Genomic DNA, 55,358 nt, shown 5'->3' with positions numbered 1-55,358 from the left:
CCCCAGATCGCCCTGCCCCAACCGGCCCGTCGCGGAGTGCACTTCGCCCTCTACCGACGGGTGATCGAGATCCACGACGGTCTGCTGCTGCTCCGGCCGCGCCTGCCCGGACCGGTCCGGACGGAAACGGACACCGCGGCCGTCATCGCCGCACATATCCGCTCCGCCCTGTCCGCACCGCCCCGGCCGGCCGGCTCCCCGCCCGGCCGGGTCGTCCTGGCGGCCACCACCGGGACCGCCGCGGCGGCCGCCCAACTCGCCGAGATCTCCCGCTCGTTCGCCCGGCTGCCGACAGGCTGAGCCACCGGCCGGACAGGGCCATTGACTTGCCATCAGCGGTGCACCATGATCACGCAACGTACGTCCTGTACATTTTTTATAGACGACTCATCAGAGCGAGGTGCCCGCATGACCCGTGTCACCGCCCGCCACGTCCTCCCCGAGTTCACCGAGCGCACCAGCGCCGGGGTGCGGACCCTGGACCCGTACTCCAAGCTGCTCGCCGAGCGGATCGTCATGCTGGGGACACCCTTGGACGACACCGCGGCCTGCGATGTGATGGCGCAGCTGATTCATCTGGAGCACGCCGCGCCCGAGCGGGACATCTCGCTCTACATCAACTCCCCCGGCGGCTCCTTCTCCGCCATGTGCGCCGTCTACGACACCATGCGCTTCATCAGCTGCGACATCGAGACGGTCTGCCTGGGCCAGGCCGCCTCGGCCGCCGCGGTGCTGCTGGCGGCCGGGACACCGGGGAAGCGGGCGGTGCTGCCGCACGCCCGGGTGCTGATCCACCAGCCGTATCTGGCGGAGCCGGTGCAGGGGCAGCCGTCCGATCTGGCCCTGCGGGCCGGGGAGTTGCTGCGCGTCCGGGACGGCCAGACCGAGCTGCTGGCCCGGCACACCGGGCAGGACCGGGCGCGGATCGAGGCGGACACCGAGCGGGACACGGTGTTCGACGCGGCCGCGGCGGTGACCTATGGGCTGGCCGACCGGGTGGTGGAGAGCCGCAAGTGGGATGCCCGATGAGCGGGTGGCCGCCGGAGCCGCCGCCGCTGCCGGGGCTGACGCGGGCGGAGGGGGAGCTGGTGGACCGCTATCTGGAGGTACTGGATCTGCTGGGCCGGATCAACCCGGCCCGCGGCCGGGACACGTACCGGGGGCTACGAGCGGCGCAGGCGCTGGTGGTCGCGGCCACCGGGCTGCGCGAGGCACTGACGCTGATGTACGAGCGAGGTGAACGGGAGGTGTACGCGAGCACCTTGGCGCAGGCGATGCGCGTCCTGGACGGCGAGCGGCGGGCCGGCCGGGTGATGTTGCCGCCGCCATCGGCCAGTTGAGAAGCGAAACCCTTTTCAGGAAGTCTCCTTCAGACGCCGGAGGCAGCCGTAGACATCGCGCGGTGATCACTCCGGGCGCGACGCGCACTCCGCGCTTGAGTGATCCGCTCGCCACGCAGGTCGTGGACTCAGCCGCCTCCGCCGATGACTCCCAAATGCCCGTGTGTCCACCTGAATTGCCCACAGGTGACGAGGCTCACATACCGCTGGTTCCGCTCGGAATCGGCGCCGTGGCTGGGTCAAGATCCTCGGGACGACAAGACCCCGCCACACGGCGGGGCGGTCCGGGCGGACGCCGAACCCTGCCGCCGCCCAGGGCGACGGGTCGACGGGAGTGCACCGGCAGGGGTGGAGGACCCGAGCACGGCGGGACGGCCGCCCTCGACAGGGCCGTTCCTTGGGGTGAAGCCGCCTGTGGCGGCCGGGCATTCTTCGCCTGCCCGAACCCGACAGGTCACCCTTCACAGGCGACTGACGAAGGGTTTGCGCATGGGCAAGCACAAACGTCCAGCACGGCTGTCCAAGGCCAGGGCCGCCTCGGCCCTGACCCTCGCCGCCGTCGGCGCCACGGTGCTGGCGCCGGGCGGCACGTCCAAGGCCGAAGCCTCTTCCATCCCCACCAGGGCGTTGCAGATCGCGGCCTCCAAAATGGGCGCTCCCTATCAGTGGGGAGCCACCGGCCCCTACCGCTTCGACTGCTCGGGGCTGACCCTCTACTCCTTCAAACGGGCCGGCAAGCAACTGCCGCGCACCGCACAGGCCCAGTACAACCGCACCCGCCATATTCCCCGTTCCGCCCGTCAGATGGGCGACCTGGTGTTCTTCCACTCCGGGCGGGGCGTGTACCACGTGGGGATATACGCCGGGAACGGCAAGATCCTCCATGCGCCGAAGACCGGCTCGGTGGTGCGCTTCGAGCGGATCTGGACCAATAGCGTCTGGTACGGCCGGGTCACCGACTGACGCCGCCGTACGCCCCGTAGTACGAGGATCAGGCCGGCACGACCGGCCCTCCCGCGAACGCGCCACGAGCGCGTCTGCCGGGTGGTGGAGGCATGGCCGCGACCAGGCCGCCAACCGCCGCCCGGCCCGGGCGAGTACGGGGAACCAGCGCATACCGCGCCATGGGCACGGGCAGCACAGGCGTCAGCGTACGGGCGCCGTCCACGGCAGGCGGATCCACACCGTCTTACCGCCCCCGGCGGTCGGGGTGACGGCGAAGCTGCCCCCGCGTTCCGCGGTCAGACAGCGCACGATGACCAGGCCCCGGCCATTGTCCTGCTGGACCGCCGCCGGCAGCCGGCGGGGGTAGCGGGCATGGTCGTCGGTGACACCGATGCGCAGATGTTCGTCCCGCTCCAGCCGCAGGTCCACGGTGAAGGTCGGCGACTGTCCCCGGGTGTGCAGCACGGCATTGGTCGCCAGCTCGGAGACGATCAGCCGGATCGCATGGGCGGCCTCCGCGCCATGCGGCAGCCCCCAGTCCGCGAGCACCTGGGCGACATAGCGCCGGGCCGTGGCGACCGAGGTGGGAGCACTCGGCAGAGTGACGGACGCTTCCTGGTGATCTGCCATGGCACTGTCCCTTTCCCGCCGACCCTGGGGCGGCTCTTCGCGACAGAGTGCCATTGATAACGACCGTGATGGGAGCGATCCACCGAGATATGCATATATCTGTCGCTCGATGCGGTGAACTCTGCGAGGAGCGACCGGATTTGGCGGCCAAACTGGTCTATCGACTCTGACGGGTGGATTTGCCACCCCGAGGGAACGGGAGAAGCCGGGAGAGGGGAGAGGCCGGGGATGCGGTACGGACCGGCGGTGCGCCGTCGCAAGCTGGGCTCGGAGCTGCGCCGTCAGCGCGAGCTGACCGGGATGACCAGCCGGGAGGCGGCCGCCGCGGTCGGCTGGCACCAGTCGAAGGTGAGCCGGATCGAGACCGGCAGCAGCGGGGCCAAGCCTTCCGACGTGGCCCGGCTGCTGGATGTCTACCGAGTGTCGGACCCCGAACTGCGCGCCCTGCTGGGGGCGCTGTGCGGCGCGGACTCCGGTCCCAACGCCGGTTCCCGGCGCGGCTGGTGGTACGCCTACCGCGATCTGCTGCCGCCGGCCTATCTGGACTTCATCAGCCTGGAGTCGGAGGCCTGCCGCTCGCGCACCCTGGAAACCACCGTGGTGCCGGGCCTGTTGCAGACCCCCGAGTACGCCGGTGCGGTCACCCGGGCCGCGCTGGGCGATCCGCCCGAGCGGCAGGTCGAGGAGCTGGTGCGGGTGCGGATGGCACGCCAGTCGGTGCTGCGCCGGGAGCGGCCGCTGCGGTTGTGCGCGGTGCTGGACGAAGCGGTGCTGCGGCATGAGGTGGGCGGTCCGGAGGTGATGGCGAGGCAGCTGAGCCATCTGGTGGCCACGGGTTCACTGCCGCATGTGCGGCTTTATGTGCTGCCTTTTTCCCGCGCCAATCACATTGGTATCACCGGGCCTTTCGTCATTTTCTCCTTTCCGCGTATTGCCGATCTGGACGTGGTTGTTCTCGACCACTTGACGAGTAGCCTCTATCTGGAGCGGAAAGAAGACCTCCGGGCGTATGACGCCGCGTTCGGCATGCTCCGGGCGCACGCCCTCTCCCATGAGAACTCGCTCGACTACATCGCCGGTCTCACCAACGGCTGGTGAACGCGCGTTGGTGGACACCCGCATCGGCCCGTACCCGCAGGGAGGCGCCATGTCCGCAGCACCGGCAGTGCCGGCGGCAGCGACCGTACCGGCCCGGTTCGACGCCCTTTGGCGGCACAGCAGTTACAGCACCGGAATGAACAACTGTGTGGAGACCGCCCGGATTTCGGCCGGGACCATCGGTGTCCGGGACTCCAAGCGGCCGGCCGGCCCGGTGCTGCTGCTCTCCCCCGCCGTGTGGACCCCGTTCGTCAGAGCGGTGAGCGGCGCCCGCTGACCGGCCGGTGGCAGGAGACGGTCAGCCGGTGGCGGGCGACGGCCAGGTCAGGCAGTGGCGGGCGCGGTCCGCAGGATGGTGTCGACGGCGGCCGCCACCTGGGCGTCGGTCAGGTCGGCACGGGCCGTCAGCCGCAGCCGGGAGATGCCGTCGGGCACCGACGGGGGCCGGAAGCAGCCCACCGCCAGCCCGGCCGTCCGGCAGTCCGCCGCCCAGCGCACCGCCGCCTCCGGTGAGGGGGCCCGTACCGAGACCACCGCGGCGTCGGGGCGGGTGGCCCGCAGCCCGGCCCCGGTCAGCCGCCGGTGGAGTTCCCGGGCCACCTCCCGGGTGCGCTCCGCCCGCCAGGGCTCGGCGCGCAGCAGTTGCAGGGCGGCCAGTGCGGCGCCGGCCGCCGCCGGGACCAGCCCGGTGTCGAAGATAAAGGTCCGGGCGTTGCTGACCAGGTGCCGGATCACCCGGGCCGGGCCCAGCACCGCCCCGCCCTGGCTGCCCAGCGACTTGGAGAGGGTGACCGTGGCCACCATGTCCCCGGCCCCCGCCAGTCCGGCGCCGTGCAGCGCGCCCCGGCCGCCCTCGCCCAGCAGGCCCAGGCCATGGGCGTCGTCCACCAGCAGGGCCGCGCCCTCGGCCCGGCACACCCGGGCGAGTTCGGCCAGCGGGGCGGCGTCGCCGTCCACCGAGAACACCGAGTCGGTGATCACCAGGGCGTGTCCCCGGTGCCCGGCCAGTTCCTTGCGGACCGCCTCCGGGTCGGCGTGCGGCACCACGGCCCGGGCCGCCCGGGACAGCCGGCAGCCGTCGATCAGCGAGGCATGGTTGCCCTCGTCCGAGACCAGCAGGGAGTCGCCCCCCGGAGCCGCCGAGAGCGCGGTCACCGCCGCCAGGTTGGCGGTGTAGCCGGAGGAGAAGACCAGGGCCGCCTCGAAGCCGCAGAACTCGGCGAGCTCCCGCTCCAGACGGGCGTGCAGTTCGGTGCTGCCGGTCACCAGACGGGAGCCGGTGGACCCGGCGCCCCAGCACCGCGCCGCCTCGGCGGCGGCCGCGGTCACCTCGGGGTGACGGGCCAGGCCCAGGTAGTCGTTGCCCGCCAGATCGACCGGCGCGCCATCGGCCGGCCGTGGCCGCAGAGTGCGTACCAGTCCGGCCGCCAGCCGGCGCTCATACTGCTCGTCGAGCCAGTCGAACACAGGGGCCTTGACCATGGTGTGCCCTCGGAATCTGTGGGGTTCATATAAAGCCCCCCGCTGCCATAGAGGGAGGGACTTCCCAACTTAGCCGTCATAGCGGCTGGTCACGGTGTGGCGATCCACACACCTCAAACAGCCCCTCTTGTTTGGTTCCTACCTTGGCCAGAAGGTGTGCGGTAGGCGAGGATCACCGCCATGGACCTGCTCAACACGCTGGTGGACAAGGGGTTGCGACGTCAGTCGCCGACCCGTGAAGAGGCGCTCGCGGTGCTGGCGACCTCGGACGACGAACTGCTCGATGTGGTGGCCGCGGCGGGCAAGGTGCGCCGTAGGTGGTTCGGGCGGCGGGTGAAGCTCAACTACCTGGTCAACCTCAAGTCGGGGCTCTGCCCGGAGGACTGCTCCTACTGCTCGCAGCGGCTCGGTTCGGAGACCGGGATCCTCAAGTACACCTGGCTGAAGCCGGAGGACGCCTCCAGGGCGGCGGCCGCCGGGGTGGCCGGCGGTGCCAAGCGGGTGTGCCTGGTGGCCAGCGGCCGCGGACCGACGGACCGGGACATCGACCGGGTCTCCAAGACCATTGAGGCGATCAAGGAGCAGAACCAGGAGGTCGAGGTGTGCGCCTGCCTCGGTCTGCTCTCCGAGGGCCAGGCGGAGCGGCTGCGCGAGGCCGGTGTCTACGCCTACAGCAACAACCTCAACACCTCCGAGGCCACCTACGGCGACATCACCACCACCCACACCTATGCGGACCGGGTGGACACGGTGCGCAAGACCCAGGCCGCCGGGATGTCCGCCTGCTCCGGGCTGATCTCCGGCATGGGCGAGAGCGACGAGGACCTGGTGGACGTGGTTCTCGCGCTGCGTGAACTGAACGTGGACTCGGTGCCGGTCAACTTCCTGATCCCGGTCGAGGGCACTCCGCTGGCCGGCGAGTGGAACCTCACCCCGCAGCGGGCGCTGCGCATCCTGGCGATGGTCCGCTTTGTCCACCCGGACGTCGAGGTGCGACTGGCGGGCGGCCGGGAGATCCATCTGCGCACCCTCCAGCCGCTGGCGCTGCACCTGGCCAACTCGATCTTCCTGGGCGACTACCTCACCACCGAGGGCCAGGAGGGCAAGAAGGACCTGGAGATGATCACCGACGCGGGCTTCGAGGTGGAGGGCGCGGACACCGCGACCCTGCCCGAGCACCGGCGGCAGGAGACGGGCTGCGGCGGTGGCGGCTGCGCACCCTGCGGCGAGCCGCAGGAGGCGGCCCAGGAGCCGGTCCAGGAGGCAACCGACGGGCAGGGCAAGCCGGTTGAGGCCCGTACCGACCTGGTCGCGGTCCGCCTGCGTGGCGCCGGAACGGATCTGCCGCCCAATGCGTGAGCCCCTGACCCCCGCCGAGTTGCTGGAACTGGACCGGCAGCACGTCTGGCACCCCTACGGCCCGATGCCCGGCCGCCGGCAGCCGCTGCTGGTGGAGTCCGCCTCCGGAGTCCGCCTGCGGCTGGCCGAAGAGGCGTACGGGCACCGGGAGTTGGTGGACGGTATGGCGTCCTGGTGGTCGGCCCTGCACGGCTACAACCACCCGGTGCTCAATGCGGCCGCACACGAGCAGCTGGGGCGGATGAGCCATGTGATGTTCGGCGGGCTCACCCATGAGCCCGCCGTGCGGCTGGCCGCCCGCCTGGTGGAGATCACCCCCGAGGGCCTGGAGCATGTCTTCCTCGCCGACTCCGGTTCGGTGTCGGTCGAGGTGGCCATCAAGATGTGCCTGCAGTACTGGCGTTCCGTCGGGCAGCCGGCCAAGCACCGGCTGATGACTTGGCGCGGCGGCTACCACGGGGACACCTGGCAGCCGATGTCGGTCTGCGATCCGGACGGCGGGATGCACACGCTGTGGTCCGGAGCGCTGCCCCGGCAGGTGTTCGCGGACGCACCGCCGGCCGGCTATGACGCCGGGGTGGACCCGGCCTATGAGGCGCATCTGACCGGGCTGTTCGAGCGCCATGCGCATGAACTGGCCGCGATGATCGTGGAGCCGGTGGTGCAGAACGCCGGCGGGATGCGCTTCCACTCCCCCGAGTACCTGCGGCTGCTGCGCCGGCTCTGCGACGAGCACCAGGTGCTGCTGGTGGTCGATGAGATCGCCACCGGATTCGGCCGCACCGGCACGCTGTTCGCCTGTGACCAGGCCGGGGTCACGCCCGATGTGCTGTGTGTGGGCAAGGCGTTGACCGGCGGCTATCTGACCATGGCCGCGGCGCTGTGCACTTCGCGGGTGGCCGAGGGGATCTCCAGCGGCGAGGTGCCGGTGCTGGCCCATGGCCCGACCTTTATGGGCAATCCGCTGGCCGCGGCGGTGGCCTGTGCCTCCCTGGACCTGCTGCTGGGCCAGGACTGGCAGTCGGAGGTCAAGCGCATCGAGTCCGGCCTGCGGGCGGGGCTGGCCCCGGCGGCCGCGCTGCCGGGCGTCCGCGAGGTGCGGGTGCTGGGCGCCATCGGTGTCGTCCAGCTCGACCACGAGGTGGACATGGCGGCGGCCACCGAGGCCGCGGTGCGGGCCGGGGTGTGGCTGCGGCCGTTCCGCGACCTCGTCTACACCATGCCGCCCTATGTGACCAATGACGCCGATCTGGCGCGGATCTGTGGCGCGGTGTGCGCCGCGGCGGCCGCGGGCTGAGGGAGGGCAGGATGTCGGTACTGATGATCTCGGGGACCAACACCGAGATCGGCAAGACGGTGACCACCGCCGCCATCGCCGCGGTGGCGCTGGCCGCCGGCCGCTCGGTGGCGGTGCTCAAGCCCGCCCAGACGGGCGTGGGGATGGGCGAGCCGGGCGATGTGGCCGAGGTGACCCGGCTGGCGGGCCCGGTGACGGGCCGGGAACTCGCCCGTTTTCCCGAGCCCTTGGCCCCCGCCACGGCCGCCCGGCGGGCCGGGATGACACCGGTGCGCCCCAAGGAGGTCGCGGCCGCCGCCGAGGAACTGGCGGCGGAGCACGACCTGGTGCTGGTGGAGGGCGCGGGCGGGCTGCTGGTCCGCCTCGACGGGGAGGGCGGGACCCTGGCCGACGCGGCCGCCCTGCTCGACGCCCCGGTCCTGGTGGTGGCCCAGCCCAACCTCGGCACCCTGAACATCACCCAGCTGACGGCCGAGGCACTGACCGCCCGCGGGGTGCGCTGTGCGGGCGTGGTCATCGGCAGCTGGCCCACCCAGCCGGATCTGGCGATGCGCTGCAATGTGGCGGAGTTCCCGGAGATGGCGGGCGCCCCGCTGCTGGGCGCGGTGCCCCGGCACGCGGGATCCCTGCCCCCCGCCACATTCCGGACCGAGGCCGCCGGCTGGCTGTCCCCGGAGCTGGGCGGCTCCTGGAACGCGGCCGAGTTCGGCGCGGCCCTGGGCTAGTCCGTGCGGGGCGCCCCATCAGGGGCGCGGGGCTGAAATCGTCGGCGGCTCCGCCGCGTGGGCGCGACCAGCCACAGACGCCCCGCACCCGGCAACGGCGCGGCCGCACCAGGTTCCCGCCCGGTGAACCCCGCCCCGCCCGGGGAAGAATCGCGGTAGCCGTCCTCCCCGGAAGCCGGAAAGAGGTGCGCCATGCCGCAGCGCAGCGCCAGAACACCGCACCAGGCCGTCCACCATCCCCTCTTCGCCCGGTTCTACGCCGTCATGAGCCCCGTCCTGGACGAGCGGGCCGGACTGGCCGCGCACCGCCGGGAGTTGCTGGCCGGGCTGTCCGGGCGGGTGATCGAGATCGGGGCCGGAAACGGGCTGAACTTCGCCCATTACCCGGCCACCGTCTCCGAGGTGGTGGCCATCGAACCGGAGCCCCGGCTGCGTCGGATGGCCCGGGAGGCGGCGGTGCGGGCCGGAGTGCCGGTGGATGTGGTGCCCGGCGTGGCGGAGGCGCTGCCGGTGAAGAGCGAGGCGTTCGACGGCGCGGTGCTGTCGCTGGTCCTGTGCTCGGTACGGGATGAGCGGCGCGCGCTGGCGGAACTGCGCCGGGTGCTGCGCCCCGGCGGTGAGCTGCGCTTCTTTGAGCATGTGGTGGCCCGGGGCCGGACTCCGGCGGCCGTTCAGCGCGCCCTGGACCGCTCGGTGTGGCCGCTGCTGTTCGGCGGCTGTCACACCGCGCGGGACGCGGTGGCGGCCATCGGCGCGGCCGGGTTCACCCTGGGCGAGTGCCGCCGGCTGCGGATCCCGGAGCGCGGGCTGCCGATGCCGACCTCGCCCTGCGTACTGGGCGCGGCCGTACGGCCGTTGGAGACGGACAAACGGTGAGTGGACCGGCGGTGAGCCACATCGAACGGATCTCGAACCGCCCGTTCCGCTTCGGGGTGAATTTTATGGCCCCCGCCGGCGCCGCCGAGTGGCGCCAGAAGTGCCGCAAGGCCGAGGCCCAGGGCTATGACGTCCTACTGGTCCCCGACCACCTGGGTTTTCCGGCCCCGTTCCCCTCCCTGGTGGCCGCCGCCGAGGCGACCGAGCGGCCGCGGGTGGGGACCTTTGTGCTCAACTCCGGTTTCTGGAATCCGGCCCTGCTGGCACGCGAGGTGGACACCACCCGGCGACTCACCGGAGACCGCCTGGAGTTGGGCCTGGGCACCGGCTATGTGAAGGCGGAACACCACAGCGCCGGGCTGCCCTTCGGCTCCCCCCGCGAGCGGGTGGACCACCTGGCACGCACCGTGCGGGAACTGCGCCGGCTGCTGCCCGGGGTCCCGCCGCTGCTGCTGGGCGGAAACGGCGACCGGGTGCTGCGGCTGACCGCCCGCCATGCCGGCGTCGCCGCGTTCACCGGCGCCACCGCCGATGCCGAGGGCAAGCTCTCCCTGATCACCCCGTCCGCGCTGGACGAACGCCTGGCGCGCTACCGGGAGTTCGCGGCCGGGCGGGATACCCCGGCGGAGCTCAACTACCTGGTGCAGATGGTGATGCCGGCCGGCGACCGGCGGGCCAGGGCCCGGGAGCTGACCGAGCACCTTGACCTGACCGAGGACGAACTCCTGGAGCACCCGGCCCTCTTGACCGGCTCGGCCAGGGAGATGGCCGAACAGCTGCGGGCCCACCGGGAGCGCTATGGCTTCAGCTACTTCACGGTGCTGGAGGCATTCGCGGACGCCTTCGCCCCGGTGATCGAGGAACTGCGAGGGGGCTGAGCACCGACAAGGCACCCGGGCACCCGGGCACCACCGGACACTTTGCCCGTCCTTTACCATGGACGGGCAGCGTCCGCTCAACGAAGGTGCGTGAACATCCCGTCATGGGAGAACCCCCCGGTAGCCCCCGGCACAGCCCCTGTCCGATCATGGGACGGAGGTGAACCCATGACCGAAGTGCTCCTGGTGGCACTGGCCCTGCTGCTGACCATCGCCTGCGCCGTCTTCGTCGCGGCCGAGTTCTCGCTCACCACCGTTGAACGCGGTGAGCTGGAGCGGGCCGCCGAGGCCGGCGACCGGCGTGCGCTCGGCGCACTGAAGGCCGTACGAAGCCTGACCTTCCAGCTGTCCGGCGCCCAGCTCGGCATCACCGTCAGCGGCCTGGTCATCGGTATGGTCTCCAAGCCCTCCATCGCCGCCCTGCTCACCGGCCCCCTCAAGGCCGTGGGCCTGTCCGCCTCACTGGCGAACTCCCTTGCGCTGGCCCTGGGCACCGTGATCTCCACGGTGGTACTGATGGTCATCGGCGAGCTGGTGCCCAAGAACTGGGCGATCTCCCGGCCGCTGCCGGTGGCCCGTGCGGTGGCCGGTCCGCAGCGGATCTTCACCGCGGCCTTCCGCCCGCTGATCCGGCACCTGGACAGTACGGCCAACCGCACCCTGCGCCGGATCGGGGTGGAGCCCGCCGAGGAGCTGGCCACCGCCCGTGGCCCCCATGAGCTGATGGCGCTGGCCCGCCACTCGGCGAAGGAGGGCGTCCTGCCGGCGGACACCGCCGAGCTGTTCGTCCGCACCCTCAACCTGGCCGATCTCACCGCGGAGAATGTGATGACCCCCCGGGTGCAGGTCACCGCCCTGGACGCGCGCACCAACGCCGAGGACGTGGCCAACGCCACCCGGGCCACCGGGCTGTCCCGCTTCCCCGTCTACCAGGGCAGCCTGGACACCGTGGTGGGCATCGCCCATATCAAGGACGTCCTGGCCATACCCGCCGAGGAGCGCCCGCAGCGCCCGGTCGCCGGCTTTCTGCGCGAACCGCTGCTGGTGCCCGCCTCGCTGACCGTGGACCGGCTGCTGGACCGGCTTTCCGCCAAGCGCAGCATGGCGGTGGTGATCGACGAGTACGGCGGCACGGCCGGCGTGGTCACCTTCGAGGACATCGTGGAGGAGGTGGTCGGCGAGGTCCGCGACGAGCACGACCCGGATGAGCTGCCCGGCCTGGTGCCGGCCGGTCCGGACGACCGGGGCCGCCCGGTCTATGACGCGGACGGCTCGGCCCGTACCGATGACGAATTGGAGGCGATCGGGCTGCGGGTGCCCGAGGGCCCGTACGAGACCCTGGCCGGCCTGGTCGCCAGCGAGCTGGGCCGGATCCCGGTGCCGGGCGACGTCCTGGAGGTGGCGGGCTGGCGCCTGGAGGTCACCGACGCCTCCGGGCGGCGCGCCGCCCGCGTCCGGCTGACCGGCCCCGCGCCCGCCGGCTCCAGCGGGGAGGAGGGCCGGTGACCGCGGTCCAGCTGCTCATCGGGCTGGCGACGATCGTCGTCAACGCCTTCTTCGTGGGCGCCGAGTTCGCCCTGGTGTCGGTGCGGCGCGGCCAGATCGAGCCGGCCGCCCAGCAGGGCGACCGGCGGGCCCGCAGCGTGCTGTGGGGGCTCCGGCATGTATCGGCGCTGATGGCGGCGGCCCAGCTGGGCATCACCCTGTGCACCCTGGTGCTGGGTGTGGTCGCCGAGCCCGCCATCGCCGCCCTGCTGCACCCGCTGTTCGAGACGGTGGGGATGCCGTCCGGGCTGATCCATGTGGTCTCCTTCGCCCTGGCACTGGCGGCGGCCACCTATCTGCACATGCTGTTCGGCGAGATGGTGCCCAAGAACATCGCGCTGGCCGAGCCGGTGCGCACCGCGCTGCTGCTGGGACCGCCGCTGGTGACCCTGGCCCGGGCCCTGCGCCCGGTGGTCTTCGCCATCAACCAGCTGGCCAACGGCCTGCTCAAGCTGCTGCGGGTGGAGCCCAAGAGCGAGGTGGCGGCCGTCTTCTCGGACGATCAGCTGGCCCGGATGGTGGCCGTCTCCAGCGAGGCCGGACTGCTGGACGCCCGGGCCACCGAGCGGCTGCGCGACGCCCTGGAGCTGGGCAAGCGCCCGGTGGCGGATGTGGTGATGGCCCTGGACCGGGTGGTCACCGCCCGCCTGGGGGTGACGCCCGAGGACCTGGAGCGGCTGGCCGCCCGGTCCGGCTTCTCCCGCTTCCCGGTGGTCGACTCCGCCGACCGCATCCTGGGCTATCTGCATGTCAAGGACGCCCTGGACGCCACCCCGCGCGATGAGCCGTTCCCCCGGGAGAGCATGCGCCCCATCGCCCGGGTACGGGCCGACACCCCGCTGGACGACGTGATCACCGCGATGAGCCGCACCGGTGCCCACCTGGCCGCGGTGACCGGCGAGGGCGAGAAGCTGGCCGGGCTGGTGACCCTGGAGGACGTCCTGCGCGAGCTGGTGCGCCGGCGCCCGTGAAGGAGGGGCGCGTAAGCGCTCCTTGAGGGGTGGTGGCCGGGCGGCGGGCGGGACTGCGGCCGACGGGCGTAGGATCCCCGCGTCATGGAGATGAATGCCACGTACACCAGTTTTGTCGCGGTCGGGGACTCCTTCACCGAGGGGATGTCCGACGCGCTGCCCGACGGCTCCTACCGCGGCTGGGCGGACCTGCTCGCCATGCGGCTGGCGGCCCGCCACCCCGGCTTCCGCTACGCCAACCTGGCGGTGCGCGGCAAGCTGATCGGTCAGATCGCCGAGGAGCAGACCGCGGCCGCCGCCGCGCTGGGCGCCGATGTGGTAACGCTGGTGGGCGGCCTCAACGATGTGCTGCGGCCCAAGTGCGATGTGGACCTGGTGTGCGCACGGCTGGAGCAGACCGCGGCGCGGCTGGCGGACAGCTGCGGCCGACTGGTGCTGATGCGCAGCCCGGGCCGGCGCGGTCCGGTGCTGGAACGGTTCCGGCCCCGGATGGAGCACCTGTTCGACTTCATCGATGAGCTGGCCGAGCGGCATGACGCGCTGGTGGTGGACCTGTTCTCGAGCGAGGCACTGGGCGATGCCCGGCTGTGGGCCGAGGACCGGCTGCATCTCAACGCCGAGGGGCACCGGCGGGTGGCGGAGGCGGTCTGGCAGGCGCTGGGCCACGCCCCCGAGTCCGACTGGCGGGCCCCGCTGCCGCCGTCCGCACCGGCCGGCTGGGCCCGTCGGCGCGGCGCCGACCTGCGCTTCGCGCGGGAGCACCTGGTGCCCTGGATCGGCCGGCGGCTCACCGGGCGGTCCTCCGGGGACGGCCGGTCGGGGGCGCACTTCGACGCGGCCCTGGGCAGGGCGTACTGGGTCTCCCCCGCCCTGGCCGGATCCGGGGGGATCGGGCCGGTCGCCACCTGGCAGCGGGCGGCCTGAGCGGACGTGCCGCCCTGACCTCGTTCCCGGCGGGGCGCCGCCTCTCGTAGCAACCCACAAACCAGGGCGGGGAGCCCGGCCGCACAAACCGCCAGTAGACTTTCGCCACGTGACTGCAAAGCCCCGTATCCCCAACGTCCTGGCCGGCCGCTACGCCTCCCCCGAGCTCGCCGTCCTGTGGTCCCCCGAGTACAAGGTGACGCTGGAGCGGCGGCTGTGGCTCGCCGTGCTGCGCGCCCAGAAGGATCTGGGGATCGAGGTGCCCGAGGCGGCACTCGCCGACTACGAGCGAGTGCTGGACCAGGTGGACCTGGCCTCCATCGCCGAGCGCGAGAAGGTCACCCGGCACGATGTGAAGGCGCGGATCGAGGAGTTCAACGCGCTCGCCGGGCATGAGCAGGTGCACAAGGGCATGACCTCCCGTGACCTGACCGAGAACGTCGAGCAGTTGCAGATCCGCCTCTCCCTGGAGCTGGTGCGCGACCGTTCGGTGGCCGTGCTGGCCCGGCTGGGCCGGCTGGCCGCCGACCACGGCGAGCTGGTCATGGCGGGCCGCTCGCACAATGTGGCCGCCCAGGCCACCACGCTGGGCAAGCGCTTCGCCACCACGGCCGATGAACTCCTGGTCGCCTTCGGGCGGTTGGAGGAGCTGATCGCCCGCTATCCGCTGCGCGGCATCAAGGGCCCGGTGGGCACCGCCCAGGACATGCTGGACCTGCTGGGCGGCGGGCCCGAGGGAACGGCCAGGCTGACGGAGCTGGAGCAGCGCATCGCCGGCCACCTGGGCTTCGGCCAGACCTTCACCTCGGTGGGCCAGGTCTACCCGCGCTCGCTGGACTACGACGTGGTCACCGCGCTGGTGCAGCTGGCCGCCGCGCCGTCCTCGCTGGCCAAGACCATCCGGCTGATGGCCGGGATCGAGCTGGTGACCGAGGGCTTCAAGCCGGGCCAGGTCGGCTCCTCGGCGATGCCGCACAAGATGAACACCCGCTCCTGTGAGCGCGTCAACGGCCTGATGGTGATCCTGCGCGGCTATGCCTCGATGACCGGCGAGCTGGCGGGCGACCAGTGGAACGAGGGCGATGTCTCCTGCTCGGTGGTGCGCCGGGTGGCGCTGCCGGACGCGTTCTTCGCGCTGGACGGCTTGCTGGAGACCTTCCTGACGGTGCTCGACGAGTTCGGCGCCTTCCCGGCCGTGGTCGCCCGTGAGCTGGACCGCTACCTGCCGTTCCTGGCCACCACCAAGGTGCTGATGGGCGCGGTGCGGGCCGGGGTGGGCCGGGAGGTCGCCCATGAGGTCATCAAGGAGCACGCGGTGGCCTCCGCGCTGGCCATGCGCGAACAGGGCGCGGAGCGCAATGAGTTGCTGGACAAGCTGGCCGCCGACGAGCGCATTCCGCTGGACCGGGCGGCGCTGGACGCGCTGATGGCGGACAAGCTCTCCTTCACCGGCGCCGCGGCCGGCCAGGTGGCCACGGTGGTGGCCCGTATCGAGGAGATCACCAAGCGCCACCCGGAGGCGGCCGGTTACACCCCTGGAGCGATCCTCTGACACCCGAGGAGCTGGAGGCCGCCCGCGACCGGCTGGTTCCGGATGTGGTCGCGGACGGTCTCAAGGTGCTGTTCTGCGGCATCAATCCGGGGCTGATGTCCGCCGCCACCGGGCACCACTTCGCCCGGCCGGGCAACCGGTTCTGGCCCGCCCTGCACGCTTCCGGTTTCACTCCCCGGCGGCTGGAGCCGGCCGAGGAACGGGAGTTGCTGGAGTACGGGCTGGGCATCACCAATGTGGTCGCCCGGGCCTCGGCGCGGGCCGATGAGCTGAGCGCGGTGGAGTTCCGCGAGGGCGGGCGCGTTCTCACCGAGAAGGTGCGGCTGCTGCGCCCGCGCTGGCTGGCGGTGGTCGGGGTCACCGCCTACCGGGTCGCCTTCGAGGACCGGCAGGCGAAGATCGGGCCGCAGCGGCGGACCATCGACGGCACCCGGGTCTGGGTGCTGCCCAACCCCAGCGGGCTCAACGCCCATTGGACGCTTCAGACCATGGCAGAGGAGTTCGGGCGGCTACGGGCCGCCGCCGAGGCGGACTGAACGGTTCCGGCCCGAGCCTTGGTCAGAGTCCCTGCGGTCCGCGGTCAGAGTCCCCCGGGCCGCAGTCAAACTCCCGGCCACCCGCTACCATCCGGTAGGCAAAGCGCACGCAAAGCGAGGAGGCGGCCTTGGGGCGGCTCACCGGCGGGGACCCCTCCCTGCTGCGGCGAATAAACTCGGCCGTGGTGCTGCACGCACTGCGCGCCTCCGCGTCTCCCACGCTCAGCGAACTGGTCAGGGCGACCGGCCTGTCCCGGCCCACCGTGGAGGGCGTGGTCGAGGGTCTGATCGCCGGCGGTCTGGTGGCCGAGGCGACCGTGGACGAGGGCGCCACCCGGCGCCAGGGCCGTCCTGCGCGGAGGTTCCGCTTCCGGGTGGAGGCAGGCCATCTGCTGGGCATCGAGATCGGGCCGCACCGCATCGCGGTGCTGCTGGCCGACCTCAGCGGCCGGATCCTGGGCGCCGAGTCGGCCGAGGTCGCCGAGTCGGCCCCGGCCGAACAGCGGCTGGAGCAGGTCCACAGCGCCGTCACCACCCTGCTGGAACGCGCCGGGGTGGCCTGCGGTTCGCTGCGCGCGGTCGGGGTGGCCACCCCCGGCATCGTGGAGGCGGACGGCACGGTACGGCTGGGCACCGCGCTACCGGGCTGGACCGGACTGCCGCTGGGCGAGCGGCTGCGCTCCGCCTTCCGCTGCCCGGTACTGGTGGAGAACGACGCCAACGCGGCCGCCGTGGCCGAGCATTGGAAGGGCGCGGCCACCGGCTCCGAGGATGTGGTCTTTGTACTGGCCGGGCTGAGCCCGGGGGCCGGTTCGCTGATCGGCGGCCGGCTGCACCGGGGCTCCGGCGGGGCGGCGGGCGAGATCGGCGCCCTGCACCTGCTGGGCCGGGAGGCCACCCCGGAGGAGGTGCTGTCCACCACCGGTGAACCACTGCACCCGCTGGACGAGGCACAGGTGGCGCGGGTCTTCACCCGGGCCGGGGCGGGTGACGAGCGGGCCACGGCCGCGGTGCGGCGCTATCTCCGGCGGCTGGTGCACGATGTGGCGGCGCTGGTGCTGGCGCTGGACCCGGAACTGGTGGTGGTCGGCGGCTGGGCGGCGGGCCTGCCCGGACTGCTGCACCCCCTGCGCACCGAACTGGCCCGCTACTGCCTGCGGCCACCGCGGGTGGTCCAGTCACTGCTGGGCGACTCCGCGGTGGCCACCGGCGCGCTGCGACTGGCCCTGGACCACCTGGAAGAGGAAATCTTCGCGGTCGACGGCACGGTGAGCACCCCGTAAGGGGCGCGGGGCAGCTGTGTCATGCGGCTCCGCCGCGTGGGCGCGACCAGCCACCGACAACCCGCACCGGAAACGCCAACAGAAGCACCCCGGACCGCCGATGGCGCGGCCCAAAGGCCGTCAGCCCGCCAGCACCGGCACCGCTTCGGCCCCGGTGTCACCAAAAGTGAGCCGACAGGTGTCCGCCCGATATGTGGCCACCGCCACCGCCGCGGTACGCCCGGCCGCGAAGTACCGGGTGGTGACCAGGAGTACGGGCGCACCCGGCAGCCGGTCCAGCTGCTTGGCGTCGTCGGCCCGGGCCGAGCCCAGCTCCACCGCCTGGTCCTGGCCGTCCGGGTGGAGGTCCTCCAGCTCGCGCAGCACCAGCCGGGCGCGGGCGGCTCCGGGGAGCGTCTCGGAGCCGGCGAGCGCGGGCACGCTCCCGGCGGGGACATAGAGCAACTCGGCGGCCACCGGCTGGCCGTGGGACTTGCGGATGCGGCGCACCACCTGCACGGTCTCGCCGGGAGCGGTGCCCAGCAGCCGGGCCACGGCAGCGGGCGGGAGGGCCTCGTCGGCGTCCACCGGCTGCCAGCCGTCGGCCGCGGTACCGGGGCGGCCGTGTTCGGACTCACCGACCGCGACGCCCATCCGGGGCGGGGCCACGGTGGTACCGACGCCACGGCGCCGCTGGAGGCGGCCCTCCAGCTCCAGTTGCTCCAGGGCCTGGCGCAGGGTGGCCCGGGCCACGCCGAAACGCGCCGCGAGCTCACGCTCGTTGGGCAGGATCTCGCCGACCGCGAACTCGGAGTCGAGCGCGTCGCTGAGCACGGTCTTCAGGTGCCAGTACTTCGGTTCCGGCGCCGTTTCCAGCTGCGTGGTCCCCACCCTCACCCTCCGCAAAGGCTTTTCGCGTGCTTCTTTATTAAAGGTTGTTGCAGTATGCCTGTGACCATAGGACGGTGTGCCCACTTGGTCAAGACCAATGCGGGCGCATGGTGACGGGGTTGTGGGGGGGCGTTCTGTACAACACCCCAACAGCCGGTGGTTTTCGTCCGGTTACGGCAGGATGTTGCGAACCTTGTCCGGATTGCGCACCACAGAGATTTCGGCCACCCGGCCGTCGCGGACCTCCAGGGTGACCACGGAGTCCAGCCGCCCGTCCAGCAACACCAGCAGCGCGGGGCCCGCGTTGACCTCCGCCGGGCGGATCTCGGCCGCCGCCGTCTGCCCGGCGACCCCCAGGACGAAGCGGGCCACCTTGTCCGCGCTCTCCACGGGCCGCAGGGCCGCCCTGACCTTGCCGCCGCCGTCGCTGACCAACCGCACATCGGGCGCCAGCAGTTCCAGCAGATCCTCCAGGCTGCCGCCGGTGGCCGCGGCCAGGAACCGCTCGGTCAGCGCGCGCCGTTGGCCCGGTTCCACATCGAAACGCCTTCTGCGCTCCTCGACATGCCGGCGGGCCCGTCCCGCGAGCTGCCGCACGGCCGCCTCCGAACGCCCCAGGGTGGCGGCGATCTCCTGGTACGGGAAGCCGAACGCCTCCCGGAGCACAAACACCGCGCGCTCCAGCGGCGAGAGCGACTCCAGGACCACCAGCACCGCCACCGAGACCGTGTCGGCCAGCACGGCCCGCTGCTCGGTGTCCGGCGCCCCGGGCCCGAAGTCGGTGAGCACCGGCTCCGGCAGCCATGGCCCGACATAGGACTCGCGCCGCGTCTGCAACTGGCGCAGCCGGTCGATGGCCAGGCGGGTGGTGATGCGCACCAGATAGCCACGGGCGTCGCGGACTTCCGTCCGGTCGGCTCCGGACCAGCGCAGCCATGCCTCCTGGACCACGTCCTCCGCGTCCGCGACCCGCCCCAGCATCCGGTAGGCCACACCGGTCAGGGTGGAGCGCTGCTCCTCGAAGGTCTCCAGAAGGTCAGGTCCGCTTGTCACCCGCCCATCCCAGCCGACCGCCAGGCCGTTTGTCCAGGTGAGCCGGGCGGTCCGGAGCGGTCGCGCAGCGGGTCTACCTATCGGTAACCGTTGCTGACATCCTGTCTCAATAAGCCGTACGCGGATGACCGGGAGTGCCCATGGCCCAGGCCCAGAACATTTCCTTCCCCATCGACACCCGCTCCGGGCCCCGCACCGCCGAGGTGGTCTGCCAACGGCGGGGCTCGGGCGAGCCATTGGTGCTGCTGCACGGCATCGGCCACCACCTCCAGGCCTGGGACCCGGTGGCCGGCCTCCTCGCCGCCGAGCGCGAGGTGATCGCCATCGACCTGCCCGGCTTCGGCCGCTCCCCCGCGCTGCCCGAGGGGACGGCCTACGACCTGCCGGGCACCGCCGCGGCCCTGCGCTCCCTGTTCGAGGCCCTGGGCCTGGACCGTCCGCATGTGGCGGGCAACTCGCTCGGCGGGCTGCTGGCCCTGCAGTTGGGGCACGAGAAGCTGGTGCGGTCGGTCACCGCGCTGTCTCCGGCCGGCTTCTGGACCGAGGCGGAGCGCCGCTACGCGTTCACCGTGCTGCGCGGGCTCCGCGTCGGCGCCCGCACCCTGCCGCCCCGGGCCGTGGACCGGATCGCCCGGTCCGCCGCCGGGCGGACGGCGCTCTCCGGCGCCATCTACGCCCGGCCCGGGCGCCGTTCAGCCGAGGCGGTGGTCGCCGAGACCCGGGCGATGCGCGAGGCCACCGGCTTTGAGTCCGTCATCGGCGCCGGCCGGTCGGTGCTCTTTATGCACGACATCACCGAACTGCCCGTCACCATCGCCTGGGGCAGCCGGGACCGGGTGCTGCTGCGCCGCCAGGGCATCCGCGCCAAGCAGGTGATCCCGGGCGCCCGCCTGGTCAGACTGCCCGGCTGCGGCCATGTCCCGATGAACGACGATCCGGCGCTGGTGGCCCGGGTCATCCTGGACACCTCGCGCTGACCGGCAGCCGGCCGTCACTCCCGCCGCCACCAGCAGCGCACCGGCCGCCTGGGCGAGCCCCAGCCCGCCCGCCCCAGCGAGCGGGGCGGTCACCGCGGCGGCGACCGGGATCAGACCGGAACAGAGCGTCACCCGCTCGGTGCCGGCCCGGGCCATCCCCCGGTACCACAGCACAAATCCCACCGCGGTGACCACCGCCGCCTGCCAGACCAGCGCGGCGGCCTCCACGGCGGTGGGGGTGCGCAGCGCCCCGGTGCCGTCCAGCACCCAGCCCAGCACCAGCGCCTCCACCGCCGCCGCCCCACACACCGCGACCGTCAACACCTTTGGTCCCAGCGGCCGCAGCACCGGGCCGGCCAGCACCGCGAAGCCGACCTCGCCGGCCAGCGCCCCCGCCGACCACAGCAGCCCGGCGGCGTCCGTCCGCCCCCAGCCCTGCACCACCCCGGCGCCCAGCGCCACCAGCGCCGACCCGGCCACCGCCGCCGGCGCGGGCCGCCGGCCGCGCAGCACCGGCATCAGCACCGCCACCACCACCGGCGCACAGCCCACCAGCACCCCGGGCACGGCGGGTTCGGCGGTGCGTTCCGCGGACAGCACCGCGAAGTTGAACCCCACCATGCCCAGCGCGGCCAGCACCCCGATGCGCACCCACTGGTCCGCGCCCAGCGCCCGCAGCGCCCGGACCCCCGGCCGCCCCGCCGAGGGGAGCAGCAGCAGTCCGGCCAGGGCGTAGCGCAGCGCCTGGCCGCCCGCGAACGGGTAGCCGGCCAGCAGCGAGTTGACGGTGAAGGACCCGCCGACCAGGACACAGGCCAGGGCGGCGGGCGGGATGCCGGGGACGGCGATGGAAGAACGTTTCACGGGGCCGACCCTAGGAGCGCGGGCGGTCCCCCTTAGGGTCCAATCCCATGGGTGATACGAGGACCAATCCGCCGCCGGGCCATGGCTGGACCGCCGCCTGGGAGCTGCTGCTGCCCGCCGCAGGCGCGCCGGCGCGCCGCCGGGGGCACACCCTGTGCGCGGCGCTGCGGGTGGCGGTGCGGTCCGGGCGGCTGGCACCGGGCACCCGGCTCCCGCCCAGCCGGGAACTGGCCCGCGATCTGGGGGTGTCCAGGGGCCTGATCACCTCGGCCTATGAACAGCTCACCGCCGAGGGCTATCTCAAGTCCACGCGGGGTGCGGGCACTTGGGTGGGCGGCGCGATCCAGGCACCGGCGCCTGCCGCACCGGAGAATCCGGCGCCGGATCACCTCCTGGCCGACTTCCGGCCCGGCACCCCCGACCTGGCGCTCTTTCCCCGCACCGCCTGGTCGGCGGCCCAGCGGCGGGCGCTGACCCGGCTGCCCCACCACGCCCTGGGCTACCCGGACCCCCGCGGCCTGCCCGAACTGCGCGCGGAACTGGCCGCGTTGCTGGCCCGGCGGCGGGGCGTGGCCGTCGACCCCGGGCGGATCGTGGTGTGTTCCGGTGTGGCCCAGGCGCTGACCCTGCTGGGCCTGGTGCTGGCCGGCCGCCAACGCGGCCGCCCGCTGATCGCGGTGGAGAATCCCGGCAGTCCGGAACACGAGCCGCTGTTCACCTCCATCGGGTGCGCCGTGCGGCGGGTGCCGGTGGACGCGGAGGGCATGGACCCCGCCGCCCTGGCGGCCTCCGGAGCCCGGGCCGCCGTCCTCACCCCGGCCCACCAGTTCCCCACCGGAATCGCCTACTCCGCACACCGCCGGGCCGCTCTGCTCCACTGGGCCCGCACCACCGGCGCCCTGCTCGTCGAGGACGACTACGACGGCGACTTCCGCTACGACCGGCAGCCCATCGGCGCCCTCCAGGGCCTGGACCCGGAGCACGTCGCCTACACCGGCTCGGTGAGCAAGTCGCTCGCCCCCGCCCTGCGGCTGGGCTGGCTGGTGCCGCCGGAGTCGTACGCCGGGGAAGTGGTGGCCCGCAAGCGCACCATGGACATGGGCCATCCGGTGCTCGACCAGGCCCTGCTGGCCGAATTCACCGCCCGCGGCGACCTCGACCGCCAGCTGCGCCGCTGCCAGCGCGCCTACCGAGAGCGGCGGGACGCCCTGCTGGCCGCACTGGACCGGGAGTTCCCCGGCGCCGAGGTGACCGGGGTGGCGGCCGGCCTGCACGCGGTGGTCCGCCTGCCGCGCCGCTACGGCCCCCAGCCCCGCTTCCTGGCCCGGGCCACCGCGCACCGCATCGCGCTCCGCCCCCTGTCCGACTATGGGGCGGCGGTGCCCGGCGACGGCGGGGTGCACCTGGTGCTGGGCTACGCACACCTGCCGCCCGCCCGCCTCATGGACTCCCTCCACCTGCTGCGCCGGGCCACCCGCCCCTGACGTTCCCCGTGGGCGGGTGGGATCCCTGCGCCCCGAAGGTGCGTGCCCACCCACCGGCGGACGCGCGTCGCACTGCCGCAACCCCACACGCCCTGGCAGGGTGGAGCAGATCCCCCGAGAGACAGAGGTGCACTGTCATGACCGAACAGGTGGACGTCGTCGTCATCGGCATGGGCCCCGGCGGCGAACAAGTGGCCGGCCGCCTCGCCGAAGCCGGCCTGAACGTGGTCGCCGTGGAAGCCGAACTGGTCGGCGGCGAGTGCCCGTACTGGGCCTGTGTGCCCAGCAAGATGATGATCCGGGCCGGAAACCTGCTGGCCGAGGCCCGCCGCGTGCCCGGCATGGCCGGCACCGCCCAGGTCACCGCCGACTGGGCACCGGTCGCGGCCCGTATCCGGGACGATGCCACCGACGACTGGAACGACCGGGTCGCCGCGGACCGTTTCACCGGCAAAGGCGGCCGCCTGGTCCGCGGCCTGGGCCGGCTGGACGGCCCGTCCCGGGTGGCGGTCGGCGAGCAGACCTTCGAGGCCCGGCACGGGGTGGTGATCGCCACCGGCAGCCGGCCGCAGATCCCCCCGGTGCCGGGCCTGGCCGAGGTGCCGTACTGGACCAACCGGGACGCCATCGCCGCCAAGGAACCCCCGCGCTCGCTGCTGGTGCTCGGCGGCGGCGCGGTCGGAGTGGAACTCGCCCAGGTCTACGCCCGGTTCGGCACCCAGATCACCGTGGTGGAGGCAATGGACGGCCTGCTGCCCGCCGAGGAGCCGGAGGCCGGCGCGCTGCTGGCCGAGGTGCTGGGACGGGAGGGCCTCGCCCTGCGCACCGGGGCGAGGGCCGTCCAAGTCCGGCACGACGGTGATGAGTTCGGCCTGACACTGGAGAACGGCGAGGAACTGATCGCCCAGCGGCTCCTGGTGGCCACCGGCCGCCGCGCCCATCTGGCCGGCCTCGGCCTGGAGACCGTGGGGCTGGACCCGGCGGCACGCACCCTGCCCACCGACGGCCACCTGCTGGTCGCCCCCGGCCTGTGGGCGGTGGGCGATGTGACCGGGCATGGAGCGTTCACCCATGTCGCCATGTACGAGGCGGAGATCGTCTGCCGGGCGGTGCTGGGCGAGCCGGGCCCGCCCGCCGACTACCGGGCGCTGCCCCGGGTGACCTTCACCGACCCGGAGGTGGGCGCGGTGGGCCTGACCGAGCGGCAGGCCCGGGAGAAGGGGCTGCGGGTGCGCACCGGCCTGTCCCGGCTGCCCGCCTCGGCACGCGGCTGGATCCACAAGGCGGGCAACGAGGGCCTGTACAAGCTGGTGGCGGACGAGGACCGGGGCGTGCTGCTGGGGGCGACCGCCGTGGGGCCGGCGGGCGGCGAGGTGCTCTACGGCCTGGCGGTGGCGGTGCAGGCGGAGGTGCCGGTCGAGTCCCTGCGCCATATGATCTACGCCTATCCCACCTTCCACCGGGGCGTGGAGGACGCCCTGCGCGACCTGGGCTGAGCCGGCCGGAAGGACGCGAAAGCGGCCTTTACCCGTCGGACACAGAACGTTCGTGATCACGCAACACCCTTTGGCCAGGGTGGTCCATATGACCGACGAGACCCCGGCGAAGAGCTCCCGGCGCCCGCACCACTGGCGACATGATCTGACGGAACTGGCCGCCCTGTTCACCGCCGTGGCCACCGCCGACTGCGTGGCCAACGCGGTGGGCCACGGTCCCGACGGCCCGCTGCTGCTGACCGGCTCGGCGGCGGCCCTGCTCGCCACCACCGCCTTCCACACCTGGTGGGCCCGGCGCCGGCGCACCGGCCCCCCGGCCGCCGATCTGCCGCCGGCCCCGTCCGGCACCGGCCCCTCCGCCACCGCACTGTGGCGGATGCGCACCACCGTGCGCGATGAACCGGGCAGCCTGGCCGAGCTCTGCCTGGCGCTGGCCGCCCGGGGCGTGGACATCCTCGCCCTGCAGACTCATCCGCTCGCCCAGGGCACCGTGGACGAACTGCTGCTGCGCGCCCCCGGCGCGCTGAGCCCCGCCGAGCTGGCCCTGGCCGCCACCGAGGGCGGCGGCAGCGAGACCTGGCTGGAGCGGGCGGACGCCCATGACCTGGTGGACGCCCCCACCCGCGCCCTGTCCCTGGCCACCCGGGCCGCCCTGGACGCCGCCGAACTCCCGCTGGCCCTGCGCCAGTTGCTGGGCCGCTGCACCATCCGTTCGACCCCTGCCCCGGAGCGGGAGGTCCCGGCGGAGGGCGTGTGGGAGGACACCGTGCTGCGGCTGCGCGACCCCTCCGGCGGCTCCATCACCATCGAGCGGGCGTATCTGCCGTTCACCCCGGCCGAGTTCGCCCGCGCCCGGGCCCTGGTGGAGCTGGACGCCCGGCTGGGGCCCCGGATGCCCCGGCGCAGCGATGTGCTCACCCTGCCGGAGGGCAATGAGATCACCGTCCGGCGCGCGGACACCGGTGACCTGGAGGCGGCCCGCCGGATGCACCAGCGCTGCTCCCGGGCCACCCTGGCGCTGCGCTACCACGGACCGGTGCAGGACACCCAGGCCGCCGACCGCTATCTGCGGCACCTGCTCAGCCCGCGCTTCGGCCGCACCCTGGCCGCCTACACGGCCTCCGGCCGGCTGGTCGGGCTGGGCCACCTGCTGTGGGACGGCGAGGAGACCGAGGTGGCGCTGCTGGTGGAGGACGCCTGGCAGCGGCGCGGGGTGGGCGGCGAACTGCTGGCCCGGCTGGTGGGCATGGCGCGGGAAGCGGGCTGCGAGAGCGTCTACGCGGTCACCCGGGCCTCCAACACCGGCATGGTGGCGGCCATGCGCGCCCTGGACCTGCCCCTGGACTACCAGATCGAGGAGGGCACCCTGGTGGTCACCGCCCGGCTCGCGGGCGCCCGGGTCACCTCGGGGGCGCACGCCCGGGACAACTAGGGGCTGGATCCCGATGACGGAACGGCCTCCGGCATACGAGGATGAGCGCATGCCGAACACCACCAGTGCCCCGCTGCCCCGCCAGGTCGCCGACTCCTATGTCGACGCGCTGATCGAACTCGACCCCATCACCGGCACCTACCTGGGCGTGGCCGCCAGTTCACCCCGCCTGCCGGACTTCTCGCCGGCCGGCCAGGAGGCCCTCACCGAGCTGGCGCGCGACGCCCTGCGGCGGCTGGCCGAGGCCGAGGGCAGAGCCGGCGCGGACAGCGGCATCGAGCGGCGCTGCGCCCGGCTGCTGCGCGAGCGGCTGACCGCGGAGCTGGCGGTGCACGAGGCGGACGAGCCGCTGCGGGCGATCGGCAATATGCACTCGCCGCTGCACGCGGTGCGTGAGGTCTTCACCATCACGCCCACCGCCACCACCGAGGACTGGTCGGCGGTCGCCGCCCGGCTGCGGGCGGTTCCGGCGGCCCTGGAGGGCTGGCGGTCCTCGCTGGCGCTGGGGCTGGAGCGGGGCCTGCTCGGCGGTCCGCGCCAAGTGGCCACGGTGCTGGAGCAGTTGGCGGAGTGGATCGGCACCGGCGGAGGCTGGTTCGCCGACTTCGCCGCCGAGGGCCCCGAGGAGCTGCGCACCGAGCTGGCCGGGGCCGCCGCCCTGGCCACCGGCGCCCTGGTCACGGTGCGCGACTGGCTGCGGGATGTCTACACCCCGGCCGTGGCCGGCGCCCCGGAGGTCGTGGGCCGGGAGCGGTACGCCCGCTGGGCCCGCTACTGGAACGGCACCGACCTCGATCTGGAAGAGGCATACGCCTATGGCTGGGCCGAGTTCCACCGCATCCTGGGCGAGATGCGCCAGGAGGCCGAGAAGGTCCTGCCGGGCGCCCGCACTCCCTGGGAGGCGCTGGCCCATCTGGATGTCCACGGCCGGCACATCGAGGGCGTGGAGGAGGTCCGCGACTGGCTGCAGGGGCTGATGGACGAGGCCATCAAGGCGCTGGACGGCACCCACTTCGAACTGGCCGAGCGGCTCAAGCGGGTGGAGTCCAGGATCGCCCCGCCCGGCAGCGCCGCCGCCCCCTACTACACCGCGCCCTCGGAGGACTTCTCCCGGCCCGGCCGCACCTGGCTGCCCATCGTGGGCGGGCAGACCCGCTTCCCGGAGTACGACCTGGTCTCCACCTGGTACCACGAGGGGGTGCCCGGCCACCATCTGCAACTGGCCCAGTGGACCCATGTCGCCGACCGTCTCTCCCGTTACCAGGCCACGGTGGGCATGGTCAGCGCCAATGCCGAGGGCTGGGCGCTATATGCGGAACGGCTGATGGACGAACTGGGCTTCCTCTCCGATCCGGAGCGGCGGCTGGGCTATCTGGACGCCCAGATGATGCGTTCGGTGCGGGTGATCATCGACATCGGAATGCACCTGGAGCTGGAGATCCCCCAGGACTCGCCCTTCCACCCGGGCGAGCGCTGGACCCCGGCGCTGGCCCAGGAGTTCTTCGGGCTGCACAGCAGCCGCCAGGCCGACTTCGTGGAGAGCGAGCTGGTGCGCTATCTGAGCATGCCGGGCCAGGCGATCGGCTACAAGCTGGGCGAGCGCGCCTGGCTGACCGGCCGGGAGGCGGCCCGCCGGGCCCGGGGCGAGGACTTCGACCTCAAGGCATGGCACATGGCGGCGCTCTCCCAGGGCGCACTGGGTCTGGACGACCTGGTGGCCGAGCTCTCGGCGCTCTGAGTCCGGTACGGGGGCATCAGCACATGGACACTCCGCTGGTCATCTTCTGCCGGGATCCGCTCAACTCCCGGCGCGCCGACGGGCACTTCGCCGAGGAGGCCCGGGCCGCGCGGCAGGCCGGGCTGCGGGTGGCGCTGCTGGACCATGACGCGCTGCTCGCCGGGCGGGCGGCGGCCGCGGTATCGGCGGTGCCACCGGACGCGGGGGCGGCCTGGTACCGGGGCTGGATGGTGCCCGCCGGGCGCTATGCCGAGCTGGCCGGGGCGCTGGCCGCCCTCGGGGTGTCCTTGCTGACCTCGCCGGAGTCCTACCGCCGGGCCCATGAACTGCCCGGCTGGTATGGGACCTTCGCCGAGCTCACCCCGCGCAGTGTCTGGCTGCCCGCCGAGCCGGGCACGGCCCCGGCCGGCGGGACGCTGGCCGCCGCGGCGGCCGGGCTGGGTGCGGGCCCGGCGATCGTCAAGGACTATGTGAAGTCCCGCAAACACGAGTGGGATACAGCCTGTTATGTCCCGTCTCTGTCTGATACCGCCCGGCTTTCGGCGGTGGTCGGAAGGTTTGTGGAGTTGCAGGAGGAGTTCCTGACGGGCGGTGTGGTGATACGGGCCTTTGAGCGCTTCCGCCCGTCCGGGGAAGCCCGGGTGTGGTGGGTGGACGGGGTGCCGGTCCTGACCACCGCGCACCCAGACAGCCCCGGACTGCTGCCCGCCGAGCCTTCGTTGGCCGAGGTGGGCCGGGCCGTGGCCGCCCTGGGGTGCCGTTTTGTCACCACAGATCTGGCGCTGCGCGAGGACGGCGCATGGCGTGTGGTGGAGGTCGGTGACGGGCAGGTCAGCGATCTGCCACGGGGAGTGGATCCGGGGGCGCTGCTGGGCGCCCTCGCCGGGGCCGGGTGACGGCCGGGGGTGAAACGGCCGTCGGCTGTCGCGGAGTTGGTCAGCAGCCGCAGTCCCCTTCCGCCGGCGCCGTCAGCACGTCCACCGGCAGCCGCCGCTCACCCTCCCAGGTTTCCACCGTGAACCCCTCGCGGATCCAGTACTCGATGCCGCCCAGCATCTCCTTGACCCGGTAGCCGAGCCGCGCCAGCGCCAGGGCCGCTCTGGTCGCCCCGTCACAGCCGGGGCCCCAGCAGTAGACGACCACCGGCACCGCCGGGTCCAGCAACTGGCCGGCCTGCTCGGGGATCAGGGCGGTGGGCAGGTGCACCGCGCCGGGCACATGGCCCTGGTCCCAGCCCTGGGTGGAGCGTGAGTCCACCACCGCGAAGCCCGGCCGGCCGGCGGCCAGCGCGGCGTGCACATCGGAGACATCGGTATGGAAGGCCAACCGCGCCGCGAAGTAGGCGGCGGCCTCGGCGGGTTCGGCGGGGGCCACGGCGAGAACGCCGGAAGGAACGGTGGCGGTGTGTGCTGTCATAACGGAAAACCTATGTGCCACCGGCCCGGCAGGGAACGGGAAATCCCGGGTAAACATCTTGTGGCACCGGGGAATCCCCTGCTAGACATCGTTTATGACCGCTCATTCCCCTGACGCCACCGACTGGCGGATACTCGAGGCCCTGCAGAGCAACGGCCGTGCGGGCTACGCCGAGTTGGCCCGGATGGTGAACATGTCCGCGAGCGCGGTGACCGAGCGGGTGCGCAGGCTGGAGGAGGCGGGCGTCATCAGCGGCTACTCCGCGGTGGTGGACCCGGAGAAGCTGGGCATGCCGGTGCTCGCCTTCATCCGGCTGCGCTACCCCAATGGCAACTACAAGCCCTTCCACGACCTGCTGGGGCAGACGCCGGAGGCCCTGGAGGCGCACCATGTCACCGGCGACGACTGCTTTGTCATCAAGGTCACGGCCGGTTCGATGCGCCATCTCGAGGAGGTGGCAGGCCGGTTCGGGGCGCTGGGCTCGGTGACCACCAGCGTGGTGTACTCCTCGCCGCTGCCGCGCCGGGCGCTCAGCTGTCCGTGCCCGCCGTCCGCTGCCGTACCACCGAGCCGGAACGCTCCTTGACCACCTGGAGCCGGGCCGGGATGCGGCGGCGCAGGTCGGCCACATGGCTGACGATGCCCACCGCCCGGTCCCGTTCCCGCAGCGAGTCCAGCACGTCCAGCACCTCGTCCAGGGTCTCCTCGTCCAGGCTGCCGAAGCCCTCGTCGATGAAGAGGGTGTCCAGCCGCATTCCGCCGGCCTCGTCGGTGACCACATCGGCCAGCCCCAGGGCCAGGGCGAGCGAGGCGAAGAAGGTCTCCCCGCCGGAGAGCGTGGCGGTGTCGCGTTCCCGGCCGGTCCAGGCGTCGATCACATGCAGGCCCAGTCCGGAGCGTCCGCGCCCGCCGGTGCGGGCGTCGGAGTGCACCAGGGTGTAGCGGCCGGAGGACATCCGCTGCAGCCGGGCGCCGGCCGCGGCGGCCACCTGCTCCAGCCGGGCGGCCAGCACATAGGACTCCAGGCGCATCTTCCGCTCGTTGTGCGCCGAGGTGCCGGCGGCCAGCGCGGCCAGCGCGGCCACCCGGTGGTGCTCGGCACGCAGCGGGGCGAGCCGGCGGGCGTCGGCGAGGGCCTCGGCGGACAGCCGGTCCAGTTCCGCACAGCGGGTTTCGGCGGCGGCCTGGCGGGTGGTGGCCGCGCGCAGTGCCCGGTCCGCGGTGTCGGCCGCCGCCCGGGCGGCTTCCGGGTCGGCGGCCGGGCGCCCGGCCGCCTCGGCCACCGCCGCCTCGGCCAGTTCGGCGGCCACCGCGGCCTCCTCGCTGCCCCAGGCGTCCAGCCGTTCCCGCAGTTCCCGCTGCCGGTCGGCGCCCAGCAGGGCCCGCGCGGCCGACTCGGGGGTGTCGAATCCGGCCCGGTAGGCCGCTTCGGCCAGCCGGGCGTCGGCGGTCTTGAGCCGGTCGGCCGTCGTCTGCGCGGTGCGTACCGCCTCTGCGGCCCGGCTCAGCAGGGCCGCCCGCCGCTCCAGCAGCTCCGCCCGGGCCGCCACCGAGGCGGCCCCGCCGCGGGCCCGCGCCACCTCGGCCTCCAGCGCGCGGCGCTCGCTCTCCAGGTTCTCCCGCCGTGAGGTGCGGGCGGCAACGCGCAGCCGGGCCTGCTGCTCGTCCGCGCGCCGCCGCTCGTACTCCCGCTCGGCGGCGGCCAGCGCCTCCCGGGCCGGGTGCAGTCCGGCGGCGGCCTGCCGGGCCCGGTCCAGCGCATCCGCCAACTCGGCGGCCCGCGCGGCCAGTTCGGCGACCGGGGCGGTGCCCGCGCTCGCGGTGGCGGCGGCGAGTTCCTCGCGTACCGGGGTCAGCCGCCGGGCCGCCTCCTCGCGCAGCGCGTCGGCGCGCTCATAGGCGGCCAGCGCGGCCTCCTCGGCCGCACGGTCCACCCGGCCGTCCCCGGCCCGGGCCTTCCCGGGGTGTTCGATGCCGCCGCACACCGGGCACGGCTCGCCCGGCGCCAGATCGGCGGCCAGTTCGGCGGCGATGTCGCGCAGCCGGAGGTCCTTGAGCTCCAGCCAGTGTTCCCGGGCGGCCGCCGCCTCCTCCCGGGCCCGCAGCGACTCGGCCTCGGCCGCTTCGGCCCGTACGGTGAGGGTGTCGCGCTGCCGGGCGGCGGTCAGCTGCCGCTGTGCCGTCTCGGCCTGTGCGCCGAGCCGTTCGGCCGGCGCGGCGGCCTCCTGGGCCTGCTCCACCCGCCGCTGCCGGGTGCGTCGCTCCTCCTCCCAGCCGCGCAGCCACTCGGTGTGTTCGGTGAGGATGTCCTCGTCGGCCTCCGCCTCGCGCTCCAGTGCGGCGATCTCGGCGGTGAGCCCCAGGGCCCGTTCCTCGGCCCGGCGGGCGGCCGACAGCGAGCCCAGTTCCTCGCGCGACGCCCGTTCCAGGGCGGCGAGTTGTTCGCCGCCGGCCTCCCGGTGCTCCGGCGGGAGTGCCGCGCGCAGCCGGCGTTCCTCCTCGGCCGCCGTGTGGTGGGCCCGTTCGGCCTCCTGGTGGAGTTCCAGCGCGGGGGCCACCGAGTCGGCGGCCCGGGCCACCGCCAGCAGCCGGCTCGTCCGCTCCCGCTCCTCGCGCCGGTCGCGCAGCGCCTCGGCGCGTCGCTCGGCCATGGCGTGCCGGCGCTGGAGACGGGCCAGTTCCCCCGCGGCCTCGGCGGTCCGCCGGGCCGCGTCCTGGCGCCGCTCGGCCGCGCGCACCTCGGCGCGGGCGATGTCCCGGCGTTCCCGGGCGCCGCTGCGGGCCAGGGCCGCCCACTGGAGCACCGCCTCGGCCAGGCCGGGGTCGCCGGGGGCCAGCGGCTCGCGGGCGCCGTCCGCGGTGGCGGGCTCGGGCACACCGATCCCGGGCAGCGCCGGGTCGGCGGCGGCCTGCCGCATCCGGTGGCCGAGCGCCAGCAGCCCTTCGTCGCCGGTGCGCACCCGGGCCTCGCCGGTGCGGCGCAGCTCGGCCAGCCGGGCCTCCACCGCGGCGAACCGCCCGGTGCCGAAGAGCTTGCCGAGCAGTTCGCCCCGGGCGGTGTCCGCGGCACGCAGGAACCGGGCGAAGTCGCCCTGCGGCAGCAGCACCACCTGGCAGAACTGCTCCCGGCTCATGCCCAGCAGCTGCCGGATCTCCTCGCCGATCTCCTGGTGGGAGCGGCTGAGCCCGCGCCACTGGCCGTCCAGAGCTCGCTCACGCAGCTCGCTGTGCGCCCGTTCCCTGGTGAATCCGCCGCCGCGCCGTTTGGGCCGGAGCTGTTCGGGACGCCGGGTGATCTCCAGGTGCCGCCCGGCCAGGGTGAGTTCGAGGACGACCTGGGTGCGGGTGTCCGGTGCGGCGTGGTCGCTGCGCAGGGCCGGGCCGTTGCCCTGGCGGGCGCCGGGCACATCGCCGTAGAGGGCGTAGCAGACGGCGTCCAGTACCGAGGTCTTGCCGGCGCCGGTGGGTCCGTGCAGCAGGAAGAGCCCGGCGGCGGAGAGCTGTCCGAAGTCGATGCGCTGGGTGCCGCCGAAGGGTCCGAAGGCGGTGATCTCCAGCCGGTGCAGCCTCATCGGTCCGCCTCCTCGCCGATCCGTACCCGCTCCAGGGCGGCGGCCAGCACGGTCCGTTCGTCCTGGTCCGGGCCGCGGCCGGCGCGTACATGGGCCACGAAGTCCTCGGTGATCTGCTGGTCGGTGCGGCCGCGCAGCCGTCCGGCGTAGGAGGCCGTACGGTCCTCGGGCGCGCGCTCGGGATCGAAGACCAGGCTGAGTATGTGCGGGAAGCGGCGGGTGAGCCGGGCCATGGGTTCCGCCGGGCGGACCGGGTCGGTGAGGGTGGCCTCGATCCAGGAGCCGGTGTGCCGGTCGTGCTCCGGTACGGTCAGCAGGTCCTCCAGGCGGCCGCGCAGCCGGGCGAGCGGGCGGGGCACCGGGCAGTCCAGGCGTTCGGCGGTGACCGAGCCGTCGGCGGCCAGGTCGACCAGCCACATGGTCTTGCGGTGGTGGGTCTCCGAGAAGGAGTAGGCGAGCGGTGAACCGGAGTAGCGCACCCGCTCGTTGACCGTCTGGCAGCCGTGCAGATGTCCCAGCGCGGTGTAGTGCGCCCCCTCGAAGGTCTCCGGGGGGACGGCGGCGACGCCGCCGACCGCGATGTCGCGTTCGCTGTCGCTGGGCGTGCCGCCGGCCACAAAGGCATGGGCGAGGACCACGGCGCGGGTGCCGGGCGGCCGTTGGGCCAGGTCGGCCCGTACCCGGTCCATGGCGGCGGCCAGCACGGCGGCATGGCCGGTGCCGTGGGCGCCCAACTCCTCGCGTACCAGGGCGGGTTCGAGGTAGGGCAGGCCATAGCAGGCGACCTGGCCATGGGCGTCGGAGAGCAGGACGGGCAGCGCGCAGCCCGCGGGGTCGGTGCGCAGGTGTATGCCGGCCCGGTCGATCAGGCCGGCGCCCACGCCCAGCCGGCGGGCGGAGTCATGGTTGCCGGAGATCATCACGGTGGGCACACCGAGTCCGGCCAACCGGTGCAGGGTCCGGTCGAACAGCTCGACGGCGGACAGCGGCGGCACGGCGCGGTCATAGATGTCCCCGGCGACCAGGACGGCGTCCACGCGATGCTCGCGCACGGTGTGCACCAGGTGGTCGAGGAAGGCGCGCTGGGCGTCCAGCAGGCTCACCCGGTGGAAGGACCGGCCCAGATGCCAGTCGGAGGTGTGCAGCAGTCTCACCGGAGGGCACCGTCCCGCATGTTCTCCGCCTCTCGCCGCTCGGTGTGCACGCCCATTGCGCACAGCACGCTATCCATCACCGGCAACGGCCGTCACACCGGCTCCGGATGAGGTGATGCGCATCACATTCGCTCAGATCTCGCCGTACGCCTCGCCGCCCGGCTCGAACTCCGCGGCGCCCGCGGTGACATCGGCCAGCCAGGCCCGGAAGGCGTCCAGTTCGGCGTCCGGCAGCCCGATCTCGATGCGCACCCGGTCCCCGTAGCTCACCTCGCGCACCGTGCGGCCGGTCGCCCGCAGTTCGTTCTCCAGCTTTCCGGCCCGCTGGTGGTCGATGGTGACCGTGCCCAGCCGGTAGCGGCGGCGGGTGATGGTGCCCAGGACGTCCAGCGCCTCGCCCACCGCCCCGCCGTAGGCGCGGATCAGCCCGCCGGCGCCGAGCTTGATCCCGCCGAAGTAGCGGGTGACCACGGCCACCACATAGCGCATCTCCCGGCGCACCAGCATCTGGAGCATGGGCACCCCGGCGGTACCGCCCGGCTCGCCGTCGTCACTGGCCCGCTGCACCGCGCCGTCGGCGCCCAGCACATAGGCGAAGCAGTGGTGCCGCGCGGTGGGGTGCTCCCGGCGGACGCGGGCGATGAAGGACTGGGCCTCCTCCTCGGTCGCGGCGGGCGCCAGCGCGCAGATGAAGCGCGACTTATTGATCTCGATCTCATGCACGCCCTCGTGCGCGACCGTGCGGTACTCGTCCTTCACCCCGCAAGCCTAATCGCAGAACGCCAGCCCTTTGAGTGAGTGCACAACCCGGCGGGAATGGTCCGGCGGGCCCGGCCGTTGAGCGGGCATGTACGCGGAACCGGGGATCATCCGGAAGATCATCGAGGAGACCGGCGACACCTGGGCAGTGGTGGGCCTGTCGGCCAATGAGCGCCGCCCCGCCTTTGGCGTCGCCCGGACACTTCAGCGCTACGGCAAGCGGATCGTGCCCGTCCACCCCAGGGCGGAGACGGTGCACGGCGAGCGGGGGTATGCCTCGCTGGCCGAGGTGCCCTTCCCCGTGGATGTGGTGGATGTCTTCGTCAGATCGGAACTGGCGGGCGCGGTCGCCGACCAGGCGGTGGAGATCGGGGCCGGGGCGGTCTGGTTCCAGCTGGGTGTGATCGACGAGGGCGCCTATGAACGGGTGCGTACCGCCGGGCGGTTGATGGTGATGGACCGCTGTCCGGCGATCGAGATACCGCGGCTGGACCGGGCAGCCGCACGGCCGGTGAGCGAGGCGCGTTAACGTCTGCGCATGATCACCACACGCCCGGCCCGCCCGGAGGACGCCCCCGAGATAGTCCGGCTGCGCCGGCTGATGTTCGCCGATATGAACGGCCAGGACAGGCCGGGCACTTGGGAGCGCACCGCGGAGGAGGTCGCCCGGCGGCAACTGGGCGCGGAACTCGGCGCGTTCGTGGTGGACGGCGACGACCCGGCGAGCGGGCCGCATCTGGCGGCCTGTGCGGTGGGGCGCCTGGAGCAGCGGCTGCCGGCGCCCGGCCATCCCACCGGGCGGTTCGGCTTTGTCTTCAATGTCTGCACCGACACCCGCTACCGGGGTCGTGGCTATGCGCGGGCCACCACCGAGGCGCTGCTGGGCTGGTTCGCCGCCCAGGGCGTCACCCGGGTCGATCTCCATGCGACCAAGGAGGCGGAGGGGCTCTACCGCGCTCTGGGGTTCACCGAGCACTCGCTGGCGCTGTCCCTGGACGTCTCCCGCTGACCAAGCGGCGCGTCCGCCGTCATCGCACCGGCGGCACCGCCACCGCCATGGTCATCCGCACCGGCTCGGCACCCTCATTGCGGTAGATATGCGGCACATTGGCCTCAAAGGTCGCCGCCGAGCCGGCGGGCACCCGATGGCTCTCGCCCTCCACCACCAGGGTCAGCTCACCCTCGGTGACCCGGAGCAGCTCCATGGTGCCGGCGGGGTGCGGGTCGGAGGCGCTCTCCTCCCCCGGCTCGATCCGCCAGTCCCACAGCTCCAGCGGACCCGGCGTCTCGGCGCCCACCAGCAGCGCGGTATGGCTGCCCGCCTCGGTCGACCACATCCGTACCGCTTGCTCCTCGGACACCACCCGCACCCTGGCCTCCCGCTCATAGTCGAGCAGGGTGGTGATGCTGACGCCCAGCGCGTCGGCGAGCTTCACGGTGGTGCCCACGCTGGGGTTGGTACGGGCCTGCTCAATCTGGATGATCATGCCCCGGCTGACCCCGGAGCGCGTCGCCAGGGCGTCCAGGGTGAAGTGCCGCTCGCTCCGCCAGTGTTTGAGGTTACGGGCGAGGGACTGGGTGAGCTCGTCGAGGTCCGTCACATTCCGTCCAATATATTCAATGAAGAAGTCAAACAGACTGCACTACAGTGTGGTGCGCTCCACCATTCACCACACTGTACTGCGAGGTTCACCGCATGACACCGCTCTACGCCCTGACCACCAGCCTGCTGTGGGGGCTGGCCGACTTCGGCGGGGGGCTGCTGACCCGGCGCATGCCCGCCCTGACGGTGGTGCTGGTCTCCCAGCTACTGGCGGTGGCGGCACTGGGCACCATCGTGGTGAGCACCGGAGCCTGGTCCGAGGCCGGGCCGCAGCTGTGGTTCGCCGCGGCGGCGGGTGTGGTGGGCCCGGCGGCCATGCTCTGCTTCTACCGGGCCCTGGCCCTGGGGCCGATGGGGGTGGTGGCTCCGCTGGGGGCCCTGGGCGGAGTGGCCGTGCCGGTGGGGCTGGGCCTGGCGCTGGGCGAGCGCCCGGGCCTGCTCCAGCTGGCCGGCATCGCGGTGGCCGTGGCCGGAGTGGTGCTGGCCAGCGGGCCGGGGATGGGCGGCGCGCCGGTCCAGCGCCAGGCGCTGTCGCTCACCCTGATCGCGGCCTTTGGCTTCGGCACCGTGATGGCCCTGATCGCCGAGGCCTCGCACACCCTTCTGGGGCTGTTCCTGGCGCTGTTCGTCCAGCGGCTGTGCAATGTCCTGGTCGGCGGCGCCGCGCTGTACGCCTCGGTCCGGCGCGGCAGCCCCGCGCTGCCCGAGGGCGGCTGGCAGGACATCCGTGCCGCCCTGCCGGCGCTGGTCTTTGTGGGACTGGCGGATGTGGCCGCCAACGGCACCTACAACCTGGCCGCGAACAGCGGACCGGTGACCGTCGCGGCCGTGCTGGCCTCGCTCTACCCGGTGGTCACCGCACTGGCCGCGCGCGGCCTGCTCAGCGAGCGCCTGCGCACCATCCAGGCGTCCGGGGCCGGACTGGCCCTGGTCGGCTCGGTCCTGCTGGCCAGCGGCTGACCGGTCAGGAAGGGGAGGGGGCCCGCAGCGGCGGCACCCATCCCTCGGCCGCGTCCCAGCGCCGCACCACCTTGGCGGGGACGCCGGCCACCACCGCGTGGTCGGGGACCTCGCCGCGTACCACCGCCCCGGCCGCGACCACCACATTCCGTCCCAGCCGGGCGCCGGGCAGGATCACCGCTCCGGCGCCCAGCCAGCTGCCGGAGCCTATGGTGACCGGCGCGCTGCGCGGCCACTGCCGGCCGATGGGCTGGGCGGGGTCGTCATAGGAGTGGTTGTCGCTGGTGACATAGACATAGGGGCCGCAGAACACATCGTCGCCGAAGGTGACCGGCTGCAGCGAGGCGATCACATGACTGCCCCGGCCGAGCACCACGCCGTTGCCCAGCCGCAGCACCGCCTCCGGCCCCAGGTCCTGGCCCGGCACCATGCCGGCGGTGAGGGTGACCTGTTCGCCGATGATGCAGCACTCGCCCAGTTCGATCCAGGCTTCGCCGAAGACGGTGCCCACCGGGAAGGCCAGCCGGGTGCCGGCGCCGATACGGCGGAACCGGTACGGGCCGGGGCGCTCGGCGGTCACCGCACCGGCCTCCCGCACCCAGCGCCAGCCCCGGTGCACGGCGCGCGAGACGGTCCGCCGGCGCCAGGCCAGGAGCGCCGAAGCGGCTTGGGACGAGAACGTGTTTCGATTCTTCGGCACGCGCTCACCGTACTCAGCCCCCGCCGGACGGATCCCGGCGGTCCCCTGTGATCTTCGACCCATGGCGCGGCGAGCCGCCGTCCGGTCGCCTACCGTGCCCGGGGAGAGGGAGGAGAGCACAGTGGCCGACAAGGCGTTGATTTCCGGGGTGGGCGGCCGTCAACCACGGCTGGATCCAGGGGCGTTCACCGCACCGACCGCGGTGGTGCTGGGCGAGGTCACCCTGGCGGCGGGCGCCAGCGTGTGGTATCACGCGGTGCTGCGGGCGGACTGCGGGCCGATCACCATCGGGGCGGACAGCAATATCCAGGACAACTGCACCGCCCATGTGGACCCCGGCTTCCCGGTGACCGTCGGCGAGCGGGTGACCGTGGGCCATAACGCGGTACTGCACGGCTGCACGGTCGAGGACGACGTCCTGGTCGGTATGGGGGCGACGGTGCTCAACGGGGCCCGGATCGGGGCCGGTTCGCTGATCGCGGCCCAGGCCCTGGTCCCCCAGGGCATGGTGGTGCCGCCCGGCTCGCTGGTGGCGGGGGTGCCCGCCAGGGTCCGGCGGGAGCTGACCGCCGAGGAGCGCGAGCACATCAAGATCAATGCGGTGATGTATGTCGAGCTGGCCCGGGCGCACCGGGAGGCGCTGGGCTGACCGCCCGGCCGGAGCGGGGCGGTCAGCCGGTATGTCCATCCCTAAGCGGGCAGCAGCCCCTCGATCGCCGAGACGACCTCGGCGGCATCGGGCTCGGTGCGGGGGCTGAAGCGCGCCGCCACCGTGCCATCGGGAGCGATCAGGAACTTCTCGAAGTTCCAGCGGATATCACCGGTGTGCCCCTCGGCATCCGCGGTGCCCACCAGCCCCGTGTACAGCGGGTGCCGCCGCTCCCCATTGACCTCGGTCTTCTCGGTCAGAGGGAAGGTGACGCCATAGGTGGCCGAGCAGAACTCGGCGATCTCCTCGGCGCTGCCGGGCTCCTGCCCCATGAACTGGTTGCAGGGCACGCCGAGCACGGTGAAACCGCGCCCGGCATAGCGCTCATGGAGCTGCTCCAGGGCCGCGTACTGCGGGGTGAGCCCGCACTTGGAAGCGACATTGACGATCAGTACGGCCTTGCCGCGGTACTGCGCCAGGTCGGCCGGGCCGCCCCGCAGGGCACCGATCTCCACGTCATAGAGGGACATACGCACTCCTCGCTGTCTTAACTGGTCAGGTCAACATACGCGGTTGACACATCACCGGCCCGCCTCCTACGGTGTACAACGTTCCTGTTGCCGTCGATTGGAGAAGGACGTTGCTCGTCTGAGGTCTTGAGACACCGCGCCACGCAGTGCCGATACTGCGTGCGTTCTGCTGTGCGACCTCGACGCTTTGAGCCGTCCTCCCGCCGGTACGGGGCTTTTCGCCGTTTCTCAACGGCATCCCCTCAGCACACGGCCATGGTCGCCCTGCGGTGTCCCTCCATGTTGCCCCAGCCCCTGCTCAGCAACCTCTTGAGGCCCGCATGTCTATTTCCCCTTCCTTCATCACCTGCAACTCGCTCTCCTACACCTGGCCGGACGGCACCAGCGTCTTCGACGGTCTCCAACTGGCTTTCGGGCCGGGCCGGTCCGGCCTGGTGGGCGTCAACGGGTCCGGAAAGTCAACCCTGGTCAAGCTGATCACCGGCCGGCTCACCCCGACCGGGGGCAGTGTCCAGGTGGCCGGCGAGATCGGCTGGCTGCCGCAGAACGCCACCTTGGACACCACCCTCCGGGTGGACCAGGCTCTGGGCATCGCCGGTGCCCGTGCCGCCCTGCACGCCATCGAGGCGGGCGATGTGCGCGAGGAGCACTTCAGCGCGGTCGGTGACGACTGGGACGTGGAGGAGCGCGCCCTGGCCGCCCTGGACCAACTGGGCCTGGGCCATATCGGCCTGGACCGCACCACGGGCGAACTGTCCGGCGGCGAGACGGTCCTGCTGCGGCTGGCCGCGCTGCTGCTGCGCCGGCCCGATGTGCTGCTGCTCGACGAACCCACCAACAACCTGGACCTGCACGCCCGGCGGCGCCTGTACACAGCCGTCGAGGGCTGGTCCGGGGTGATGGTGGTGGTCAGCCATGACCCCGAACTCCTGGAACGGGTGGACCAGATCGCCGATCTGCGCTCCGGCGAGGTCACCTGGTACGGCGGCGGCTTCTCCGCGTACCGGGAGGCGCTGGCCGCCGAGCAGGAGACGGCCGAGCGCCTGGTCCGGGTGGCCGAGGCCGACCTGCGCAAACAGAAACGCGAACTGGCCGACGCCCAGATCAAGCTGGCCCGCCGCAAGCGGTACGGCCAGAAGATGTGGGACAGCAAGCGCGAGCCCAAGGTTGTCATGGGCGAACGCAAACGGCAGGCCCAGGTCTCCGCGGGCAAGCACCGCATCATGCACGAGGAGAAACTGGCCGGGGCCAGGGAACGGCTGGACGAGGCGGTGGAGGCGGTACGTGATGACGACGAGATCCGCGTCGACCTGCCGTACACCGAGGTGCCCCCGGGCCGCTCGGTGCTCACCCTGCGCGACCTCCGCCTCCCCTACGGGGCCCGGGTGGAGGGCGAGTTGGAGCTGCGCGGACCGGAGCGGATCGCGCTGATCGGCCGGAACGGCTCGGGCAAGACCACACTGCTGCGCACCATCGCCGGTGAGCTGACCGCGCTCTCCGGGACGGTGACCGCCCATGTGCCGCTGCGGTTCCTGCCCCAACGGCTGGACGTCCTGGACGAGGAGCTGACCATCGCCGAGAATGTGGCCGCCTTCGCCCCCGGCAGCACGGACAACCAGATCCGGGCCCGGCTGGCCCGCTTCCTGTTCCGGGGAGCCCGGGCCGAGCAGCTCACCTCGACCCTCTCCGGCGGCGAGCGCTTCCGGGCCACTCTGGCCGCCCTGATGCTCGCCGAGCCCGCCCCTCAGCTGCTGATGCTCGACGAGCCGACCAACAACCTGGACCTGGCGAGCGTCCGCCAGCTGACCACGGCCCTGGAGTCCTACCGGGGCACGCTCCTGGTGGCCAGCCATGACCTGCGGTTCCTGCGGTCCATCGGGGTCACCCGCTGGCTGCTGATGGACGGGGCACTGCGGGATGCCTCCGCGGAGGAGGTGGCCGCCCGGTAAGCCCCGCCCCCGGCACAAACGGCCGGGGCCCGTCGGCACACCGCCGACGAGCCCCGGATCCGTTCCGTCCTGTCCTACTCGGCGACCGTCGCGGGCGCCGACTCTGCCTGCTGCTGCTCGGCCTCGGCCGCGGCCTTCTTGGCCTTGATCCGCATCACCACGAACGACCCCACCCCGAACAGCGCGGCGACGGCCAGACCGATGTAGGAGATCTGGCCCATCCACTTCTCGGCCGCCTTGCCCACGGTGTAGACCAGCGCGACCGTGCCGCCCGCCCAGCAGATGCCGCCCAGCACATTGGCGATCAGGAACTTCCAGTACGGCATCTTCAGCACGCCCGCCAGCGGCCCGGCGAAGATCCGCAGCAGGGCGATAAAGCGGCCGATGAAGACGGCCCACATGCCCCACTTGGTGAACGCCTTCTCGGCGGTGGCCACATGGTGCGGCCCGAAGTGCTTGGGGAACTTGCGGCCCAGCCACTCCAGCAGCGGCTTGCCGCCCTTGCGGCCGATCAGATAGCCGATGGAGTCACCGATGATCGCTCCGCCCACCGCGCAGGCGCCCAGCACATAAGGGTTGATGTGGTCCTGGGAGGACGCCATCAGCGTGGCACTCACCAGGACGATCTCACCGGGAAGCGGGATGCCCAGGCTCTCCAGACCGATGACCCCGCCCACCATCAGGTAGACGGCGATCGCCGGCACCGATTCGAGCCAATGCTGGATGTGCAACGCCGGTTCCTCCCCGGATCATGACCTGTTTCCCGGCGTGCGCCGATGTGGGCGCACCCCGGGAAGCCTACTTGAGTACAGAGACTCGGACCGGGGGCTGCCGGTTGAGCGAAACGCGCCACAACCACGCAGCGCGGTCACACCCTCTCGCTCCGCAGCCGTTCAAGGTGTGTCCGGGATCACAGCGCGCGCCCATGGTGCCGGGGCTACCGGCCGCACAGCTGTCGTAGCCGACAGGTACGGTTTGGTCATGCGTGTTTCCGGAACAAGCACCACCGACGAGAATGCCGGACTGCCGGAGGTCATCAAGACCGCCGCGCGCCAACTCCTGGTGAAACTGGGCGCCGGGGGGCTTTCCCTGGCTGCCGTCGCCGAGGGCAGCGGCCTTGCCGTCGCCGAGGTGGAAGCGGTCTTCCCGCACCGTGACGACCTGCTGACCGCGCTGCTCATCGATGTCTACAACGAGTCCGGCGCCGCCATGGAGCAGGCCGAGCAGGCCGCCCGGGAGGCCAACGCCCCGGCGGGCGCGCGGCTGCTGGCGGCCACCCGGGCGCTGCGGCAGTGGTCCTTCGACAACCCCGGTGAGTTCACGCTGATTTATGGCTCGCCCGTTCCGGAGTACCACGCCCCGCAGGACACCGTCCCGCCCGCCTCGCGCACCCCCGCGGTGCTGGCCGGCATCATCCGCTCCGCGCTGGAGGCCGGTGAACTCACCCCGCCCCGGCGGGTGTTGGCCGGTCCGCCGCTGCTCCGGCCGGAGGCCGTGGAGCTCTTCGGCGGCCTGCCCGAGGCTCCGTTCTCGGATGTCATCGAGCGCGGCATCGTGCTGTGGAGCAACCTGATCGGGCTCCTGGTGTTCCAGGTCTTCAGCCGTACCCATGACAGCGTCCGGGACGAGGCCGCGTTCTTCGACTACGCCATCGCCGTGGCGGCCGAAGGCGTCGGGCTCATGGTTCCCCTGGACGAGCACACCGACTAACCATCCGCCGCCGCGCGGCACCGGCGGGGAATCAGACCGTGAACACACCAAAACCCTCTGCTTCGTGATTGCGGCGCTCTCGTCGTATGCCGCGCTCGCCTACCGGCTGTGCCAAGTCAGGCGCAGCCGGCGGGACAACGCCTATCGCACCCTGGTCATCACCCTGGTGCTCCAGTGCCTCACCTTCACCATGGGTGCCGTCGCCATGGGAGGCGGCAGCTTTCTGGGTGTCGGCAACCCGGCGATCCTGGTGATGCACCTGTCGGCGGTGGCCTTCTGTGGCCGAGGCCGGCGGCGGCCAGTCACTCGCCCAGCGGTGGTAGGGCGGCGCGGCACAGCTGTGGATCGCAGCCGCACCCCGCACGGCCTCGGTCAGCCGGCCGCCGTCCGGCGCGTCCGGCGCCAGGTGCTCGATACCAGGCTCGGCGCTGCGGCCCGACTTGGTAATGACCCGTACCGAATGGCCCTGTTCGGCCAGCAGCCGGGCGGTGGCCGCTCCGGCGGGCCCGAATCCTATGACGACATAAAGACTCGCCCGCGCACACCAGCGCGAATATATGTCGCTCTTGTGTCAGCTCCGGCACGGCTGGTAAGGCACTCGGCGGTCATGGCGACTCCCTTTCACCGCCGGGTGGTTGAGGGGCCGTCCTCGGTGATGACCGAGGGGGTGGGCGAATCCGCAGCCCGGCTCACGCTGTGTCGAACTGCGCGGGGACGGAGCGGCCGGGGCATCCTCGGTCGCGTGGCTGCCCGGCTAGCGGACGGCCCAGGCCGTCCGCTGGCGCACCCTCACTTCACCACGACCGTGCCATGCATATACGGGTGGATCGTGCAGTAGTAGCTGAACGTCCCGGCGGAGTTGAACGTATAGCTGTAGGTACCGCCACGGTTGAGCGTCGCGGAATGCAGCGGGCCCGCGCCGTTGTCGCTGGTCACCGTGTGCGGAGCCGAGTCCTGGTTGGTCCAGGTCACCGTGGTGCCCTTGCTGATGTTCAGCGGCGAGGGCGCGTAGGCGAAGTTGACGATGGCCACCTTGGACGCCGAGGGAGCGGGCTTCGAGCTGGCGGGTGCGGCCTTGGAGGACGAGGCCGAGGACGCCGGGGCCGCTGACGAAGCCGAGGACGCGGCCGTCGCGGAAGGCTTTCCGGAAGCCCCGTGGCCGCCACCACCGCCACCGGAACATCCGCCCAGAGCGACTGTCCCGGCGACGGTGGCGGCGGCCACCAGCACTGCGGTGATACGGCGTCTGCGTGTCCAGATACGTGTCTCTGTCCGAGCCATGATGGTGACCCAATCGCCATGCGAAGTGGTGCGTTCGGAAACGGGCCGACCCTAACCCCCGGCCGGGCCGCCATCCGGAACCGCCACGCCCGCGAGCAGCGCCATCACCCCCGCCGGCCAGGCATGCGATAGCCGCTGACGGCGCCAAGGCCGACGGCCGCGGCCACCGCCGCCACGGCCTCGGCCACGGCGGACACCGTCTTCTTCGGGTACCACGCCGGCTCATGCATATGGGGCAGCGGGCCCAGGGCGCCCACGTCCACATACCGGTACAGCAGCACCGCGCCGAGTGCCGACGCGGCCACCAGGAAGGCGAACGCCCACACCACGCGGTTCCGTCCGCCCACCAGCACCAGCAGCGCGGCGAGCGCGGCGGCCGCCGCCTCGATGCGGAACAGCGTCCCCTGGCTGATGCCTCCCCGTACGGGGTCATATGCCTCGGCGAGATCGGCGTGGACATAGGCATCAACAGCCAGCCCCGCCGCGGTCAGCAGCCGTAGCAGCCACATATCAGTCCGCGACATCATCGGCCCCGGCGGTCAGCAAGCCTTGGCCGCAGGGGCCGACTGCCGCGTTTCACCTCACTTCACTACTTCACTACGACTGTGCCGTGCATAGACGGGTGGATCGTGCAGATGTAGCTGAACGTGCCAGTGGAGTTGAACTTGAAGCTGTAGGTAGCGCCACGGCTGAGCGTCGGCGAGTTCAGCCCCGAGCCGGTCACGGTGTGCGGAGCCGAATCGTTGTTGGTCCAGGTCACCGTGGTGCCCTTGCTGACGGTCAAGGTGGACGGCGAGAACGCGAAGCCGGCGATCGTCACACGGTTGGCCGCCGCCGGTGCGCTCGGAGTCGTGGGGGCCGCAGGGGCCATAGGAGTCGCAGGGGCCATGGGAGCCGCAGGGGCCATGGGAGTCATCGAGCCCATGGAGGCCGCGGTGGAAGCGGGTGCCATCGCGACCGCGGCGGGCCCTCTGAAGTACCCATGCTCGCCGCCATGCCGACCGTGTCCGTCATGTCCGCCACCGCACCATGCGCCTACCGCGGAGACACTCGCGGCAGTGGTGGCGGCCACCAGCAAGGTCGTGACACGGCGCCGGCGAGTCCACTTCGGGGAATCCGTACCTGATTTACGTGTCATGATGTCGACCCAATCCAACTCTTGTGCGGGTCTATGTGCGCCCCGCGAGGATGCGAGTCGCACATCCAGACATAAACGACGATACTCCGCATATTCCCGGCTCGTACAGGGCTGTTGGCATGTCGGCCCGATACGCACGGCCCACCGGGCGTTGCCCCGGGGCCCCCTTGCGGACCTGCGGCGACGCGGGAAACCATAGGACCGTCCGGCCCGTTCGGTCATGTCCGCTTCCCGCAGAGCATTCACCGGCATACGGACGGTAGCGAACCCCCTCGCGTGTTCCGCAGGCCGCCCCGGCTCGCATCAGGGACAGCGCACGCTCCAACTCCGTTGCCGCGCATACGACTTGACGGGATCCATGCCGGTCCGCCCAGTTCATACCCGCGCGTTCAGTAGTGCCAGCGCGCACGGCCTCCTTCGTCGCCGCAGGTGATGAGCCGTCCGTGCGCGTCATGGGTGCTGGCACCGATGTCGGCTTTACGGCAGAACTGTCCGGCCTGGTAGCAATTGCCGGTGTTGGAACGGATCTCGCAGGGCGACTCCCCGGCGGAACTTCCCCCGGTGCCTCGATCCGCAGAAGGTGTGGTGGCCGGCTCGGTCGAGGGCTTGTCCGCCGGAGCGGTCGTCCTGTTCCCGGTCGCCCGAGCCGTCCGGCTCGGCGTGGGCGCCGGCTTCGATAGGGAGGGCGAGGCGGTCGCACTCTTCGACGTCTGGTCATCACCGGTGCAGCCGGCAATGGCGAGCACTGCCGCGAGCACGAATCCGCACGTGGCGACCATGCGGTGGCGGAAAGCGGGGCGGGGCTTGACAGAGGCGGGCAAGAGCGGACTCCACGATCAATAGGGACAGTTGGCCGCTGACGCCGTCAGATCGTGGGGGGACCGGCTCGAACACTCTAGCCTGCCAGTCGGCCGCCGCGCCCTGGCATTCCGGGGAGGGGTCCCACTCGTGGAGCTCGGACGGCGAGCCCGAATCGGTGGACGAGGACCGGCACTTCGCGCCCCCGGGCTCCTCCCGCCAGGTGATTGACTAGGCCGCATGAATCTCGCGCGACAGGGCGGCCCGTCATGAGTGCCGGTGGCATGCCGCCGGAGTCCGACGCTGCCCCGATGAGTTGGGCCGCTCCCCCGCTCGACCCCGAACTCGGCTCCGCACTGGCCGCCTTGGGGGACGAGGCGATAGCGCCCCTCACTCCGGAGAACCTCGCGGACCGGCAGCGGCGGGATGCCGTGGCCCGGCCCAGGCCGACGCTCCGGGAGCTTCGGTCCGACGGTCGCTTCGAGGTGGCGGAGCTGCGCGTGCCGGGGGCGTCCGGCGGGCAGGACGTCACCCTGGTGAGCGCCCGGCCCGCCGGGATCGCCGGGCCGCTGCCGCTGCTGTACTACATGCACGGCGGCGGAATGATCACGGGCAACGCATGGTCCGTACTGCCACGGCTGCTCCGCGAATGGGCCCTGCCACTGGAGTTGGCCGTTGTCTCCGTCGAGTACCGGCTGGCGCCGCAGGCGCGGTACCCCGGCCCCCTGGAGGACTGTTACGCCGGGTTTGTCTGGGCGGCCGGGCACGCGGCCCGGCTGGGCATCGACCCGGACCGGATCATCATCGGCGGAAAGAGCGCCGGCGGCGGACTCGCCGCGGCCCTCGCCCTGCTCACCCGCGACCGGGGCGGGCCCATACCGATCGGGCAACTCCTTATGTGCCCCATGCTCGATGACCGCGGCGACACGGTCTCCAGTCACCAGATGGCCGGCGTCGACACCTGGGACCGGACCTCCAACGCCACCGCATGGCAGGCGCTGCTGGGCGACCGGTACGGCGCCGCGGACCTGCCGCCGTACGCGGCTCCCGCCCGCGCCACGGACCTGTCCGGGCTGCCCGCGGCCTATATCGAGGTCGGATCCGCCGAGACCTTCAGGGACGAGGGTGTGGCCTACGCCCAGGCGATCTGGCAAGCAGGCGGCCGAGCCGAACTGCATGTCTGGCCCGGAGCCTGCCATGGCTTCGACACCTTCGCGCCCTGGGCGGCGCTCAGCCAGGACGCCCGCGACGCCCGGACCCGCTGGCTTCGGCGCATCCTCGACCAGTGCGGTGCGAGCGGCGGGCCCTCCCGCGCCCCGCTGCGCTAGCTACGGTCCAACTTCCGCAGCCGGGGGATCAGTTGGGGCACCCGCCGCTTGTACTCCTCATAAGCTCCGGGGAACTCCGCGGTCATCAGCCGCTCCTCGGCGGCGATCTTCCACTGCACCAGCACCACGGCGATGACCAGGGCGACCAGCCAGCCACCCAGCTGATTGAGGAGCGCGGTGCCGATGAACATGGCGAGGATCGCGGTGTAGATGGGGTGCCGGACGATCGCATATGGACCGTCGGTGCGCAGCTCATGCCCTTCCTTGGCGGCCGGGGCCGAGGTCCACATCAGCCCGAGTGCCCGCCGCGCCCAGAGGGCGAAGGCCGTGCCCGCGATCAGGACCACGGCCCCGACGGCCCGCAGCCACTCCTGGTGCACGGTGAGCGGATCCCATGTCCCCTTGGGCAGCAGGAGGTTCACCACAATCACCACGGTGATCCCGATGGCAATCCGCCACCGCTGCAGAAACCCGCCTCGCGTACGCACCCCGGGTGCCCGCCGGGCGTTGTACAGCGCGCCCAGCACCCACACCGCCAAGAAGAGCCCCCAGCAGAACCAGAGAACCGCCCCCGCGAAGCGGCCCCATTCGGAATCCGTCATCTCAGCCCCTCCCCCAGGGGAAAGCCGCGGTGCGACTGCCCTCGTGGACAGAGCCACGGCGTATGCGGAGAAGTTCCCCCGATGCGGGTCCCGGCAAGCGTCCGGGATTGGCCAACCGCGCGGTGACCGCGCCGGAGTGCGCACGCCTACCGGCGGTCGCGCCATGTGGTCGGTATCGTCCGCCGCAATTGCAACAGGCACCCGGAGAAGCACAGCAGCCGGAGCGGAGGAGAGGCACATGGCCGAGGCCCACCACCCGGGTGAGCACGACTCGGTACGTCTCGCACTGGTGATCGGCGCTCTTGGCGTGGTCTTCGGTGACATCGGGACCAGCCCGATCTACACCCTCCAGACCGTCTTCAACCCGAGCGATCCGCACCCGGTCCCGGTCACCGTACAGAATGTGTACGGCGTGGTGTCACTCGTCTTCTGGTCGGTGGTGGTCATCGTCCTGGTCACCTATGTGCTGCTGGCGATGCACGCCGACAATGACGGCGAGGGCGGCATCATGGCGCTGATCACCCTGCTGCGCCGGTCGGGCGCCCAGCGCAGCCCGCGGACCACCGCCGTACTGGCCGCCCTGGGCATCTTCGGCGCCTCGCTGTTCCTCGGCGACAGCATGATCACTCCGGCCATCTCGGTACTGTCCGCGGTCGAAGGGCTCAAGGTCGTCGAGTCATCGCTGGCGAGCGCGGTGGTGCCGGTCACCGCGCTGATCATCGTCGTGCTGTTCCTGGTGCAGCGCAGGGGGACCGCGGCGGTGGGCCGGGTGTTCGGGCCAGTGATGATCGTCTGGTTCGCGGCCATCGGCGCGTGCGGGGTGGCCGGCATCGCCGGTCACCCCCAGATCCTCAGGGCTCTGTCGCCCGCCTACGCTCTGGGCTTTCTGTCCGGCCATTTCGGCACCGCCTTCTTCGCCCTGGCCGCGGTGGTGCTCGCGGTCACCGGTGCCGAGGCGCTCTACGCGGACATGGGGCACTTCGGCCGCCGGTCGATCACCCGTGGCTGGCTGTTTCTGGTCTTTCCCGCCTGTGTACTGAGCTATCTGGGCCAGGGCGCGCTGATCCTCGCCGGTCCCGGCAATGTCAGCAGTCCGTTCTTCCTGCTCACGCCCGACTGGGGACGGCTGCCGATGGTCCTGCTGGCCACGGCCGCCACGGTGATCGCATCCCAGGCGGTGATCACCGGCGCGTACTCGGTCGCTTCCCAGGCCGCCCAGCTCGGCTATCTGCCGAGGCTGCGGATCGCCTACACCTCCGAGTCCACCATGGGCCAGATCTATGTGCCCTGGATCAACTGGCTGCTGATGGTCTCGGTGCTCACCCTGGTCCTGGCCTTCCGCAGCTCCACGGCCCTGGCCTTCGCCTTCGGCATGGCGGTCACCGGCACCATCACCATCACCACCCTGCTGTACTTCTATGTCGCCCATGCGAAGTGGCGGGCACCCGTGTGGCTGGTCACCATCGGGGCGACCGCGCTGATCCTGGTGGACCTGCTGTTTGTGGCGGCCAACCTGACCAAGCTGGTGCACGGCGCTTGGCTGCCGTTGCTGATCGGCCTCACCGCGTTCACCGTCATGACGACCTGGCAGCGCGGTCGCGAACTCGTCACCGCGGAACGGGCACGGCACGAGGGCTCGCTGAGCGAGTTCATCGACGACCTGCGCAGCGGGAAGACGCCGACGCTCCGGGTCCCCGGCACGGCCGTCTTCCTCAACCGGGGCAAGGAGACCACTCCGCTGGCCATGCGGGCCAATGTCGAGCACAACCAGGTACGGCACGACCAGGTCGTGATCCTTTCCATCGAGACCGAGCCGGTGCCCCGGGTTCCGGCCGACCGGCGGATCCTGGTCGACGGTCTTGGCTACGCCGATGACGGGATCATCCATGTCACCGCCCGGTTCGGCTATATGGAGACTCCGGATGTGCCCGGCGCACTGGGGATGCTCGCCCCGGACCGGACCGAGGGGCGGCTGCGGATCGGCCAGGCGTCCTACTTCCTGTCGAAGATCGACCTCCGGCGCGGGAAGGCGCCGACGATGGCGCCCTGGCGCAAGCGGCTGTTCATCGCCACCTCCTATATCGCGGCCGACGCCGCCGAGTACTTCGGCCTCCCCCGCGACCGCACGGTCATCATGGGCTCGCATATCGAGGTGTAGGTCCGCGGTCGCCGGACCGTACCAGGATCAACCCGGCTCCGCCGTGTCATACCGCGGGTGTATACCGGTGGTTGGATGTGCTCGCGCACCACGCATGGCAGCGTTCGCCCCATGGAGACCACGACAACCAGGCCGTCCGCAGGCCGAGTTGGCATGACCCGCCGTCGCATGCTGGGGGCGGCGCTGGCAGTTGGGGCCGCCGTGCCGGCCGGTGTCGCGGGGCCGGCCTGGGCGTCTCCGGCCGCACCGGGCCCGCTGCGGCCCACCCTGCCCATGCCCACCGGGCCGTACCCGGTGGGCATGGTGGCACTGCATCTCATCGACGCCTCGCGGCCGGATCCGGTGGCCGGCCCGGGGCATCACCGTGAGCTGATGGCCGGCGTCTGGTACCCCGCCCGGAACGTTGGGCGGTATCCGCGGGCGCCCTGGATGACCGCCGGTCCGCTGCGGGCGCTCCTCACCTCCGCGGGGTTCCAGGCCGGCGCCATCGCGGCGCCGCTCACGGCCGGCCATGAGGGCGCTCCGGTGCGGCGGACGGGCCACCGGTTGCCGGTCCTGGTGTACTCGCACGGTGCGCGCAGCCACCGTGCCGACCACACCATCATGGTCCAGGAACTCGCCAGCCATGGGTATGTGGTGGTCACCGTGGACCACACCTACGACGGGTTCAGCGAGTTCCCGGACGGACGGGTCGTCGTCCCCCTCAGAGACCGCAAGTACGCGTTGGGACCGGCGGACTTCGCCGCGGACATCCGGTTCGTCCTCGACTGCGTCGAGCGGCTCGGTGCCGGGCACAACCCGGATGCCGGACACCGGCCGCTGCCGGCCGGCCTGCCCGGTGGGCTCGACCCGCACCGCATCGGGGTGTTCGGCTGGTCGAAGGGCGGCACGGCGACCGCCCGGGTCATGCTCGAGGACCGGCGCGTCCGGGCCGGGCTGAGCCTGGACGGCCCGATGCTGCCGGCGATCACCGCCGACCTGGACCGGCCGTTCATGATGATGACCGCCGAGTTCACCCGGGCCCAGGAGCCCGGTGTCGCCGAGTTCTGGTCACATCTGCGCGGTTGGCGGCTCAACGTACAGGCCGAGGGTGCCATCCATCCGTCGTACGGCGACACCCAGGCGCTGATCCCTCAGGTGGCGAAGGCGGTCGGAATGAGCGACGAGCAGCTCCGGGACTGGATCGGCACCCTCGATCCGGCCCGGGCGGTTCGGATCCAGCAGGCCTATCCGCTCGCCTTCTTCGACCTGCAGCTGCGGCACCACCGGGAGCACCTGCTCGACGGCCCGTCCCGGGCCTTCCCGGAGGTGAGGTTCCTGCCCTGAGCCGGCGGACCGCGGCGCCCGCTACGGCCCGGTGTCCCCTGCCGCCCGCGCGGTGACCCTACCGCCGGGGGTCAGGGTGAAACGGGTACCGTCCATGACCGTCGTGGCTCGGGCCGCCTTGCCATACGCCTTTATAGTGAAGCCCTCCGCCTTGCCCATATGGACATCCGCTTCGGCGGCGTCGCTCCATGAGTTGACTCTCACCCACACCGACCAGCCCTCCTTGTCCCGCTTCTCCTGCCACGGCCCCCAACTGCTCTGCGGCAGATACCCCGCGCCACGGCCCGAGAGCACATACCAGCCCGCGAGCCCCAGCAGCACCAGGACGGCCACCAGCGGAAGCGCGAGCGACGGGCGGCGGAGGCGGGAGAGGGCCACGGTGGATTCCCTACGGTGCGGAGCGACAGCTTGACCACAGTCATAGACGGCCCCGAGCGGGGTCGCGTTCCCCCGGGCGACCACGCACCGGGCCACCGCTGACCCGCGAAGGGCTCGGCTATGCGGTGGCTTCGGCGTGCCACAGGTCGGGGCCAAAGACCTCGTAGGGGTCCGTGCCTTTACGGGCCAACGCTGGTGTAACAGGTGGCGTCCATCCCTGGGCAGGGCCAAGTGGTCCCCGGCGAGGTCCGCTCGGCCGATGTCGCGGCCCGGCGCCCCACGGCACACTGGTCATGGCCGGTCGGGAAAACCCGCTCCACGCCGCGTGCTGCTCCGCCCGGATGTTCCTGGCCTCCCCATCCGCGCGGGCGGCCCGCCGCGGTCCGACCGTTCACGGCCGCCCGGCCGCCTGGGTCCGTCCCCCGGCGGCCGGGGACGGTCACCCCGTCACCGGACGGGGACAATGGCCCTGCCGGTGTCCTCGGCAACAGGACCAACGGCCCCATGGGGCATGCCCTTTCGATCCAGGATCCATGCTGCCCTCGGCAGCTGGGTTCGGCCTCATAAAGAGCGTGAACCATGACGGCCGGCCGCTTCCCTGCGGTGCCCGGGCGGTCCGGTGCGCCGGGCTGCCGGTGACCTTCGCCTGTGCCATCCGGGCGGCGGGCCGGAGGCTCATGGTGCAACTGCCCGCCGACGGGCGTGGACGGGAACGGCCGTCAATTCGGGGCCACTTGGCCCCGGGTCCGGCGGCGAGGTGCGGCCGCAGCGGACCCCGGACCTACCAGGGCACGACCTGCCCCTGGTAATCCACGAAGTGGAGGCCGGACTTCCCCTGGTGGCGCTCCATCGTCGCCGCCACCCCCGGAATGCTCTCCTCCACGCTGAGATCGGCGTCGGGCCCGCCGAGTTCGGTGCGGACCCAGCCCGGGTCCATCAGCAGCAGCGTCCGGGTGTCCTCGGCGTGGCGGACGGCATAGCAGCGCATCAACTGATTCAGCGCGGACTTGCTGGCCCGGTAGAGGTCCTGCCCGCCTTCGGTGTTCAGAGCGATGCTGCCCTGATCGGAGGACATGACGCCAATGGTCCCGGCCGGCGCGACCAGCGGGCCGAGGGTCTCCACCACACGCATCGGGCTGAGCGCGTTGGTGACCATGACTTCGGTGAACATGTCCGTAGGGACTTCGCCGATCGGGATATCGCCGCGTGTTACCGCGGCGTTGACAAAGAGCAGGTCGAGAGTGTGCCCTGCCAGTCGGTCGCGCAGTGCCGAGACCTGATCCGGCTCGGTCATCTCCAGTGACTCGATGGTCAGCCGCCCGCCGGATGCTTCGGCCAGTTGATGAAGGCCGGTGCGCCGGCTGCCCCGGACCGTGCCTATGACATTCCAGTCGCGGCGCAGGTATTCGGCGGCGAGCCCAAGACCCAGGGCGCGTGAGGCCCCGATGACAACGGCGGTCTTGCGGGTGTCCTTCATATGGTTCCTTCGATGGTCAGGGCGTCGGGTCTGTCGCGAAGCGCCGTTCACAACTGCCCTCTGGCAGCGGGTGATTGCGGCGATCATGCCGGTAAGTCTCCGAGTGGCCCGGCCGGGCGTCCAATACCCTTTGGACCGCGTTGATACCGTCATGGCATGGATCTGGATCTGCGAAAGCTCCGCTATTTCGTCGCGGTGGCCGAGCATCGGCACTTCGGCCGGGCGGCACAGGCGCTGTTTATCGCCCAGCCGGTTCTCAGCCGGCAGATCCGCGCGTTCGAACAGGAGCTGGGATGCCCACTGTTCTCGCGGTCCACGCGCAGCGTTGAGCTGACCGCCGCGGGAAAGCAGCTGTATGACGAGGCGTCAAGAATCACCACCGTGGTGGAGGTGGCGCTGCGGCGGGTGCACGAGGCCCAGCGGGGCGAGCAGCGGCTGGTCGTCGGCTTCTCGCCCGGCCTCCATGTGTCGGACGCGATCCGGGCGTTCAGCGTGCGCCATCCGACGGTCGAGATCGATGTCTTTCCGCTGCGCTGGTGGGAACGGGACGCTCCGCTCCGCGATGGCCGGGCGCATGTGGGATACCTCCGCCGCCCCTTCGACGACTCGGGCCTGCGCACCATTCCCGTCGGCAGCGAGGCCAAGGTCGCATGCCTGCCCGTGACACATCCGCTGGCCGGCTGCCGCGCCCTCACCTCGGCCGATCTCGACGGTGAGCCGATCCTTGACGGCAGGACGCGGCGGCCGTCCACACTGGAGGAGAAGTTCGAACTCATCGCCGCCGGCCAGGGCATCGCGCTCGTCCCGGTCAGCGTCGCGGGCTCGTACTCCCGCCCTGACCTCGTCTACCGGCCGGTTACCGACGCCCCGCCCGTCGAGACTTGCCTGGCGGTACTGGAGAGCGGCTGCGCGGGCCCCGTACCGGAGTTCCTGGACATCGCCACCGCAACGCTGCGCCGGCGCTCCGGCGATACGGGGCGGGAGGAGGCGGCCGGGGCCGCGAGCCCGGCGAACCCGCCCGCCATGGACTGACCGAGCGCCATGCGCCATGGGACGGCCCCACTCCGTCCGGGCGGCGGCGGGCTCGCGGTATGCGCTCGCCGGACGTCCGGCCCCGCGACAGGAGGTCGCCTTGGTGCCCGTCCACCGACCGGCCCGGCGGACCGGCCCGCCGTGGGCGAACAGCCGGGCTACGGCTGCTGATTGCGCGCTTCGGCGGCGATCACCGCCGCCTGTACCCTCCGCTCCACACCGAGTTTGGCCAGCATCCGGGAGATATGGTTCTTCACCGTCTTCTCGGCGAGGTACAGCTTCCGGCCGATCTCACGGTTGGTGAGTCCATCCCCGATGAGGTCGAGGATCTGGCGTTCGCGCTCGGTCAGCGAGGCCAGGGCCGGCGGTAGTTGTTCCTCCTCCGGCTGTCCGCGCAGCCTGGCCATCAGACGGGTGGTGGCGCCGGGGTCGAGCATGGACTGGCCGCCGGCGACGGTGCGGACGGCGGTGACCAGGTCGGTGCCGCTGATCTGCTTGAGGACATAGCCGGCGGCTCCGGCCATGACCGCGTCGAGCAGCGCCTCCTCGTCGTCGAAGGAGGTGAGCATCAGACAGGCCAGGTCCGGCATCCGGGAACGCAGTTCACGGCAGACGCTCACCCCGTCGCCGTCCGGCAGCCGCACATCCAGCACCGCGACCCGGGGGCGCAGGGCCGGGATACGCACCAGGGCCTGCTCGACGGTGCCGGCCTCGCCCACCACGGCCAGGCCGTCCTCGGCCTCCAGCAGGTCGCGGATACCGCGGCGGACCACCTCGTGGTCATCGAGCAGGAACACGCTCACCGGTTCGCCGCCGGCAAACGGCCCTTCGCTGCGGTCAGTGGTCACACGGACTCCCTGTTGATGCGATACCCCGACACCATGCCGAGGCTGATGCTGACGGTGTGCGCCATCTCGCCGCCGACCCATGGTTCGACGGCGTCCCGGTAACGCCGCTGCAGATCCGGGTCGTTCACCAGGTGGGCCTCGCCGGTGACCACCACGCTCCAGCCGGTGCGCCGCTCGGTGTCGAAGGCATCGGCCTCGTAGGCCACCACGGCGCCGTCGCGGGCCGGGCCGAGCAGCGCGGCACCGCCGTGGGCGCGGATGATGATCAGGTCGTCCAGGAGTACATGGTTGACCGGACGCACCGCGGGCAGGGCCTGATGGCTGAAGATCAGCCGCCCGATCGGCACGCTCTTCAGCAGGCTGAGCGCCTCTTGGCGGGACAGCCTCCCCAGGTGCGGGGCGGTCGGCGGGCCGGGCACCGTCACAGCCGCGACTCCGCGGCACCCGCACGGACAGCGAAAGGCGATCCGGCTACTTGCCGGATACCTGGGCGATTGATATGGGCCATGGCCCCATTAGACATACCGGCGGCAGGGGCGACTAGATGACTGATGCCAAGGGGTTCAGTGGTCGTACGCGGTGAGGGAGCGCATGACGGGCTGTCCGGCTTGGTCGTTGTGCCAGATCGCGGCGGT

At 72.2% G+C, this 55,358-nt stretch carries 54 protein-coding genes, 2 pseudogenes and 1 riboswitch (1 of these 57 running past the window's edge); of the genes and pseudogenes, 34 read left to right on the top strand and 22 right to left on the bottom strand.

From position 1 onward, the window contains the following. The 4 genes from ACIHFE_RS26475 to ACIHFE_RS26460 all read left to right on the top strand — a co-directional run. On the top strand, nt 1-300 hold the 3' portion of the coding sequence (locus ACIHFE_RS26475) for an MAB_1171c family putative transporter (protein WP_400110310.1). 762 nt of this gene lie to the left of the window's left edge; the window shows 300 of its 1,062 coding nt (coding positions 763-1,062); its start codon lies off the left edge, out of view; its stop codon occupies nt 298-300. 108 nt (nt 301-408) lie between these two features. After that, nucleotides 409-1,029: an ATP-dependent Clp protease proteolytic subunit gene (locus tag ACIHFE_RS26470; protein WP_400110308.1), complete on the top strand. Its 621-nt coding sequence runs from the start codon at nt 409-411 to the stop codon at nt 1,027-1,029. Continuing rightward, on the top strand, nt 1,026-1,340 hold the full coding sequence (locus tag ACIHFE_RS26465; RefSeq protein ID WP_400110307.1) for a hypothetical protein: 315 nt from the start codon (nt 1,026-1,028) through the stop codon (nt 1,338-1,340). The genes ACIHFE_RS26470 and ACIHFE_RS26465 overlap by 4 nt, the downstream gene beginning before the upstream one ends. A 283-nt stretch (nt 1,341-1,623) precedes the next feature. After that, a riboswitch (cyclic di-AMP (ydaO/yuaA leader) is annotated at nt 1,624-1,825 on the top strand. 4 nt (nt 1,826-1,829) lie between these two features. After that, nucleotides 1,830-2,303 (top strand): C40 family peptidase, encoded by a 474-nt coding sequence (locus ACIHFE_RS26460; protein WP_400110305.1) that lies wholly within the window; start codon nt 1,830-1,832, stop codon nt 2,301-2,303. A 183-nt stretch (nt 2,304-2,486) separates the two neighbouring features. On the opposite strand, the gene ACIHFE_RS26455 is transcribed toward ACIHFE_RS26460, so the two are convergent. Beyond that, entirely contained in the window at nt 2,487-2,915 is a 429-nt protein-coding gene (locus tag ACIHFE_RS26455; RefSeq protein WP_400110303.1) for an ATP-binding protein, read from the bottom strand. Nucleotides 2,916-3,143: 228 nt separating this feature from the next. On the opposite strand from ACIHFE_RS26455, the gene ACIHFE_RS26450 reads away from it, so the two are divergent. Continuing rightward, a complete protein-coding gene (locus tag ACIHFE_RS26450; RefSeq protein WP_400110301.1) occupies nt 3,144-4,013 on the top strand; it encodes a helix-turn-helix domain-containing protein in 870 nt (289 codons plus the stop codon). A 49-nt stretch (nt 4,014-4,062) separates the two neighbouring features. Then, nucleotides 4,063-4,290 (top strand): DUF397 domain-containing protein, encoded by a 228-nt coding sequence (locus ACIHFE_RS26445; protein ID WP_400110299.1) that lies wholly within the window; start codon nt 4,063-4,065, stop codon nt 4,288-4,290. A 47-nt stretch (nt 4,291-4,337) separates the two neighbouring features. Here the strand turns inward: ACIHFE_RS26445 and ACIHFE_RS26440 are convergent, their stop codons facing one another. Next, nucleotides 4,338-5,495 (bottom strand): 8-amino-7-oxononanoate synthase, encoded by a 1,158-nt coding sequence (locus ACIHFE_RS26440; protein ID WP_400110297.1) that lies wholly within the window; start codon nt 5,493-5,495, stop codon nt 4,338-4,340. Between the two features lie 180 nt (nt 5,496-5,675). Between ACIHFE_RS26440 and bioB the strand changes: the two genes are divergently transcribed. The 11 genes from bioB (at nt 5,676) to ACIHFE_RS26385 (ending at nt 17,441) form a co-directional block, all read left to right on the top strand. Then, nucleotides 5,676-6,854, top strand: coding sequence for a biotin synthase BioB (bioB, locus tag ACIHFE_RS26435; RefSeq protein ID WP_400110296.1), 1,179 nt, complete (start codon nt 5,676-5,678; stop codon nt 6,852-6,854). Beyond that, nucleotides 6,847-8,151, top strand: a complete 1,305-nt coding sequence (locus tag ACIHFE_RS26430) for an adenosylmethionine--8-amino-7-oxononanoate transaminase (protein ID WP_400110294.1) — start codon at nt 6,847-6,849, stop codon at nt 8,149-8,151. The genes bioB and ACIHFE_RS26430 overlap by 8 nt, the downstream gene beginning before the upstream one ends. Nucleotides 8,152-8,162: 11 nt before the next feature. Continuing rightward, nucleotides 8,163-8,876 (top strand): dethiobiotin synthase, encoded by a 714-nt coding sequence (gene bioD, locus ACIHFE_RS26425; RefSeq protein WP_400110292.1) that lies wholly within the window; start codon nt 8,163-8,165, stop codon nt 8,874-8,876. 192 nt (nt 8,877-9,068) lie between these two features. After that, entirely contained in the window at nt 9,069-9,752 is a 684-nt protein-coding gene (locus tag ACIHFE_RS26420; protein WP_400110290.1) for a class I SAM-dependent methyltransferase, read from the top strand. A gap of 11 nt (nt 9,753-9,763) precedes the next feature. Beyond that, a complete protein-coding gene (locus ACIHFE_RS26415; protein ID WP_400110288.1) occupies nt 9,764-10,630 on the top strand; it encodes a TIGR03621 family F420-dependent LLM class oxidoreductase in 867 nt (288 codons plus the stop codon). 168 nt (nt 10,631-10,798) lie between these two features. Continuing rightward, complete coding sequence (locus ACIHFE_RS26410) at nt 10,799-12,136, top strand: hemolysin family protein (protein ID WP_400110286.1); 1,338 nt, start codon at nt 10,799-10,801, stop codon at nt 12,134-12,136. Continuing rightward, on the top strand, nt 12,133-13,146 hold the full coding sequence (locus tag ACIHFE_RS26405; RefSeq protein ID WP_400110284.1) for a hemolysin family protein: 1,014 nt from the start codon (nt 12,133-12,135) through the stop codon (nt 13,144-13,146). The genes ACIHFE_RS26410 and ACIHFE_RS26405 overlap by 4 nt, the downstream gene beginning before the upstream one ends. Nucleotides 13,147-13,230: 84 nt before the next feature. Next, nucleotides 13,231-14,070 (top strand): SGNH/GDSL hydrolase family protein, encoded by an 840-nt coding sequence (locus ACIHFE_RS26400; protein WP_400110282.1) that lies wholly within the window; start codon nt 13,231-13,233, stop codon nt 14,068-14,070. A 109-nt stretch (nt 14,071-14,179) separates the two neighbouring features. Next, nucleotides 14,180-15,622 (top strand): adenylosuccinate lyase, encoded by a 1,443-nt coding sequence (purB, locus tag ACIHFE_RS26395; protein WP_400110280.1) that lies wholly within the window; start codon nt 14,180-14,182, stop codon nt 15,620-15,622. Then, complete coding sequence (gene mug / locus ACIHFE_RS26390) at nt 15,619-16,158, top strand: G/U mismatch-specific DNA glycosylase (protein WP_400110595.1); 540 nt, start codon at nt 15,619-15,621, stop codon at nt 16,156-16,158. The genes purB and mug overlap by 4 nt, the downstream gene beginning before the upstream one ends. Before the next feature lie 128 nt (nt 16,159-16,286). Continuing rightward, nucleotides 16,287-17,441, top strand: a complete 1,155-nt coding sequence (locus ACIHFE_RS26385; RefSeq protein ID WP_400110278.1) for an ROK family transcriptional regulator — start codon at nt 16,287-16,289, stop codon at nt 17,439-17,441. Nucleotides 17,442-17,561: 120 nt separating this feature from the next. On the opposite strand, the gene ACIHFE_RS26380 is transcribed toward ACIHFE_RS26385, so the two are convergent. Next, nucleotides 17,562-18,311 (bottom strand): GntR family transcriptional regulator, encoded by a 750-nt coding sequence (locus ACIHFE_RS26380; protein WP_400110276.1) that lies wholly within the window; start codon nt 18,309-18,311, stop codon nt 17,562-17,564. Nucleotides 18,312-18,482: 171 nt separating this feature from the next. Then, nucleotides 18,483-19,364, bottom strand: a complete 882-nt coding sequence (locus ACIHFE_RS26375; protein ID WP_400110275.1) for an RNA polymerase sigma-70 factor — start codon at nt 19,362-19,364, stop codon at nt 18,483-18,485. Nucleotides 19,365-19,504: 140 nt separating this feature from the next. On the opposite strand from ACIHFE_RS26375, the gene ACIHFE_RS26370 reads away from it, so the two are divergent. Further along, on the top strand, nt 19,505-20,341 hold the full coding sequence (locus tag ACIHFE_RS26370) for an alpha/beta fold hydrolase (protein ID WP_400110273.1): 837 nt from the start codon (nt 19,505-19,507) through the stop codon (nt 20,339-20,341). 453 nt (nt 20,342-20,794) lie between these two features. Here ACIHFE_RS26370 and ACIHFE_RS26365 read toward each other — a convergent pair. Further along, a pseudogene (locus tag ACIHFE_RS26365) lies at nt 20,795-21,205 on the bottom strand (EamA family transporter); the annotation flags it as partial. A gap of 47 nt (nt 21,206-21,252) precedes the next feature. Here ACIHFE_RS26365 and ACIHFE_RS26360 point away from each other — a divergent pair. From ACIHFE_RS26360 to ACIHFE_RS26340, 5 genes are all read left to right on the top strand, one after another. After that, nucleotides 21,253-22,689 carry a PLP-dependent aminotransferase family protein gene (locus tag ACIHFE_RS26360; protein ID WP_400110271.1) on the top strand — a complete coding sequence of 479 codons (1,437 nt, stop codon included), beginning with the start codon at nt 21,253-21,255 and terminating at the stop codon, nt 22,687-22,689. Nucleotides 22,690-22,826: 137 nt separating this feature from the next. Then, nucleotides 22,827-24,185 carry a dihydrolipoyl dehydrogenase family protein gene (locus ACIHFE_RS26355; RefSeq protein WP_400110269.1) on the top strand — a complete coding sequence of 453 codons (1,359 nt, stop codon included), beginning with the start codon at nt 22,827-22,829 and terminating at the stop codon, nt 24,183-24,185. 88 nt (nt 24,186-24,273) lie between these two features. Next, entirely contained in the window at nt 24,274-25,617 is a 1,344-nt protein-coding gene (locus tag ACIHFE_RS26350; RefSeq protein WP_400110267.1) for a GNAT family N-acetyltransferase, read from the top strand. 49 nt (nt 25,618-25,666) lie between these two features. Continuing rightward, nucleotides 25,667-27,355 carry a DUF885 domain-containing protein gene (locus tag ACIHFE_RS26345; RefSeq protein ID WP_400110266.1) on the top strand — a complete coding sequence of 563 codons (1,689 nt, stop codon included), beginning with the start codon at nt 25,667-25,669 and terminating at the stop codon, nt 27,353-27,355. A 23-nt stretch (nt 27,356-27,378) separates the two neighbouring features. Next, nucleotides 27,379-28,251, top strand: coding sequence for an ATP-grasp domain-containing protein (locus ACIHFE_RS26340; RefSeq protein ID WP_400110264.1), 873 nt, complete (start codon nt 27,379-27,381; stop codon nt 28,249-28,251). A gap of 40 nt (nt 28,252-28,291) precedes the next feature. On the opposite strand, the gene ACIHFE_RS26335 is transcribed toward ACIHFE_RS26340, so the two are convergent. After that, complete coding sequence (locus ACIHFE_RS26335) at nt 28,292-28,771, bottom strand: rhodanese-like domain-containing protein (RefSeq protein WP_400110262.1); 480 nt, start codon at nt 28,769-28,771, stop codon at nt 28,292-28,294. A gap of 94 nt (nt 28,772-28,865) precedes the next feature. Here ACIHFE_RS26335 and ACIHFE_RS26330 point away from each other — a divergent pair, with 94 nt between their 5' ends. Continuing rightward, nucleotides 28,866-29,357, top strand: a complete 492-nt coding sequence (locus ACIHFE_RS26330) for an Lrp/AsnC family transcriptional regulator (RefSeq protein WP_400110260.1) — start codon at nt 28,866-28,868, stop codon at nt 29,355-29,357. Here ACIHFE_RS26330 and ACIHFE_RS26325 read toward each other — a convergent pair. From ACIHFE_RS26325 to ACIHFE_RS26315, 3 genes are all read right to left on the bottom strand, one after another. Then, the gene (locus ACIHFE_RS26325) at nt 29,302-32,343 is read right to left on the bottom strand and encodes an AAA family ATPase (RefSeq protein WP_400110258.1); all 3,042 of its coding nucleotides are present in this window, start codon (nt 32,341-32,343) and stop codon (nt 29,302-29,304) included. The genes ACIHFE_RS26330 and ACIHFE_RS26325 overlap by 56 nt on opposite strands. Next, nucleotides 32,340-33,497, bottom strand: a complete 1,158-nt coding sequence (locus ACIHFE_RS26320) for an exonuclease SbcCD subunit D (RefSeq protein ID WP_400110256.1) — start codon at nt 33,495-33,497, stop codon at nt 32,340-32,342. The genes ACIHFE_RS26325 and ACIHFE_RS26320 overlap by 4 nt, the downstream gene beginning before the upstream one ends. Before the next feature lie 132 nt (nt 33,498-33,629). Next, nucleotides 33,630-34,256: a YigZ family protein gene (locus tag ACIHFE_RS26315; RefSeq protein WP_400110254.1), complete on the bottom strand. Its 627-nt coding sequence runs from the start codon at nt 34,254-34,256 to the stop codon at nt 33,630-33,632. 88 nt (nt 34,257-34,344) lie between these two features. Here ACIHFE_RS26315 and ACIHFE_RS26310 point away from each other — a divergent pair, with 88 nt between their 5' ends. Further along, nucleotides 34,345-34,785, top strand: coding sequence for a CoA-binding protein (locus ACIHFE_RS26310; protein ID WP_400110253.1), 441 nt, complete (start codon nt 34,345-34,347; stop codon nt 34,783-34,785). Nucleotides 34,786-34,794: 9 nt separating this feature from the next. Further along, nucleotides 34,795-35,265: a GNAT family N-acetyltransferase gene (locus tag ACIHFE_RS26305; RefSeq protein ID WP_400110251.1), complete on the top strand. Its 471-nt coding sequence runs from the start codon at nt 34,795-34,797 to the stop codon at nt 35,263-35,265. 19 nt (nt 35,266-35,284) lie between these two features. Here ACIHFE_RS26305 and ACIHFE_RS26300 read toward each other — a convergent pair whose 3' ends face one another. After that, a complete protein-coding gene (locus ACIHFE_RS26300; RefSeq protein WP_400110249.1) occupies nt 35,285-35,857 on the bottom strand; it encodes a helix-turn-helix domain-containing protein in 573 nt (190 codons plus the stop codon). A gap of 95 nt (nt 35,858-35,952) precedes the next feature. Between ACIHFE_RS26300 and ACIHFE_RS26295 the strand changes: the two genes are divergently transcribed. Beyond that, on the top strand, nt 35,953-36,819 hold the full coding sequence (locus tag ACIHFE_RS26295; RefSeq protein WP_400110247.1) for an EamA family transporter: 867 nt from the start codon (nt 35,953-35,955) through the stop codon (nt 36,817-36,819). A gap of 4 nt (nt 36,820-36,823) precedes the next feature. Here the strand turns inward: ACIHFE_RS26295 and ACIHFE_RS26290 are convergent, their stop codons facing one another. Then, on the bottom strand, nt 36,824-37,519 hold the full coding sequence (locus ACIHFE_RS26290) for an acyltransferase (RefSeq protein ID WP_400110245.1): 696 nt from the start codon (nt 37,517-37,519) through the stop codon (nt 36,824-36,826). A 121-nt stretch (nt 37,520-37,640) separates the two neighbouring features. On the opposite strand from ACIHFE_RS26290, the gene ACIHFE_RS26285 reads away from it, so the two are divergent. Then, on the top strand, nt 37,641-38,168 hold the full coding sequence (locus ACIHFE_RS26285; protein ID WP_400110243.1) for a gamma carbonic anhydrase family protein: 528 nt from the start codon (nt 37,641-37,643) through the stop codon (nt 38,166-38,168). 41 nt (nt 38,169-38,209) lie between these two features. On the opposite strand, the gene ACIHFE_RS26280 is transcribed toward ACIHFE_RS26285, so the two are convergent. Next, nucleotides 38,210-38,698: a glutathione peroxidase gene (locus tag ACIHFE_RS26280; protein WP_400110241.1), complete on the bottom strand. Its 489-nt coding sequence runs from the start codon at nt 38,696-38,698 to the stop codon at nt 38,210-38,212. A 320-nt stretch (nt 38,699-39,018) separates the two neighbouring features. Here ACIHFE_RS26280 and ACIHFE_RS26275 point away from each other — a divergent pair, with 320 nt between their 5' ends. Further along, nucleotides 39,019-40,647, top strand: a complete 1,629-nt coding sequence (locus ACIHFE_RS26275; protein ID WP_400110240.1) for an ABC-F family ATP-binding cassette domain-containing protein — start codon at nt 39,019-39,021, stop codon at nt 40,645-40,647. A gap of 74 nt (nt 40,648-40,721) precedes the next feature. Here ACIHFE_RS26275 and ACIHFE_RS26270 read toward each other — a convergent pair whose 3' ends face one another. Beyond that, the gene (locus ACIHFE_RS26270; protein ID WP_400110238.1) at nt 40,722-41,378 is read right to left on the bottom strand and encodes a DedA family protein; all 657 of its coding nucleotides are present in this window, start codon (nt 41,376-41,378) and stop codon (nt 40,722-40,724) included. Between the two features lie 250 nt (nt 41,379-41,628). On the opposite strand from ACIHFE_RS26270, the gene ACIHFE_RS26265 reads away from it, so the two are divergent. After that, a complete protein-coding gene (locus ACIHFE_RS26265) occupies nt 41,629-42,357 on the top strand; it encodes a TetR/AcrR family transcriptional regulator (protein WP_400110236.1) in 729 nt (242 codons plus the stop codon). A 280-nt stretch (nt 42,358-42,637) separates the two neighbouring features. Here ACIHFE_RS26265 and ACIHFE_RS26260 read toward each other — a convergent pair. The 4 genes and pseudogenes from ACIHFE_RS26260 to ACIHFE_RS26245 all read right to left on the bottom strand — a co-directional run. Further along, nucleotides 42,638-42,916 (bottom strand): annotated as a pseudogene (locus ACIHFE_RS26260) (NAD-dependent epimerase); the annotation flags it as partial. Nucleotides 42,917-43,146: 230 nt separating this feature from the next. Then, nucleotides 43,147-43,638 (bottom strand): cupredoxin family copper-binding protein, encoded by a 492-nt coding sequence (locus ACIHFE_RS26255; protein WP_400110235.1) that lies wholly within the window; start codon nt 43,636-43,638, stop codon nt 43,147-43,149. Nucleotides 43,639-43,742: 104 nt separating this feature from the next. Beyond that, nucleotides 43,743-44,162, bottom strand: a complete 420-nt coding sequence (locus ACIHFE_RS26250) for a hypothetical protein (RefSeq protein ID WP_400110233.1) — start codon at nt 44,160-44,162, stop codon at nt 43,743-43,745. A gap of 65 nt (nt 44,163-44,227) precedes the next feature. Continuing rightward, a complete protein-coding gene (locus ACIHFE_RS26245) occupies nt 44,228-44,509 on the bottom strand; it encodes a cupredoxin family copper-binding protein (RefSeq protein ID WP_400110231.1) in 282 nt (93 codons plus the stop codon). Nucleotides 44,510-45,843: 1,334 nt separating this feature from the next. On the opposite strand from ACIHFE_RS26245, the gene ACIHFE_RS26240 reads away from it, so the two are divergent. Then, on the top strand, nt 45,844-46,902 hold the full coding sequence (locus ACIHFE_RS26240; RefSeq protein ID WP_400110229.1) for an alpha/beta hydrolase: 1,059 nt from the start codon (nt 45,844-45,846) through the stop codon (nt 46,900-46,902). Here ACIHFE_RS26240 and ACIHFE_RS26235 read toward each other — a convergent pair. Continuing rightward, a complete protein-coding gene (locus ACIHFE_RS26235) occupies nt 46,899-47,504 on the bottom strand; it encodes a methyltransferase family protein (RefSeq protein ID WP_400110228.1) in 606 nt (201 codons plus the stop codon). The genes ACIHFE_RS26240 and ACIHFE_RS26235 overlap by 4 nt on opposite strands. A gap of 238 nt (nt 47,505-47,742) precedes the next feature. Between ACIHFE_RS26235 and ACIHFE_RS26230 the strand changes: the two genes are divergently transcribed. Next, a complete protein-coding gene (locus tag ACIHFE_RS26230; RefSeq protein ID WP_400110227.1) occupies nt 47,743-49,662 on the top strand; it encodes a potassium transporter Kup in 1,920 nt (639 codons plus the stop codon). A gap of 153 nt (nt 49,663-49,815) precedes the next feature. Further along, entirely contained in the window at nt 49,816-50,988 is a 1,173-nt protein-coding gene (locus ACIHFE_RS26225) for an alpha/beta hydrolase family protein (protein WP_400110225.1), read from the top strand. A 21-nt stretch (nt 50,989-51,009) separates the two neighbouring features. On the opposite strand, the gene ACIHFE_RS26220 is transcribed toward ACIHFE_RS26225, so the two are convergent. Continuing rightward, the gene (locus ACIHFE_RS26220; protein ID WP_400110224.1) at nt 51,010-51,366 is read right to left on the bottom strand and encodes a hypothetical protein; all 357 of its coding nucleotides are present in this window, start codon (nt 51,364-51,366) and stop codon (nt 51,010-51,012) included. A 781-nt stretch (nt 51,367-52,147) separates the two neighbouring features. Further along, the gene (locus ACIHFE_RS26215) at nt 52,148-52,843 is read right to left on the bottom strand and encodes an SDR family NAD(P)-dependent oxidoreductase (RefSeq protein ID WP_400110222.1); all 696 of its coding nucleotides are present in this window, start codon (nt 52,841-52,843) and stop codon (nt 52,148-52,150) included. A 156-nt stretch (nt 52,844-52,999) separates the two neighbouring features. Here ACIHFE_RS26215 and ACIHFE_RS26210 point away from each other — a divergent pair, with 156 nt between their 5' ends. After that, entirely contained in the window at nt 53,000-53,875 is an 876-nt protein-coding gene (locus tag ACIHFE_RS26210; protein WP_400110221.1) for a LysR family transcriptional regulator, read from the top strand. 158 nt (nt 53,876-54,033) lie between these two features. Here the strand turns inward: ACIHFE_RS26210 and ACIHFE_RS26205 are convergent, their stop codons facing one another. Both ACIHFE_RS26205 and ACIHFE_RS26200 read right to left on the bottom strand, forming a co-directional pair. After that, nucleotides 54,034-54,723: a response regulator gene (locus ACIHFE_RS26205; RefSeq protein WP_400110219.1), complete on the bottom strand. Its 690-nt coding sequence runs from the start codon at nt 54,721-54,723 to the stop codon at nt 54,034-54,036. Next, nucleotides 54,720-55,148, bottom strand: coding sequence for a pyridoxamine 5'-phosphate oxidase family protein (locus ACIHFE_RS26200; protein WP_400110217.1), 429 nt, complete (start codon nt 55,146-55,148; stop codon nt 54,720-54,722). Before ACIHFE_RS26200 ends, ACIHFE_RS26205 begins: the two co-directional genes overlap by 4 nt. Nucleotides 55,149-55,358 lie beyond the last annotated feature (210 nt).

The sequence above is a fragment of the Streptomyces sp. NPDC052396 genome (genome assembly GCF_044593195.1).
Classification (GTDB): Bacteria; Actinomycetota; Actinomycetes; order Streptomycetales; family Streptomycetaceae; genus Streptomyces.
Note: the sequence above shows the minus strand (reverse complement) of the source record. Positions and strands in the feature narration are given on the sequence as shown.

Bases quoted from the DNA above. Each gene is read 5' to 3' on its own strand.
- ACIHFE_RS26230 (WP_400110227.1), top strand. From the start codon at position 47,743: ATGGCCGAGGCCCACCACCCGGGTGAGCACGACTCGGTACGTCTCGCA.
- ACIHFE_RS26470 (WP_400110308.1), top strand. From the start codon at position 409: ATGACCCGTGTCACCGCCCGCCACGTCCTCCCCGAGTTCACCGAGCGC.
- ACIHFE_RS26350 (WP_400110267.1), top strand. From the start codon at position 24,274: ATGACCGACGAGACCCCGGCGAAGAGCTCCCGGCGCCCGCACCACTGG.
- ACIHFE_RS26360 (WP_400110271.1), top strand. From the start codon at position 21,253: ATGGGTGATACGAGGACCAATCCGCCGCCGGGCCATGGCTGGACCGCC.
- ACIHFE_RS26250 (WP_400110233.1), bottom strand. From the start codon at position 44,162: ATGTCGCGGACTGATATGTGGCTGCTACGGCTGCTGACCGCGGCGGGG.
- ACIHFE_RS26410 (WP_400110286.1), top strand. From the start codon at position 10,799: ATGACCGAAGTGCTCCTGGTGGCACTGGCCCTGCTGCTGACCATCGCC.
- ACIHFE_RS26325 (WP_400110258.1), bottom strand. From the start codon at position 32,343: ATGAGGCTGCACCGGCTGGAGATCACCGCCTTCGGACCCTTCGGCGGC.
- ACIHFE_RS26440 (WP_400110297.1), bottom strand. From the start codon at position 5,495: ATGGTCAAGGCCCCTGTGTTCGACTGGCTCGACGAGCAGTATGAGCGC.
- ACIHFE_RS26215 (WP_400110222.1), bottom strand. From the start codon at position 52,843: ATGAAGGACACCCGCAAGACCGCCGTTGTCATCGGGGCCTCACGCGCC.
- bioB (WP_400110296.1), top strand. From the start codon at position 5,676: ATGGACCTGCTCAACACGCTGGTGGACAAGGGGTTGCGACGTCAGTCG.
- ACIHFE_RS26255 (WP_400110235.1), bottom strand. From the start codon at position 43,638: ATGGCTCGGACAGAGACACGTATCTGGACACGCAGACGCCGTATCACC.
- ACIHFE_RS26355 (WP_400110269.1), top strand. From the start codon at position 22,827: ATGACCGAACAGGTGGACGTCGTCGTCATCGGCATGGGCCCCGGCGGC.
- ACIHFE_RS26275 (WP_400110240.1), top strand. From the start codon at position 39,019: ATGTCTATTTCCCCTTCCTTCATCACCTGCAACTCGCTCTCCTACACC.
- ACIHFE_RS26370 (WP_400110273.1), top strand. From the start codon at position 19,505: ATGGCCCAGGCCCAGAACATTTCCTTCCCCATCGACACCCGCTCCGGG.
- ACIHFE_RS26210 (WP_400110221.1), top strand. From the start codon at position 53,000: ATGGATCTGGATCTGCGAAAGCTCCGCTATTTCGTCGCGGTGGCCGAG.
- ACIHFE_RS26245 (WP_400110231.1), bottom strand. From the start codon at position 44,509: ATGGCCCCTGCGGCCCCCACGACTCCGAGCGCACCGGCGGCGGCCAAC.
- ACIHFE_RS26340 (WP_400110264.1), top strand. From the start codon at position 27,379: ATGGACACTCCGCTGGTCATCTTCTGCCGGGATCCGCTCAACTCCCGG.
- ACIHFE_RS26240 (WP_400110229.1), top strand. From the start codon at position 45,844: ATGAGTGCCGGTGGCATGCCGCCGGAGTCCGACGCTGCCCCGATGAGT.
- ACIHFE_RS26295 (WP_400110247.1), top strand. From the start codon at position 35,953: ATGACACCGCTCTACGCCCTGACCACCAGCCTGCTGTGGGGGCTGGCC.
- ACIHFE_RS26305 (WP_400110251.1), top strand. From the start codon at position 34,795: ATGATCACCACACGCCCGGCCCGCCCGGAGGACGCCCCCGAGATAGTC.
- ACIHFE_RS26335 (WP_400110262.1), bottom strand. From the start codon at position 28,771: ATGACAGCACACACCGCCACCGTTCCTTCCGGCGTTCTCGCCGTGGCC.
- ACIHFE_RS26430 (WP_400110294.1), top strand. From the start codon at position 6,847: ATGCGTGAGCCCCTGACCCCCGCCGAGTTGCTGGAACTGGACCGGCAG.
- ACIHFE_RS26265 (WP_400110236.1), top strand. From the start codon at position 41,629: ATGCGTGTTTCCGGAACAAGCACCACCGACGAGAATGCCGGACTGCCG.
- ACIHFE_RS26450 (WP_400110301.1), top strand. From the start codon at position 3,144: ATGCGGTACGGACCGGCGGTGCGCCGTCGCAAGCTGGGCTCGGAGCTG.
- ACIHFE_RS26235 (WP_400110228.1), bottom strand. From the start codon at position 47,504: ATGACGGATTCCGAATGGGGCCGCTTCGCGGGGGCGGTTCTCTGGTTC.
- ACIHFE_RS26280 (WP_400110241.1), bottom strand. From the start codon at position 38,698: ATGTCCCTCTATGACGTGGAGATCGGTGCCCTGCGGGGCGGCCCGGCC.
- ACIHFE_RS26465 (WP_400110307.1), top strand. From the start codon at position 1,026: ATGAGCGGGTGGCCGCCGGAGCCGCCGCCGCTGCCGGGGCTGACGCGG.
- ACIHFE_RS26445 (WP_400110299.1), top strand. From the start codon at position 4,063: ATGTCCGCAGCACCGGCAGTGCCGGCGGCAGCGACCGTACCGGCCCGG.
- ACIHFE_RS26345 (WP_400110266.1), top strand. From the start codon at position 25,667: ATGCCGAACACCACCAGTGCCCCGCTGCCCCGCCAGGTCGCCGACTCC.
- ACIHFE_RS26455 (WP_400110303.1), bottom strand. From the start codon at position 2,915: ATGGCAGATCACCAGGAAGCGTCCGTCACTCTGCCGAGTGCTCCCACC.
- ACIHFE_RS26330 (WP_400110260.1), top strand. From the start codon at position 28,866: ATGACCGCTCATTCCCCTGACGCCACCGACTGGCGGATACTCGAGGCC.
- ACIHFE_RS26400 (WP_400110282.1), top strand. From the start codon at position 13,231: ATGGAGATGAATGCCACGTACACCAGTTTTGTCGCGGTCGGGGACTCC.
- bioD (WP_400110292.1), top strand. From the start codon at position 8,163: ATGTCGGTACTGATGATCTCGGGGACCAACACCGAGATCGGCAAGACG.
- ACIHFE_RS26225 (WP_400110225.1), top strand. From the start codon at position 49,816: ATGACCCGCCGTCGCATGCTGGGGGCGGCGCTGGCAGTTGGGGCCGCC.
- ACIHFE_RS26460 (WP_400110305.1), top strand. From the start codon at position 1,830: ATGGGCAAGCACAAACGTCCAGCACGGCTGTCCAAGGCCAGGGCCGCC.
- ACIHFE_RS26310 (WP_400110253.1), top strand. From the start codon at position 34,345: ATGTACGCGGAACCGGGGATCATCCGGAAGATCATCGAGGAGACCGGC.
- ACIHFE_RS26420 (WP_400110290.1), top strand. From the start codon at position 9,069: ATGCCGCAGCGCAGCGCCAGAACACCGCACCAGGCCGTCCACCATCCC.